This window comes from Paludisphaera rhizosphaerae (assembly GCF_011065895.1).
Classification (GTDB): Bacteria; Planctomycetota; Planctomycetia; order Isosphaerales; family Isosphaeraceae; genus Paludisphaera; species Paludisphaera rhizosphaerae.
This window is the reverse complement of sequence record NZ_JAALCR010000027.1, coordinates 1-57,671: the sequence shown is the minus strand read 5'-3', so window position 1 is coordinate 57,671 and position 57,671 is coordinate 1. Positions and strand designations below refer to the sequence as shown.

General features: G+C 66.2%; 37 protein-coding genes (1 of these 37 running past the window's edge). 15 read left to right on the top strand and 22 right to left on the bottom strand.

Features of this window, described 5'->3' with window-relative positions; translation table 11 throughout:
* The 4 genes from G5C50_RS25980 to G5C50_RS25965 all read left to right on the top strand — a co-directional run.
* Positions 1 to 862, top strand: partial view of a Gfo/Idh/MocA family protein gene (locus G5C50_RS25980; protein WP_240907368.1) — the 3' portion only. Its footprint begins 443 nt before the window's first position; only the last 862 of its 1,305 coding nucleotides appear in the window; its start codon lies off the left edge, out of view; it ends in the stop codon at positions 860 to 862.
* Between the two features lie 133 nt (positions 863 to 995).
* Positions 996 to 1,850, top strand: a complete 855-nt coding sequence (locus tag G5C50_RS25975; protein WP_165073890.1) for a hypothetical protein — start codon at positions 996 to 998, stop codon at positions 1,848 to 1,850.
* A 114-nt stretch (positions 1,851 to 1,964) separates the two neighbouring features.
* Positions 1,965 to 2,846, top strand: coding sequence for a hypothetical protein (locus tag G5C50_RS25970; protein ID WP_165073889.1), 882 nt, complete (start codon positions 1,965 to 1,967; stop codon positions 2,844 to 2,846).
* A 90-nt stretch (positions 2,847 to 2,936) separates the two neighbouring features.
* A complete protein-coding gene (locus tag G5C50_RS25965; protein WP_206107859.1) occupies positions 2,937 to 5,696 on the top strand; it encodes a M16 family metallopeptidase in 2,760 nt (919 codons plus the stop codon).
* Between the two features lie 643 nt (positions 5,697 to 6,339).
* Here G5C50_RS25965 and G5C50_RS25960 read toward each other — a convergent pair.
* Together G5C50_RS25960 and G5C50_RS25955 are read right to left on the bottom strand one after the other, a co-directional pair.
* A complete protein-coding gene (locus G5C50_RS25960; protein WP_165073888.1) occupies positions 6,340 to 10,503 on the bottom strand; it encodes a serine/threonine-protein kinase in 4,164 nt (1,387 codons plus the stop codon).
* Between the two features lie 13 nt (positions 10,504 to 10,516).
* Complete coding sequence (locus G5C50_RS25955; protein WP_165073887.1) at positions 10,517 to 11,149, bottom strand: RNA polymerase sigma factor; 633 nt, start codon at positions 11,147 to 11,149, stop codon at positions 10,517 to 10,519.
* 205 nt (positions 11,150 to 11,354) lie between these two features.
* Here G5C50_RS25955 and G5C50_RS25950 point away from each other — a divergent pair, with 205 nt between their 5' ends.
* Entirely contained in the window at positions 11,355 to 11,699 is a 345-nt protein-coding gene (locus G5C50_RS25950; RefSeq protein ID WP_165073860.1) for a hypothetical protein, read from the top strand.
* 69 nt (positions 11,700 to 11,768) lie between these two features.
* Here G5C50_RS25950 and G5C50_RS25945 read toward each other — a convergent pair whose 3' ends face one another.
* The 3 genes from G5C50_RS25945 to G5C50_RS25935 are packed head-to-tail and all read right to left on the bottom strand — an operon-like array spanning position 11,769 to position 13,795.
* The gene (locus G5C50_RS25945) at positions 11,769 to 12,053 is read right to left on the bottom strand and encodes a putative quinol monooxygenase (RefSeq protein ID WP_165073886.1); all 285 of its coding nucleotides are present in this window, start codon (positions 12,051 to 12,053) and stop codon (positions 11,769 to 11,771) included.
* 58 nt (positions 12,054 to 12,111) lie between these two features.
* Positions 12,112 to 12,669, bottom strand: a complete 558-nt coding sequence (locus tag G5C50_RS25940) for a YqgE/AlgH family protein (protein WP_165073885.1) — start codon at positions 12,667 to 12,669, stop codon at positions 12,112 to 12,114.
* A 43-nt stretch (positions 12,670 to 12,712) separates the two neighbouring features.
* Entirely contained in the window at positions 12,713 to 13,795 is a 1,083-nt protein-coding gene (locus tag G5C50_RS25935; protein ID WP_165073884.1) for an NHL repeat-containing protein, read from the bottom strand.
* Between the two features lie 161 nt (positions 13,796 to 13,956).
* On the opposite strand from G5C50_RS25935, the gene G5C50_RS25930 reads away from it, so the two are divergent.
* Entirely contained in the window at positions 13,957 to 14,958 is a 1,002-nt protein-coding gene (locus tag G5C50_RS25930) for an LLM class flavin-dependent oxidoreductase (RefSeq protein ID WP_165073883.1), read from the top strand.
* Between the two features lie 34 nt (positions 14,959 to 14,992).
* Here G5C50_RS25930 and G5C50_RS25925 read toward each other — a convergent pair whose 3' ends face one another.
* The 5 genes from G5C50_RS25925 to G5C50_RS25905 form a co-directional block, all read right to left on the bottom strand.
* A complete protein-coding gene (locus tag G5C50_RS25925; protein WP_165073882.1) occupies positions 14,993 to 15,538 on the bottom strand; it encodes a hypothetical protein in 546 nt (181 codons plus the stop codon).
* Positions 15,535 to 16,050: a hypothetical protein gene (locus G5C50_RS25920; RefSeq protein WP_165073881.1), complete on the bottom strand. Its 516-nt coding sequence runs from the start codon at positions 16,048 to 16,050 to the stop codon at positions 15,535 to 15,537. Before G5C50_RS25920 ends, G5C50_RS25925 begins: the two co-directional genes overlap by 4 nt.
* 96 nt (positions 16,051 to 16,146) lie before the next feature.
* On the bottom strand, positions 16,147 to 16,998 hold the full coding sequence (locus tag G5C50_RS25915; protein ID WP_407673602.1) for a WD40/YVTN/BNR-like repeat-containing protein: 852 nt from the start codon (positions 16,996 to 16,998) through the stop codon (positions 16,147 to 16,149).
* Positions 16,999 to 17,167: 169 nt separating this feature from the next.
* A complete protein-coding gene (locus G5C50_RS25910; RefSeq protein WP_165073879.1) occupies positions 17,168 to 17,476 on the bottom strand; it encodes a DUF2442 domain-containing protein in 309 nt (102 codons plus the stop codon).
* Positions 17,457 to 17,693 carry a DUF4160 domain-containing protein gene (locus G5C50_RS25905; RefSeq protein ID WP_165073878.1) on the bottom strand — a complete coding sequence of 79 codons (237 nt, stop codon included), beginning with the start codon at positions 17,691 to 17,693 and terminating at the stop codon, positions 17,457 to 17,459. The genes G5C50_RS25910 and G5C50_RS25905 overlap by 20 nt, the downstream gene beginning before the upstream one ends.
* Positions 17,694 to 17,875: 182 nt before the next feature.
* On the opposite strand from G5C50_RS25905, the gene G5C50_RS25900 reads away from it, so the two are divergent.
* The 4 genes from G5C50_RS25900 (at position 17,876) to G5C50_RS25885 (ending at position 21,760) form a co-directional block, all read left to right on the top strand.
* Positions 17,876 to 18,943, top strand: a complete 1,068-nt coding sequence (locus tag G5C50_RS25900; RefSeq protein WP_165073877.1) for a DUF1559 domain-containing protein — start codon at positions 17,876 to 17,878, stop codon at positions 18,941 to 18,943.
* A 33-nt stretch (positions 18,944 to 18,976) separates the two neighbouring features.
* Positions 18,977 to 19,264, top strand: a complete 288-nt coding sequence (locus G5C50_RS25895; RefSeq protein WP_240907367.1) for a hypothetical protein — start codon at positions 18,977 to 18,979, stop codon at positions 19,262 to 19,264.
* An 88-nt stretch (positions 19,265 to 19,352) separates the two neighbouring features.
* On the top strand, positions 19,353 to 20,588 hold the full coding sequence (locus tag G5C50_RS25890) for a hypothetical protein (protein ID WP_240907366.1): 1,236 nt from the start codon (positions 19,353 to 19,355) through the stop codon (positions 20,586 to 20,588).
* Between the two features lie 17 nt (positions 20,589 to 20,605).
* The gene (locus G5C50_RS25885; protein WP_165073875.1) at positions 20,606 to 21,760 is read left to right on the top strand and encodes a hypothetical protein; all 1,155 of its coding nucleotides are present in this window, start codon (positions 20,606 to 20,608) and stop codon (positions 21,758 to 21,760) included.
* A gap of 7 nt (positions 21,761 to 21,767) precedes the next feature.
* Here the strand turns inward: G5C50_RS25885 and G5C50_RS25880 are convergent, their stop codons facing one another.
* Both G5C50_RS25880 and G5C50_RS25875 read right to left on the bottom strand, forming a co-directional pair.
* The gene (locus G5C50_RS25880) at positions 21,768 to 22,025 is read right to left on the bottom strand and encodes a hypothetical protein (protein WP_165073874.1); all 258 of its coding nucleotides are present in this window, start codon (positions 22,023 to 22,025) and stop codon (positions 21,768 to 21,770) included.
* Between the two features lie 153 nt (positions 22,026 to 22,178).
* The gene (locus tag G5C50_RS25875; protein ID WP_165073873.1) at positions 22,179 to 23,525 is read right to left on the bottom strand and encodes a DUF1501 domain-containing protein; all 1,347 of its coding nucleotides are present in this window, start codon (positions 23,523 to 23,525) and stop codon (positions 22,179 to 22,181) included.
* 526 nt (positions 23,526 to 24,051) lie between these two features.
* On the opposite strand from G5C50_RS25875, the gene G5C50_RS25870 reads away from it, so the two are divergent.
* Positions 24,052 to 25,383 carry a tyrosine-type recombinase/integrase gene (locus tag G5C50_RS25870; RefSeq protein WP_165073872.1) on the top strand — a complete coding sequence of 444 codons (1,332 nt, stop codon included), beginning with the start codon at positions 24,052 to 24,054 and terminating at the stop codon, positions 25,381 to 25,383.
* Positions 25,384 to 26,458: 1,075 nt separating this feature from the next.
* On the opposite strand, the gene G5C50_RS25865 is transcribed toward G5C50_RS25870, so the two are convergent.
* From G5C50_RS25865 to G5C50_RS25830, 7 genes are all read right to left on the bottom strand, one after another.
* Entirely contained in the window at positions 26,459 to 26,833 is a 375-nt protein-coding gene (locus G5C50_RS25865) for a hypothetical protein (protein WP_165073871.1), read from the bottom strand.
* Positions 26,830 to 27,609 carry a hypothetical protein gene (locus tag G5C50_RS25860; RefSeq protein ID WP_165073859.1) on the bottom strand — a complete coding sequence of 260 codons (780 nt, stop codon included), beginning with the start codon at positions 27,607 to 27,609 and terminating at the stop codon, positions 26,830 to 26,832. The genes G5C50_RS25865 and G5C50_RS25860 overlap by 4 nt, the downstream gene beginning before the upstream one ends.
* 547 nt (positions 27,610 to 28,156) lie before the next feature.
* Positions 28,157 to 29,125: a YifB family Mg chelatase-like AAA ATPase gene (locus G5C50_RS25855; RefSeq protein WP_315852336.1), complete on the bottom strand. Its 969-nt coding sequence runs from the start codon at positions 29,123 to 29,125 to the stop codon at positions 28,157 to 28,159.
* A gap of 167 nt (positions 29,126 to 29,292) precedes the next feature.
* A complete protein-coding gene (locus G5C50_RS25850) occupies positions 29,293 to 29,778 on the bottom strand; it encodes a magnesium chelatase domain-containing protein (RefSeq protein WP_165073869.1) in 486 nt (161 codons plus the stop codon).
* A 1,108-nt stretch (positions 29,779 to 30,886) separates the two neighbouring features.
* Positions 30,887 to 31,831, bottom strand: coding sequence for a hypothetical protein (locus G5C50_RS25840; RefSeq protein ID WP_165073868.1), 945 nt, complete (start codon positions 31,829 to 31,831; stop codon positions 30,887 to 30,889).
* Positions 31,832 to 31,847: 16 nt separating this feature from the next.
* Positions 31,848 to 38,915 (bottom strand): fibronectin type III domain-containing protein, encoded by a 7,068-nt coding sequence (locus G5C50_RS25835; protein ID WP_165073867.1) that lies wholly within the window; start codon positions 38,913 to 38,915, stop codon positions 31,848 to 31,850.
* Positions 38,912 to 39,118 (bottom strand): NPCBM/NEW2 domain-containing protein, encoded by a 207-nt coding sequence (locus G5C50_RS25830; protein WP_165073866.1) that lies wholly within the window; start codon positions 39,116 to 39,118, stop codon positions 38,912 to 38,914. Before G5C50_RS25830 ends, G5C50_RS25835 begins: the two co-directional genes overlap by 4 nt.
* A gap of 853 nt (positions 39,119 to 39,971) precedes the next feature.
* On the opposite strand from G5C50_RS25830, the gene G5C50_RS25825 reads away from it, so the two are divergent.
* The 3 genes from G5C50_RS25825 to G5C50_RS25815 all read left to right on the top strand — a co-directional run bounded on the left by G5C50_RS25825 (position 39,972) and on the right by G5C50_RS25815 (position 51,609).
* Positions 39,972 to 40,382, top strand: a complete 411-nt coding sequence (locus G5C50_RS25825) for a DUF4158 domain-containing protein (RefSeq protein ID WP_165073865.1) — start codon at positions 39,972 to 39,974, stop codon at positions 40,380 to 40,382.
* A gap of 902 nt (positions 40,383 to 41,284) precedes the next feature.
* A complete protein-coding gene (locus G5C50_RS25820) occupies positions 41,285 to 51,307 on the top strand; it encodes an RHS repeat-associated core domain-containing protein (RefSeq protein WP_165073864.1) in 10,023 nt (3,340 codons plus the stop codon).
* The gene (locus G5C50_RS25815) at positions 51,307 to 51,609 is read left to right on the top strand and encodes a hypothetical protein (protein ID WP_240907365.1); all 303 of its coding nucleotides are present in this window, start codon (positions 51,307 to 51,309) and stop codon (positions 51,607 to 51,609) included. Before G5C50_RS25820 ends, G5C50_RS25815 begins: the two co-directional genes overlap by 1 nt.
* Before the next feature lie 499 nt (positions 51,610 to 52,108).
* Here G5C50_RS25815 and G5C50_RS25810 read toward each other — a convergent pair whose 3' ends face one another.
* Entirely contained in the window at positions 52,109 to 53,314 is a 1,206-nt protein-coding gene (locus G5C50_RS25810; RefSeq protein ID WP_165073863.1) for a glycosyltransferase, read from the bottom strand.
* Positions 53,315 to 53,563: 249 nt separating this feature from the next.
* On the opposite strand from G5C50_RS25810, the gene G5C50_RS25805 reads away from it, so the two are divergent.
* Entirely contained in the window at positions 53,564 to 54,385 is an 822-nt protein-coding gene (locus G5C50_RS25805) for a glycosyltransferase family 2 protein (RefSeq protein ID WP_165073862.1), read from the top strand.
* Between the two features lie 7 nt (positions 54,386 to 54,392).
* On the opposite strand, the gene G5C50_RS25800 is transcribed toward G5C50_RS25805, so the two are convergent.
* Both G5C50_RS25800 and G5C50_RS32420 read right to left on the bottom strand, forming a co-directional pair.
* On the bottom strand, positions 54,393 to 57,275 hold the full coding sequence (locus G5C50_RS25800; RefSeq protein ID WP_165073861.1) for a DUF6165 family protein: 2,883 nt from the start codon (positions 57,273 to 57,275) through the stop codon (positions 54,393 to 54,395).
* Positions 57,276 to 57,477: 202 nt separating this feature from the next.
* Positions 57,478 to 57,671, bottom strand: a 194-nt coding sequence (locus G5C50_RS32420) for a hypothetical protein (RefSeq protein ID WP_206107857.1), incomplete at its 5' end; no start/stop codon positions are given.

The following is a 57,671-nucleotide window of genomic DNA, read 5'->3' as shown; positions in this document are numbered from 1 at the left end:
GCCGATGGCGGTCGACGGCCCCGGCCTCCGCAAGTTCCTCAAGGCCGTGCAGGACGCCAAGGCCAAGAACGTCTCCATCGTCAACGGCTTCTGCTGGCGCTACCACCCGCCGCGCCGGGCCACCATGCAGCAGGTCTTCGACGGCCAGATCGGTGAGATCCGGACGATCGAGACCACGTACAACTCGCAGGGCGTCTGGGAACCCCGCAAGACCCGTGAACAGTGCGGGTCGGACATGGAATACCAGCAGCGCAACTGGTACTACTACACCTGGCTCTCCGGCGACCATATCGTCGAGCAGGCCATCCACGGCCTGGACACCATGGCCTGGGCGATGCGCGACAAGCTCCCTGAGCGCTGCTTCGGCGTCGGCGGCCGGACCGTGCGGACCGATCCGAAGTACGGCAACATCTATGACCACTTCTCGATCGTCTACGAGTACGAGAACAACGTGCGCGGCTATCACCAGTGCCGCCACTGGGTCAATTCGGCCAACCGCGTGAAGGACTACATCCTGGGGAGCGACGGTACGGCCGACGTCTTCGGGAACTCCCTCAGCGGCAAGAACAAGTGGCGCTATCGCGACACCGGCGACACCAAGAAGTACGACATGTACCAGGTCGAGCACGACGAGATGTACGCCGCGCTCCGGGCCGGGAAGATCCTCAACAACGGCGAGCAGGCCGCGTCCTCCACGCTGCTGGGCCTGATGGGCCGCGCCGCCGCGTATACCGGGGAGATCGTCACCCCGCAGCAGATCCTCGACTCGGCCCAGGACCTCAGCCCGCCGTCGTACGCCTTCGGCCCCGACCCGCTGCCGGTCGCGCCGATCGCCGTCCCCGGCTTTACCAAGCTGAGCTGAGTTGAGTTGACCAAGATCAACGTGCGCCGCCCATCGCGGGCGGCGCACGCTTTACCTGGTCGTCGCGGCGCGTTGTAATTCGGGGAGACGCTCCTTCGCGGGCTCTCTCCGCGTCGCAACAGGAACGACGACCATGTCGGACATCCCTCTCGACGAGCCAGCCGTCCCGCTCGATCCCCCTCCGGAGCCGGATTTCACCCGGGCGCCGGAGGCTGTCGCGGCCGCGGCCGCCGAACCGGTGGTTCCGTCGGCCGTGGACCTTCACGTGAAGCTCGGTCCGTTGCAGGACCCGGGCGTCTCGCGCCCACGCGCTGCACAGGTCTGGGCGTGGGCCCTGGCCGGCGGCGGCCTGGCGGGACTGGCGTCGTGGACGATCGGAGAATTCCTGCTCAACTGGTTCGTGCCAGATTCACAACTGGCCGAAGCCGTTACAACGGCGCTCACCCACAACACGGCCGCGGCCTTCGGGCTGTTGGGTGGGCTGATGGGCCTTCTGCTGGGCGTCGCCGGGGCGATGATCCGGCAGTCTTCGCGGGCGGCCGTCGCGGCGGGGCTGATGGGGCTCGTCCTGGGGGCCGCGGCGGGGGCGGCGGCCTCGATGGCGGTCGTGCCCGTCTACGCGAAATACCTGGGCCAGGCTGAAACGCAGGCTCACGCAATCCTCTACGCCTCGCTGGCGCTGGGCGCCGTCTGGGCGGCGATCGGCGCGGCGGGAGGCATGGTGTTCGGGGCAGGCATGGGCGGGTGGAAACGCGCCACGCTCGGCCTGGTCGGCGGTGTGCTGGGGGGACTGCTGGGCGCGGCTGCGTTCGAACTGGTCGCAACGGTCGCATTCCCCCAGTCGGGCGCCACACGACCGATCTCCGACAGCCGGGAGTCGCGGCTGGTGGCCCGCGCGTTGGCCGCCCTGTTCATATCGGCGGGCGTCGCGCTGTTCGTCGCGCCGACGAGGTTTGAAGAGGAACACGAGCCGACCCCGGGCGCGTGACGACCTCGCCCCTTCCCTTTCCGGTCGGGTTCGACGATGATCGGAAGGCCGGCCGGAGGCCCACGGAGTGGCCGCACGCACGGCGACGCGGCCGGAATCAAGCTCCGAGGGATCATGGCGAGCTACGACCCCGACTTCCACGGCGTCGACAGAGATAAGGCGCCGCCTACGTACGACCCCGAGCCTCGGGGCCGCGGCTGTCTCTTCTACGGCTGCGTCACGGCGATCGTCCTTTCGGTTCTGCTGGCGCTGGGACTGGCCTTGAGCGCCCTCGTCGCCTACCGGACGATGATCAAATATCGCGACATGTACACGGCTCTGCAGCCGGTCCCGCTGCCGAAGCTCCAGCTTTCGGAGCCGGAGCGGAAGCAGGTCGTCGAGCGGGCGTCGGCCTTTCGAGACGCCGTCGAGGACGGGAAGGACGTCGAGCCGCTGACCCTCACCGGCGACGACCTCAACGCCCTGATCCAGGAGGAGCCCGAACTCAAGGACCGGGTCTTCCTGGCTCTGGAAGGGGACAGGATCAAGGCCAAGGTCAGCGTCCCCCTGGACGAGCTTTCGGACGTCAGCCTGGTCAAGGGGCGGTTCTTCAACGGCGAGGCCGACGTCAAGCTGAGGCTTCGGAACGGGTCGCTGAAAATCGAGGCGGTCTCCATGCTCGTCGACGGCAAGCCGTTGCCGGGGTTTGTGCGCGACGTGATCACCAAGTCGAACATCTTCCTCGACGACGATGACGACGAGGACGAACAAGAGGACCGCCACGACCCGGAATTCGAGCGTCGGCTCAAGGGGATGCTCCGCCATATCGCCTCGATCGAGGTCAAGGACGGCGTCATGATCGTCACCCCTCGGACGCCCTCGCGACGTGAGGAGGACGCCCCCAAGAATCACAAACCGGACCCGGCGCCTCCGCCGCCGGAGCCCGCTCCCGCCCCGCCTCCTCCGGCCGGGCCGCCGTCGCCTCCGCCCGTTCCCGCAGCCACCTCCTCTCTCTGATCGCGAGACGCGTTCAGCGGCTCTTCATGGATGATCGATGATCAACGACCTGAGTACGGTCTCCCGAATCCAGATCAAGGACAGCGAAAGATGATGACGACGAAGCGCCGCGCGATCCTTTCGATCGCGGCGGTCCTTGGAACGATCGCCGCCCCGGCGGGCGCGTTCGCTCAGGCGAAAGGGCCTCTCCAGGAGGTCGCCTCGGTGGAGGGGATCACGGAATACCGCCTTCCCAATGGGATGCGGGTCCTCCTCTTCCCGGATCAGTCCAAGCCCAAGGTGACGGTCGCCCTGACGGTGTTCGTCGGCTCGCGGCACGAGGGCTACGGCGAGACCGGCATGGCCCACCTGCTGGAGCACATGGTCTTCAAGGGGACCCCCGACCACCCGAACATCCCCGGCGTCTTCAAGGAGCGCGGGGCCCAGTTCAACGGCACCACCAACAGCGACCGGACCAACTACTTCGAGTCTCTGACATCCTCCGACGACAACCTGGAGTTCGCCGTCCGGCTCGAGGCCGACCGCATGGTCAACAGCCCGATCAAGGCCGAGGACCTGGCGACCGAGTTCTCCGTCGTCCGCAACGAGTTCGAGCGCGGCGAGAACAGCCCGATGCGGATCCTCTCGCAGCGGATCGAGTCGGCCGCGTTCGACTGGCACAACTACGGCAAGTCGACCATCGGCAACCGCTCGGACATCGAGCGCGTGCCGGTCGACAACCTGCGGGCCTTCTACAAGAAGTACTACCAGCCCGACAACGCGATGCTCGTCGTGGCCGGCAAGTTCGACGTGGATAAGGCCAAGGAGTACGCCGTCAAGTACTTCGGCGCCCTGCCGAAGCCCGAGCGTGAACTCCCCAAGACCTACACCGAAGAGCCTCCCCAGGACGGCGAGCGCACCGTCACCCTGCGGCGCATCGGCGACGTCGGCATGCTGGGGATCGCCTACCACGTCCCGTCGGGTCCGCAAGACGACTTCCCGGCGCTCCGCGTCCTGGGCGACGTCCTGACGACGCGGCCCTCGGGTCGGCTGTACAAGGCGTTGATTGAGACTCGCAAGGCGGCCAACGTCTTCGCCGGCGCCCGGGCCAACCACGACCCGAGCCTCTTCCAGGTTCTCGCCGAGGCCAACACCAAGGACCGCGCCGAGTTGGACAAGATCCGCGACGTGATCTACGCCGAGCTTGAGAAGGTCGCCAAGGAGGGCGTGACGGCCGAGGAGGTCGACCGCGCCAAGCGACGCTACGCCAAGAACTTTGAGATGCAGTCGGCCGACCCCAACTCGATCGCCCTGAATCTCTCCGAGTGGGCCGCGCAGGGCGACTGGCGGCTCTACTTCCTGGCCCGCGACCGGATGGAGACCGTTACGCCCGAGGACGTGAAGCGCGTCGCCGCCGCGTACTTCGAGCCCAGCAACCGGACGGTCGGCTACTTCCTGCCGTCGGACAAGGCCGAGCGGACGCCGATCCCCGGCAACCCGGACGTCGCCAAGCTGGTTGACAACTACAAGGGCCGTGAGTCGAAGTCGGCCGGCGAGGCGTTCGACGTCACCCCCGCGGCAATCGAGGCCCGCGTCCAGCGGCCGTCCGAGATCGAGGGCGTGAAGCTCGCCCTGCTCCCCAAGAAGACCCGCGGCGAGGCCGTCCGCCTCACCCTGCGGCTCCACTACGGTGACGCCGAAAGCCTCAAGGGGCTCGTCGAGGCCTCCGAATTCCTGGGTTCGCTGATGAGCCGGGGCGGCACCAAGAACTTGACCAAGCTGCAGCTTCAGGACGAGCTGGACAAGAACTTCGCCACGATCGGCGGCGGCGGCGGGCTGGGCTCGATCCAGTTCGGCGTGACGACCCGTCGGGCCAACCTGCCGGCGGCGCTGGAGCTTCTCCGCCAGGTCCTCCGCGAGCCCCTGCTCCCCGAGGCCGAGTTCGAGGTCCAGAAGACCGGCGCCCTCGCCGGGCTGGAAGCCTCGCGCACCGAGCCCGGAACGCTGGCCGGCGAGAAGCTGGCGAAGATCCAGTCGAAGTACCCGCCCGACGACGTCCGCTACGAGCCGACCACCGACGAGAGCATCGCCCGGCTCAAGGCGACGACCATCGAGCAGATCCGCAAGATCTACAACGAGTACCTGGGCGCGAGCCACGGCGAGCTGGCGATCGTCGGCGACTTCGAGCCTTCGGAAATCATGCCGATCCTGGAGAAGACGCTCAAGGGTTGGAAGTCCGACAAGCCCTACGCGCGGATCGAGCGGCCCTATCAGCCCGGCCTGACGCCGGAGACCGTGGCCATCGAGACGCCCGACAAGGCGAACGCCGTCTACCAGGCCCGGATGCTTTTCCCCCTCAAGGACGACGCTCCGGACTACCCGGCCCTGGCCCTGGGGAACTTCATCCTGGGCGGAGGCTCGATCTCGTCGCGGATCGCCGACCGGCTTCGCGGCAAGGGGGGCCTGTCCTACTCGGCCGGCTCAAGCTTCAACGCCTCGCCGCTCGACCCGCGGGCCTCGCTGGGAGTCTCGGCGATCTACAACCCGATGAACGTCTCCAAGGTGGAGGCGGGCGTCCGCGAGGAGATCGAGCGGATCGTCAAGGAAGGCGTCACCGAGGAAGAGCTGAAGCAGGCGAAGGACGGCTGGCTCCGCCGCCAGGAGATCAGCCGTACCGAGGACGGCTCGCTGGCCGGCGACCTCGCCCAGAACCTCTACCTGGGCCGCACGCTCCAGTTCGACGCCGACCTCGAAGCCAAGGTCAAGGCCCTCGACGTGGCGGCCGTCAACGCCGCGATCAAGAAGTACGTCGACTTCTCGAAGTTCTCCGTCGTCACCGCCGGCGACTTCAAGGCCGCCGAGAAGAAGTGACCCCGGCTCTCTAACCGGACCGACCGCTTCCGGGCGGCGCGCGTCGAGCCCCTCCGGCTCGGCCCGCGCCGCCCTTGGCGTTTCGTGAGAATCGCCTCTCTCGGTCACCCGCTGGTCCGCCCCGGCTGGGAACCGCCAGGCTCATCAACGACCACCCGCTGACGCCCGAAACCGGCTTCGAATTGGGTTCGCTCGCCGTATGTTCGAGGCTGTTGGACGGCGGTTAACGTGTTATTGTTATGGGCTTTGCAGCGTCTCCAGCGTTTGGCTTCGATCGGCGAGAAACGAGACCTCCTCGCTCGACGCCGTCGAAGAAAAGCAGAGCCTGGGTGCCATGGCCACGCTTGCGTGGCCATGCGATCGGCGACGGTCACGCGGTCGCCCACGCCGGTTCATGGCCACGCAAACGTGGCCACGGCACCCGAGTTCAACCGTTCATCCCGAAATGGCTTCGGGCGAGTTTTGGTGATGTTCAGCGAGTCGCGTTATCTTCGCGCTCGCCTTCCTCCTGAAGTTTCGGATTGAGAAAGAGCCGGGAACCATCGCCCTCCATTTTCAGCATGGGCTCCACGTGACGATTCCGATCGCCGGCCGGATGGATTTTCGGAGAACTCGGCCGATACGATCGCCACATCGCTCGTGATCATCCCTTCGCAGGGGCGATCATCCGGGCGGCCTTCTCGGGCTCGCGATAAAGGCGGGAACGCATCCATTCCTCGGAGGCGGCTAGTTCCGCCGCGCCGGCGTTACTGCCGAGGGCCTGGGCGAGTCGGCGGCGGGAGGCGGCGACGCAGAGGCCCATGTCGACGGACTCGAACGCGCGCACGGCCTCGCGCCAGAGGGGCACGGCGCGGTCGGGCGTTGGGGCGAGCGTGGCGGCGATCATCTTCGCGTAGGCGTCCGGACAGGGCATCTTCTCGCGGGAGAGGGCCTTGGCGTCGGCCTCGGCGACGGCCAGCAGGCGGCGAGCCTCGGTCGGGTTGGTCGGTCGGATCTCGGCGGCGGCGGCGATCGCGGCCCGGGCGCGGAGGAACCGCATCGAGGTCCGGATGAACTGGACCCGCAGCAGCAGCGAACGCCGCAGCGCCGGCCACGATTCTTCGAGCAGCCGCCAGGCTTCGCGTCCCCGACCGTCGTAAAGCTCGATCTGCACGGCCGCCCAGAGGGCGTCGTTGTGCTGGACGTGGTAGCCCTTCCGCGACCATCGGGCGTTGGTGGCGGCCAACTCCTCGCGGGCGCGAGCGGGCTCGTCGGCCGCCAGGCGGACGATCGACATGAGGTAGGAACTGAGGTTCATGGCCGCGTAGAGGTCGCCGCGGTCGAGGGCCTGGGCCAGCAGGATGGGCCACCGTCGCGAAAGCTCGCCGGCCTCCCCCTGGTGGCTCAGCCCCCAGAGCGAGAAGGCGTCGGCGGTGTTGCGCTCCCAGGCGACGCCCGTGCAACGATCGCGGAAGATCGCCTCGGCCTCGTCGCACTGGATCTGCGCGGGCTTCCAGCGGCCCTCAAGATAGGCGGAAACGCCCCGGGCCATCGTGACCATCCCCAGCGCGTAGGGGTGTTCGACGCGACGCGCCAGCGTCTCGGCGGTCTCCAGGAGACGCTCGGTCCGGCGGCGGTTGGAGCCCCCGGTGGAGGCCGCGTGGGCCGCTTCCATCGCCAACGCGCGGGCGATCCGCGAGGGCTCGCCGGCGGCCAGGGAGAGCAAGAGCCCGCGCGCCTGGAAGTCGGCGCCGAGGATGGTGTCGACGACGCTCAGGCCCACGCCGGCCGACCAGCAGACGTCGATTTTCCTCAGGGCCGCCGGATCGATCTGCGCCGCGTCGGCCTCGCGGTAATTCAGGCCGCGGAGTCGCAGCAACGCGCGACGCCAGAGCAGCGATACGAGCGCCCGCTTGGGCGTCCCCGGCAGGCTCATACCGACGCGGGCCAGCACGTCCTGCAACGTCTCCAGACCCCGGTCGATGTGGCCGCTGACAAGGAACTGCATGGCCGCGCGGCGACGGCGTTCCAGGGCGTCGTCGGCCGGCGCGTCGGTCGAACCGGTCAAGTAAGCCTGGGCTGCCTCGACGCCTCGTCCGGCGTTCGCCAGGGCGTCGCCCAGCCGCTCCAGCAGCAGGCCCCTGCGATCGGCTTCGAAGAGGCCATGCTCGATCGCCTTCCGATAGAGCCCGGCGGCGCGCTCGAAGGCCAACGCCTCCGCGGCCTCGTCGGCGGCCTCGGCGAAGAACCCAGCGGCCCGGGCCGGCTCGCCGGCGCCCAGGAAGTGGACGCCCAGGGCTTCGGGGTCGGCGGCGCCAGACGCCTCCAGCGCCGTCGCCAGGCGGCGGTGGCGGTCGCGCGAAACCTCGGGGGAGAGCCGGGACGCGACCGTTTCGCGGACGCGGTCGTGATACGCTTCGACCTCGTCGGTCTCCGCCCGCCCGGTCCCGCGCACGAGCCGTCCGGCGCGGAGGACGGCCAGCGCCGAACGCTCGTCGATCGGGTCGTCCAGGCAGGCTCCCAGATCGACGAGGCGAAGCGGTCGGCCCGAAGCGGCGATGATTTCCAGGACCTCGCGGGCGTCTTCCGGAAGGCGCTGGATGCGGGACCAGAGCACGTCGTCGAGCACGAGCCGACGGCCTGCATCCTCGTCGCCCGCGTCGAGGTCCAGCGCGCCGGCGTGAACGTGACGGACCAACTCGGCGATGAAGAACGGGTTCCCCTGAGATTCCCGGGCGACGGTCTCCGCCAGGTTTCGACGTATGGCCGAGGCCTCCTCGTCGCCGACCAGCAGCGCCGAGGCCAGTTCACGGGCCTCCGCCGGCGACAGGGGCTCGACGTGCAATGATCGGGCGTCGAGGCCGGCGGCCGGAGCCTGGCCCACGCCCAGCGCTCCGGCTCGCGCAAGGGCCTGGAGCAGCGGGCTCGTCGGCTCGTCCTCGGTGCGATAGGTGGCGGCGAAGAGGAAGACGGGGGCGTCGGGAGGCCGCATCACCTCGACGAGCATCGCCGCGCTATCGGCGTCTCCCCATTGCAGGTCGTCCACGGCCACGATCAGCGTGCCGCGGTCTCCCAGCCGCGCCAGCAACTCGCGGAGAGCGGCGAAGGCGCGACGGCGTAGTTCCTGGAGGTCGGGCGTCTCGCGGCCGCGACCGGGACTCCTGGCGACGGCCTCGACGCGACGAAGGCTCGGAAAGACGCGGGCCAACGATGAGACGTCGCGCGGCAGGACCGCGGCCAGGTCCACGTCGCTCATGCGGCCGAGCCGCCGGGCCAGCGCATCGACGAGGCTGTCAAACGCCTTGTACGGGACGGTTTCACGCTCATAGCAGCGGCCGGACAGGACGATCGCGTCCTCCTCATCGGCCCGTTCGTCGAGGAACCCCTGCAACAGCGCCGTCTTGCCGGCTCCCGAACCCCCGTGCAGATATACGGCGACCGGTCGGCCGTTGCGGACGTCCTCCAACGCCCGGCGAAGCTCCGCCCGCTGATGTTCTCGGCCGACGAGTCCGACGCCCCTCCCGGTTGACGACGGATGGGACACATCGGCCCGGGCTCGGAGCCGTTGCCCCGGCTGAGCGACTTCGCCGGCCGTTCCCAGGCGACGGAGGACGTCCGGGCCGGCCGGGCGGTCCTCGGGGCGACGGTTCAGCAGGTCGTTGCAGAGGTAATTGAGATCCGGCGGAACGTCGGAGGCGAACTCGGACGGGGCGGGCGCCTCGCGACGCTGCTTGTCCATCAGGATCATCAGCGCGCTGCCCGTGAACGGCAACCGGCCGGCGAGGGACTCGAAGAGCATGACGCCGACGCTGTACCAGTCGGCGGCCGCCGAGACCGGCAGGGCCGCGGCCTGCTCCGGGGCCATGTAGGCCGCCGTGCCGACCATCCGGTCGTCGCTGCTCTGGTGCTGCCCATCCTCGTCCTGCTCGGCGGCCAGTCCGAAGTCCAGCAGCACGACGCGGCCGTCGCGCGTGACCATCACGTTGGAGGGCTTGATGTCGCGGTGCAGCTTGCCGGCTTCGTGGAGGGCCTGCACGCCGTCGGCCAGGCGTCGAATCGCGGCGCGAATCCGGCCGACGCGGTCGGCGCCGGGCTCGCGGATGTACGTCAGGAAGTCGACGCCGTCCAGCAGCTCCATCGTCAGGAACCAGTTCTCGCCGTCGCTCAGCAACTCGTACAGGTTGACGAGGTTGGGGTGGACGACGTCCAGCAGCGAGCGGAACTCGTGCTTGAACCGCAGGAGCGCCGCGGCGTTGGCCCGGTTCATGGTCTTCATGGCGACCATGCGGCGGCTCTTGCGGTCGAAGGCCTTGAAGACGGTCCCCATGCCGCCGCTCCCCAGCACGTCCAGCACGTCATAGCCGGCCACGGTGGGGAGCCGAGGGTCGCGTGGCGGCGCGGTAGGAGCGGCGGCCTCGTTGGGGGCTTCGCCGACGTGCGACGTGGGGCCGTAATTGAACGTCTCGGGGACGTTGGTCGGACCGTCCCAGGCGTCTGTCGGGCCCGACACGGAGGAAAGGGCCACGCTGAACGGTTTGCTCAGGCGGAGGGCGTCATGAACCTCGAACTGGGCCCGCAGCTCGTCGGCATGCTCGGGGAAGCGGTCGAGGTACTCCTGCATCTCGGGCGTTTCGCCGTCCTCTTCGCGCAGGAGGACCTCGCCGTAGACCAGGTCGAGCAGGTCGGCCGGCGCGACGCGCTTCCGGCCCAGATTTTTCAGGAACTCCTCGACGCGCAGCCGCTCACCTCGCCGCCAGAGGTCGCGGTGCTCCTGCATGAGTCGGGCGGCCGTCGCGGTCGACGGGCCGGTGGCGTTCGGGGTGTTCATGGACCCTGCCCGCTCATTCCTCCAACCCCAACTCGGTCGCCACGCGGTCGACGGCGCGGGCCAGGCGTTTGCGCAGGGCTTCGGGGGTGGCGCCCATCTCGGCGGCGATCTCGGCCCAGTCGCGGCCGGCTTCGCGGTCGTCCAGGAGGCGAAGCTCCTCGGGCGAGAGGCGGCGGCGGGCCTCGACGAGCATCTCGCGGGCGGCGACCTCGCGGCTGGGCGTCGGCGAGGCGCCGGGGACGTCGGCGAAGGCGCCTGCGCCGACCGCGGACGAGTCGCCCGCGCCGGCTTCGCCCTCGCCGGGCTTCGTGCGGCGGAAGTCGCGGCGCTGGGCGCCCTGGGCCTTCACGACGTTCGCCAGCTTGTTGCGGGTCATGGTCGCCAGCAGCTTCAGGAGCTGGTCGGGCGTGTCCAGCTCGTACTGCCCCAGCGCCGTGCGGACGAAGAAGCTGGCCATGACGGACTGGCAGACGTCCATCGAATCCAGCATGCGGTTGAGCCGCGTGTCGAGGAGGCGGACCCTCGCGGCGCGGCGGACGGCCGGCTCGTAGCGGCGGACCAGTTCGGAGGCCGCGTCTTCGTCGCCGTCGCGGACTCGGCCGATGAGGGCCTTGAAGCCCTCGGCTTCGGGTGTCGGTTCGGACATGTCGGCTCGCTCCTCGTTCGGGCGCCTCGGATTCCGATGCGTCGATCATCCCTTGACCGCAGGTTTTCGGGAACCCGTCCGCGCTGAAATTTCGTTCGGCTCCGCGTCCGGTCGGCCTCGCGATGGTGATAACCCGTCGTGAAGGACGTCACGGGCGTCCCAGACAAGTACGAACGATGATTACGAGAAGCGACGGAGGTTCACGATGAAGACCCAGCGAATCCTGACCCTGGCGGCGGCGTTGACGTTCTTTGGAATCCTGGCGGCCTGCGACGCGAAGGCCCAGGGCCCCGGCCACGGGCCGCAGAAATTCTCGTCCGGCGGCTCGGGCTTCCGGCAGAACTGCTACCCATACCCCTGCCCGCCGTCAAACCCTTACCCCTATCCGTATCCCAGGCCCTGCCCCCAGCCGTATCCGTACCCGAGCCCTTACCCACAGCCCTATCCGCCGTATCCTTTCCCCGGCGGCGGGTTCCCCGGCTACCCGGGCGGCGGCTGGGGCGGTGGATACGGTGGGTTCCCCGGCGGCATCCAACCCTTCAAGCGTTGAACGAAGCGGCCCGGGGTCTTCGACCCCGGGCCGATTGCATGCGCGGTGGATGGCGGCGGGACGCGCGGGTCAGATCGGCACGTACTTCACCAGGTCGGCGCTTTCGACCAGGGTCGGGAATTCACCTCGCACGTAGTGGGCGTAGTGGCTTGAGTTGTTGTGCGCCTGGAGGGCGGCCTCGTCGACGTACTGCTCGTAGACGAAGAACTTGCGGGGGTCGTCCGTCGAGCGGTGGAACTGGTACATGATGCAGCCCGCTTCGGTGCGGCTGTGCTCGGTGAGCTTCCGGAAGCACTCGGCGGCGCGGTCTTCGGCGCCGGGACGGGCGATGAGGGTGACGGCGAGGCAGATCATATCGAGCGGTTCCTTTCGGTCGATCGGTTCGTTGATCCCCGGCGCGGCTCAGGATCAATCAGTTGGCGCGGGGGTCTTCGGGAATGTGGCGAGGTTCGACGAGTTCATGGACCTCGCGACGGCCGGCGGCGGTGGCGGCCGTCTTCCAGAGCGAGGCCGCGTCCCAGAGGTCGAAGACGTGTTCGGCGGAAGCGGTCGCCAGCAACCAACTCCCCTCAGCCAGTTCGTCTTCAAGCTGCCCGGGACCCCATCCGGCGTGGCCGGCGTAGAAGAGGACTCGGCCCTCGGCGGACGCGGCCAATGACTCCATGGCGGCCAGTTCCGTGGCGACGTAGATCCCATCAGCGACGAGGATGTCGGCCTGGGGACGTTGGTCGTGCAGAGCCATCAGGCTGCCGGTCACTGGGCCGCCGTGGCGGAGTTTCTCCGTGCGGGCGCAGGGCTGGGTGCTGATCCGTCGCCAGACCTCGGCGAAATCCGTGTCGGTCTCTCGGTTCAGGATCAGGCCCAGCGTGCCGGTCTCGCTGTGGGCCGCGATCAGGACGACCGTCCGATGGAAATTCGGATCGGTCAGCCCGGGGGCGGCGATCAGGAGGCGTCCTCGCAGCGATTTCATGATGAGTCGATCGCGGCCCTGCGGCCACGCCCAGGGTTCGCCGTCAACTCAACCGCTTCAGCCTCGTCAGCCGGCCGGTCGAAACCCATTCAGCCACCAGAATGTTCCCGTCGTGGTCGAAGCAGGCGTCGTGCGGGTGGACGAACTTGCCGTCCTTCCAGCGGTCGGGCTGGGTTCGCATCTTCCTGCCGTCGGCGAGCACGGCCTTGGTCCACTCCGGATCGTCGCCCAGGTGGGAGATCAGCTTGTCGTTCCCGTCCAGGAGCGTCACCCGCGCGTACAGGTCCGGAACCAGCAGGACGTCGCCGCGGATGTCGAAGCTCGCCGGGAGGGAGACGTTGTGGAAGTCCTCGCCGACGTGCTCGCCGTCGAGCGTGAAATGCTGGAGCCGGGCGTTGGCGCGGTCGGCGACGACCAGCACGGGCTGGCGGCCCGGTCGATCGTCGAGCCAGATTCCGTGCGGCGTCTTGAACTTCCCTTCCTCAGTCCCAGCCCCGCCGAAGGTCTTCACCCACTTCGCGTCCTTATCGTACTTGTGGACGTAATGCGACCCGTAGCCGTCGGCGACGAAGAAGTCGCCGTCGGGGCCGAAGGCGACGTTCGTCGGGGCGAACTTGGCCTTGGGGTCGTCGTAGACGTGAGGCTCGGTCGGGGCTTCCTTGATCCAGACGACTTCGCCCTTGAGGTCGGTCTTGGCGACGAGGTTCACCGGCATCATGCAGGCCAGGTACAGGTATTCGACGCCGTTCTCACGGCGGACGTCGACGCCGTGGCCGCCGCCGTGGAATTGCTTGCCGAACGACCGGACGAACTTCCCCTCGGGGTCGAAGACGGCGATCGTGTCCTGGGCGTCGGTCGGCGACTTCGGCTTGGTTGCGCCGCCGCGGTGGGCGATGTAGATGAACCCCTGGGAGTCCACGGCCACGCCGTGAGTCTCATACCAGTGGATCGAGCCGGGGGCCTGGAAGAAGTCGTGCCGGCACTCGTAGCGGTGGTCGCCCTCGCCGACGGTCGGTGTCTTCGAACCTGCCTTGTCGTCGGCGTGGATGAAGGGGCCGGTCGCCGCCGCTGTCGTGGCGGCCGTCGCGGCGACGGCTCCGCGCCTGAGGAATTCGCGCCGGTCCATGTCGTTGCGTCCCTGGGGTGTGGAGAGGTGCCTGGGCGTCGTCCCGTGCCGATCCTGCGCACTATACAGCGGCGGTCCCCCGGAGTGAATCGATTGGTCGGATTCCACCGTCGCGCCTACAATTCCCCGACGCCGCGTCTCGGCGGCCGGGGAGACCTCGCGTGAACAGCTTGAGTGAAACGGCGTTCTCAGTCCTGGACCTGTGCCCGATCGTCGAGGGAGGGACGGCCGTCGACGCCTTCCGCAACGGGCTGGACCTGGCCCGCCATGCGGAACGGCTGGGGTATCATCGATACTGGGTGGCCGAGCACCACAACATCCCCGGCGTGGCGAGCGCCGCGACGGCCGTGGTGATCGGGCACGTTGCGGCGGGGACGTCGCGGATCCGCGTGGGGGCGGGCGGGATCATGCTGCCGAACCACGCGCCGCTGGTGATCGCCGAGCAGTTCGGGACGCTGGCCTCGCTGTTCCCCGGCCGGATCGATCTGGGAGTCGGTCGCGCGCCGGGGGGCGACCAGCGGACGGCCCGCGCGCTGAGACGCTATTTCGAGGAGGTCGACGCCTTCCCGAAGGACGTGCAGGAGCTTCAGGCCTACTTTCAGCCGGCGACCCCGGGGCGATTCGTGCACGCCATCCCGGGCGAGGGCCTGGACGTGCCAATCTGGATCCTGGGCTCCAGCGACTTCGGCGCCCGTCTGGCGGCTCAGTTGGGGCTTCCCTACGCGTTCGCCTCGCACTTCGCCCCCGACCACCTGTTCGACGCCGTGGCGGCGTACCGCGAGTCGTTCGTCCCCTCCGCGACGCTGGCCGAGCCCAAGGTCATGATCGGCGTCAACGCGTTCCTGGCCGACACCGACGAGGAAGCCGTGCGGCTTTTCTCGTCTCACCGCCAGGCGATCGTGAATCTCGTCCGAGGCCGTCCGGGACTTCTCCCCCCTCCCATCGACGACGTCGATTCCCGCTGCACCCCCGAAGAGCGCGCAGCCGTCGACCGCATGACGCGCGTCTCACTCGTGGGCTCTCCGTCGACGATCCTGGGTCCGCTCCGTTCGCTGTTCAACGCCGTCCGCCCCGATGAGATCATCTTCTCCGGACATGTTTTCGATCACGCTGCGCGGATACACTCGTACGAGCTGTTGATGCAAGCACGGCGGTCAGGCTGAGGAGCGTCGGCCGTGCCTGCCGCGGCATCGGAGTTCAAGGGGCTCCGTCCAGGAGAGCGAGGAACCGACCCAGCCGTTGGATCGCTTGATCGGGCCTGACGTCGTTCTGAGGCCGATCGCGGCGACCGTGGGCTACCCAGTTCCGATATCTCCGCACCTGATCGACCTGGGTTCGCAGATCGGGATCGCCCTCTCCGTACGATTCCGTCAGTTTGAAGAAGCTGCCGCTCTCGATTCGCTCGCGCGCTTCGTCGATCGCCGTCTTGAGTACAGGGTGCTCGGGAAGCTGTGCTGTGAGCGTCTTCAACTCCTCCGAAGCGCGACTTCTGACGTCGGCCTCAAAGACCGAGAAAATCAGAAGGACTGCCAGGTCGTCGAGATCCTCAAGCACCCGGCTCGCCAAGTCTTCGAGTTCCGCTGCTTCGATCGAGCGGAATTCGTTGTCTCGATGAATTGTCTCGGCCAGTGTCCTGGAGCCGTCTTCCTCGGCCCAATATCGCCTGGCCAACCGCTGCATCAGGGCGGCGAGACGCTTGACGGACGCATGCCATTCCCGGGCCTCTTCGAGAGTCCGAATCACGCGAGAAGTTCCTTGAGAACGGACTCGAACTCGGCGCGGTCCAGCTTCACGAATCCATCTGGGCGTCGAATGCTCCATTCGTAGCCGCCGTCGCGTTGAAGGCGGAAGAGATGGCACGTTCGCAATCCATTCGAGACGTCGATGCGCCCAGCCGTACGGGCCGTCGAGGTCGCGGATTGATTTCGCTCCAGCGCGACGTCGAGTGAAGTATTCGCTTCGGCTGAGATCGGCTCGATCGTGACCTCTGCCGGCCCGAAACGGATCTGCAGGGCCGGTGCATCATATGTGCCGTAGCCCCGCTCGCTGCGGCTGACCTGATAAGGGATAACGTCGAGGAGCCCTTCCGGATCGGCTTCCCCCATCCACCCGCGAATTTGATCGAGGAGGCCGCCGACAGCTTCAAGCCATTCCTTGCGCCTCGCATTGCGGTCTCGAACGCCGTACTCGTCGGCCTTCGAGAGTAGGTAGTCCTTGAGACTTGTCGCGACGGGGCTTCCCGTAGGCGTTGACATGAGGGCCTCCTGTTCGGGCGTTGACACGATGGTCGTCAACTACAACTATACGGTTCGCCTCGGGGATGCATAAGCTGTCATCGACGGGAGACTCCGTCACTCTCCGAACCGCGCGAGGCGTCCGTCCTCGCCCACGGCCCAGCCGAAACGCCCGGCGAAGGCGATGGCGTGGAAGCCGGCGTCGCCGAGCTTCGCCCAGGAAGCGCCGCCGTCGTTCGAGCGGTCGGCGCCGGCGGGGCCGACGGCGATCATTGACGCGCCCGGCAGCAGGGCCACGGCGGATCGGTAGCCGGCTGGGCCGGTTCCTGTGGGAGTCGACCAGGTTCGGCCGCCGTCGCTGGTGACGGCGGCGAAAGGACCTGGCGCGGCCGCGTCCTTGTAGTCGCCGCCGACGGCGACGCCATGCTCGGCGTCGCGGAAGGCCAGCGAGAAGATTCCCGATGAGGCGCCCCCCTTGATCGGCGTCGCGTGAACGGTCCACGAGCGTCCCCGATCCTCGCTGTGAAAAATCCGGCCGCCGCCGGTTCCGAACCAGGCGAATCGACCCCCCTGCACCGCCAGGCAGGTTCCGCTGGCCGCGAAGGCCCCCTCGCCCGGGAGCGCCTCGGGCATGTCGAGGCCCACGCGGTTCCAGGTGTCGCCGCCGTCGTCGGTCGCCAGGATCACGAACCGGCCGCCGACGGGATCGCCGAGCGCCAGGCCGTGGTCGCGATCCCAGAAGGCGATTGCATCCAGGAAGCCTGTGGCGTCCTGGTTAATGTGCCGCAGCGACCAGGTTTCGCCGCCGTCGGTCGTCTTGAAGATCCGCGACTTCTCCCCCTCGCCGATCGCCAGCACCAGCGCCTTGCGGTCGTCGAACGCCTGCACGTCGCGGAAGTCGCGGTCCTCGGCGTCTGGAGCGGTGCAGCGTCGCCAGGTCGCGCCGGCGTCCGTCGTGAGCAAGATCATGCTCCCTGCCCCGCTCGCCCATGCCGTGCGATTATCCACGACGCCGATGCCTCGCAAGCGGGCGATTGTCCCGGAGGGTTGAGGAGCCCACTGCGCTGGAGCAAGTTGGTTCCAGAACAAGGCAATAAAAACCAGGAGGGATCGACGCACGGCGGGACCTCGAAGCTGACTACGATCGGCCGCCCGCCCGTCGGTCGAGCCATTTTCGGAGCGAGGCCTGACTCTCACCCGAGGGACGGCCGGCGAGGAGGTCCTCAACGCAAACGTCCTCATCCAGGTCCGGCCAGTGGAGTCCGCGACCGCCGTCGATCATGCGCCATCGACCTCGCTCCTCAGCCGTGCCGTTGAGCAGTCGCGGATACCAGGCCAGGGGCACGACGATCGTACGGCCGTCGACCAAAGCCACGGCGAGCGTGGCGTCGGTGGTTTCGACCGATGACGCGACGGCCACCCTCAGTTCAGTTGCCGAAGAACTCATTCCAGCTGTCCAGCATCGTCTGCCGGCTCCTCTCGATGATCGCCAGGATGTGATTGAGCTCTTTCGCGGAGAACCCTCCGCTTCGCTCCAAGCGGACCGGGTCGAGCCAGTATTTCGCCGCACAGTCGTCTCGCTCGACGTGGACGTGCGGAGGCTCACCCCGATCGCCTGAGTAAAAAAAGAAGCGATACGGCCCTTCACGATGGATGGTCGGCATGCCCACGCATTATCCCCGGACCCGAGGCGGACGACAAGTTTTGGCTCTCGATGCTCGGAGACGAGCGACTGAAATTTCGGGTGACCAAAAATTTAAATTTGCAGTGCTCAGCGATGGCGTTATGATGTCGAAAACTCGAGATGGATAACGGGCAAACAGGCAATCGTCGAGGGAATGATTTCATGAGATATCAAGGGAACGGGAGACACACACGCAGCGGATTTACGCTGATCGAGCTGCTAGTGGTGATTAGCGTGATCGCGGTGTTGATCAGCCTGTTGCTGCCGGCCGTTCAGGCGGCGCGGGGGGCGGCGCGGCGGGTGCAGTGCGTGAACAACCTGAAGCAGATCGGGTTGGCGCTGGCGAACTACGAATCGGCGATCACGGCCTATCCCCCGGCCTACGTGGGCGATCCCAGGGCGACGGGGACGGCCTTCGGCGTGACCTACCCCGACGGCAATCTGAACACGACTCCGGGGTTCGCCTGGGGGATGCTCGCGCTGCCGTACATGGAACAGGCGACGGTTTACGCCAGCTTCAATACGAACCTTCCCTGCTGGGCGCCGGCCAACGTCACGGGGGCGACGACGCGGCTGTCGGTTTTCCTCTGCCCGTCGGCGACGGGCGGCGTCGAGCCGTTCGCCCTTCACCGGTATGACAACGGCGACTCGGGCTCTCCGAACGACGCGGGGGAGTTCGCGCCTCGGATCGTTTTCTCGCGCAGCCACTACGTGACGAACGCCGGCGTGAACCAGCCGTGGGGCCGTAGCACGGCTTACTCGGCCGACTTTGACGTCGCCGAGCCCATCCCGGGTGCCCCTGCTCCGCACGTCATCAACGGACCGTTCTACCGGAACTCGCGAACTCGCGTCGCCTCGGTATCGGACGGCCTGTCGAACACCGTGTTCCTGGGCGAGAAGTCGTCGAACCTTTGCGACGCAACCTGGGTGGGAGTGGTCCCCTTCTCCTGCACGCCCCCGCGTCAGGGTTGGCCGTCGGATCCAAACAGCGGCGGCTGCCTGGTCGGCGCCCACAGCGGGCCCGACGTCCGCGACCACCCCCAGGTCATCATCCACGCCCCGAACCACCCCTTCGGCCACACCGACGAGATGTACTCCCAGGACGGCAATGGCTCCAACGTCCTGATGGGCGACGGCTCCGTCCGCTGGATCAAGGAGACGATCCACCCCTACACCTGGGTCGCCCTCTCAACTCGGAACGGCGGCGAGGTCGTCTCCGGCGACTATTGAACCACTATGACAACACAGAAGACTCGATTTGTGATGGTGACGTGTCTCGTGCTGGCCGGCTGCGGCGGCGCTTCCCAGATCGGGGCCGACCCCGATGCGTTCAAGGCCGTCGACGCCCTCTACACGGCCGTCTCCCTGCGCGAGCCCGACCGCGTCGACCGCTGCGTGGCGACGTTGGCCTCGCTTCGCGACGCCGGCAAGATCGATGGCGGCCCACTCGAAGAGTTGGAAGGTATCGCCGCCGAGGCGAAATCCGGCTCGTGGGAACCCGCGCAATCGCGGCTGGCCCAGTTCATGCGAGGCCAGACTCGGGGGAAGTAGCGCCGATCCGGCGAGTCGTTGACCTTCGAAACGGTTCATGAAATAGTGATCGCCGTATCGTCAGTCGACTCTCACCGGGAGGACGTCCGTGGCCGACCCGAAGAAGCGAACGAGCCCTCGAAAGGCGCCTCAGGAGCAGCCGCCTCAATCGGCGCCGACCCTGATCGGCTCCGCACCGCCTCTGGCCGACGTGGACGCGCCCCGGACGGCCGACGACCGTCGCGAGATGATCGCGCTGCTGGATCGAATCGTCGGGGCTGGGCCGCTGACTCCGGAACTCCAGCGGCAAGCCCTGGAAATGTTCGCGACCCTGATGGCGCAGGAGCCCGCCGCCGTGCCGGGGGCCGTAACGGCCCTGCTTCCCATGGCCGCCGAGTTGGCCCCGATGTTCGCGGCGGCGCCTCCTCCTCTGCCGGCGTCGACGGCATCTGCGGAGCGTCGGCTGGTGTACGTGCACGGCATCTGCCGCCACGATCCAGGATATTCCGACGATTGGTGGGGCTCGCTCCATCCTTACGTCCCGACCGTATTCGGGGCGGGCGACCTGGGCGCGACGCGCCTGGAAGTCGTCTGGAGCGACGTCGTGAACAAGGCCGCGACCTCGCTCCGGGGTGCTGAGGCCGGGCGGTTCGCCGCACCGGCCGCAGCGGCGTCGCGAGCCCTCGAACGGGACCGGGAGCGGGCCTCCGAGGAAATCAAGGAGACGCTCCGCGACCGAACCGACCAGCAGGCGATTCAGGCGGCCCCTCGTGTGCGGGCCTTCGCCTCGCAGGCGCCCGCAGCGGCGACTCTGCTTTCGATCCCGGGTGCCTCCTGCGTCGACGATTTCTCGATCTACCTCGTCGACGAGGCCGTCCGCGGCCGGATCGTCGACCGATTCCTCGAGGTCGTCCGCCCTGAGTTGAAAGCGGGTCGAGCCCTTGACGTGATCGCCCACAGTTGGGGGAGCGTCGTCGCCTATGAGGGCCTCCGCCAGCTTGAGGACGAGGGCCTTCGCACGCCCCTGGTGCGCGACTTCTTCACCGTCGGCGCCGCCCTTTCCATCGGCGCGGTGAAGCTCCGCCTCCGCCCCGCCAACCGCGACGGCCGTAAGCCGGCGAACGTCCGCCGCTGGGCCAACCTCGACGCCCGCGGCGACGTGGTCGGCGGTCCGCTCCAGGGACGGCCTTACGCCGTCGACTTCGACTTCGTCGACCTCGACCCCGTCGGGTGTCGCTCGTTCCTCGGCCTGGTCAACCCCGAGTGCGCGCACGGCTCCTACTTCATGGCCGCCAACGCCTTGGTGAATCGAGATATTTTCGCCCGATTTCTCAACTCGGTCTGACTCGCGAGGAGCGCGCCATGCGGATCGCGACGTTTCTTCTGCTCTCGGCGTGGGCCATCGGCGCGAGGGGCGAGGAGGGCCGCTTCTCGAAGGGCCTTCCAGATAAGCCCGACTACTTCCCGATCGCCGTCTGGCTTCAGGACGTCAAGAACGCGCCGAAGTATCGAGACGTCGGGATCAACGTGTACGTCGGCCTCTGGCGGGGACCGACCGAAGCCCAACTCGACGCGCTCGATGCGGCGGGCGTCCGACTGGTCGCCGGCCAAAGCCGGGCTGCACTGGCGTTCAAGGATCGCCCCACGATCGTCGGCTGGATGCACGACGACGAGCCGGACAACGCCCAGGCCCTCAAGGGCGGCAAGGGTTACGGGCCGCCGATCACGCCCGACGCGATCGTGGCGCGCTATCGCGAGATGCGTGAGGCCGATCCCGATCGGCCGGTCCTGTTGAACCTCGGTCAGGGCGTCGCCTGGGACGGCTGGTTCGGACGTGGGACGCGGACGAACCACCCGGAGGACTACCCCAGGTACATTCAGGGTTGCGACATCGCCTCGTTCGACATTTACCCAGCCTGCCATAGCAGCGAAGCCGTCGCCGGCAACCTCTGGTACGTGCCGCACGGCGTCGAGAGGCTCCGGTCGTGGGCTGGCCCGGAAAGGCCGGTGTGGTGCTGCATCGAGACGACGGGCATCGACAACGAGACCCGTCGGGCGACGCCCGCCCAGATCCATTCCGAGGTCTGGATGGCCTTGATCCGAGGGGCGAAGGGGCTCGTCTACTTCGCCCACCAGTTCAAGCCGCGTTTCGTCGAGGCGGGCCTGCTCGCGGATGAGGCCGTTGCGCGCGAAATCGCCGCCACGAATCGCCGCATCCACGAACTTGCGCCCGTGCTGAACAGCCCCGACGCTCCGGACGCCGCGGAGGTCGTCTCCGAGAACCCGTCGATCCCCGTCGCTTCCCTTGTGAAGCGGTATGACGGGGACGTCTACATCTTCGTCGCATCGCTTCGCAAGGGTGAGGCGAGCGTCCGGATGCGCCTGTCGACGGGGAGCGATGCGAGTGTAGCAGTGCTCGACGAAGGCCGAGAGCTCCCGGCTTCGGCCGGAGCCTGGACGGATCGCTTCGCCGACTATCAGGTTCACCTGTACCGCGTTCGACCTCGCGGTCGATGAACGACCTTCACCGCGTGGCCTTGGCTGTCGGCGGGGCCTCGGCCGAGCCCTTCGCCCGCGCCGGCTTGCCGGCCATGAAGTGGTTGCAGCCGCTCAACCCCGACACACGGAGGTTGTACGGCTGCAACTCCTCGTCGATGCAGAGCCCCAGGGTCAGGTTCTCCACGTGCGCCTCGGGCTCAAGCTGCCACCACTTGCAGGCCTTGCAGAGGCCCCATTCGGACTCGTGATCGTGAGCGCCGTCGTGATTTTTCGAGGCCACCATGATTGCCGTCTCCGCTCGCCTGGATAGGGAACTCGATCGACCTGCACGGAGGTGGATCGTTCGGTTCCTGTACCAATGCAAGCGACGGGCCGAACGGAGGGGAGTTCAGCCCGACTGGGATGGCGAGAGGGCGAGTTGGATTGGGCGTCTGCGTTAGATCAACTCGGAGATCGGTTCGCCGTGGGGCAGTAGGGCGATGGGCCGGCCGGAGACGTCCGGGTAGGTCAGCCTGTGGTCGATGCCCAGGTACTTGTACCAGGTGGCGAGAAGGTCGTTGGGGGTGAAGCGACGGTCCTTGGGTTCCTCGCCCTTGGCGGTTGTCGAGCCGATCACCTGGCCCATCGGCATGCCGCCGCCGGACATCAGGACGGACATCGCCTTGCCCCAGTGCTCGCGGCCCGGCTGCCCTTGATGATTGGAGAGCTTGGGAGTGCGTCCCATCTCGCCCATCACGACGATCAGGGTCTCCTGCTCCATGCCTCGGGCGTGGACGTCTTCGATGAGCGCGGAGACGGCCTGGTCCAGCACGGGCAGGCGGATGTCCATCTGCTCGAAGATGTTCCAGACGCTGGCGTGGTCGTCCCAGGAGAAGGCCTTCTGACCGGGGACGCACGGGAAGTCGATCGTGACCAGCCGGACGCCGGCCTCAACCAGCCTCCTCGCCAGCAGGCAGCGCTGGCCGACGACGTTGCGCCCGTAGTGGTCGCGCAGGGCGTCGGGCTCGCGCGAGAGGTCGAAGGCGTCACGCGCCGTGGAATTCGTCAGGACGTCGAGAGCCCGACGCTGGAAGTCGTCGAACGAGCGGGTGGCCGTGGGCTCGATGGCCCTCCTGGCGGCGTCGAAACCGGCCAGCAGCCGCGAACGCCCAGCGATCCGCTCGCGGCGAGCCTCGTCGAGGATCAACTCCGGGACCTTGAACTCGGGCTTGTTGGGGTCGGCGGCCACCTTGAACGGCCCGTAGGATCGTCCCAGCCCGCCGCCGCCCTCATAGGGGAGGCTGGGCATCGCGACCCATTTCGGCAGCCCCGAGGGCTCGGGGAGAAACTTGTTGGCGGCGTTGAAGACGTAGGGATACTTGGGCGTGAACGGGGCCGTCTCCACAACGTCGCCGACGTAGCCGGTCAGGACGGTGTGCGTGCTGTTGGCGTGGCCGGGGCTGTCGTGGGTGATCGACCGGATGATCGCGCACTTATCGGCGATCGAGGCGATCCTCGGCAGCTTCTCGCTGATCTCGATGCCGGGGACGCTCGTCGGGATCGGGCGGAAGAGGCCGCGATAGGCTTCCGGGGCGTCGGGCTTGAGATCGAAGGTCTCCATGTGGCTGGGGCCGCCCCACAGCCAGACGACGATCATCGCCGGGCCTTTCGCCCCAGCCGTCGACGCCCCCGCCGCTTGCAGCCGCAGCAGGTCGGAAATCCCCAGCGCTGAGAACCCCGTGAGCGAGGCTCTCAGGAACGCTCGTCGAGGCATGGTCCCGATGCAAGGAGGTTCCGGTGCCATCACGCATCCCTCGTCAAGGTCGGCCAAGTCGTCTCGCCGCGTATTCTAATGTGGTCAGCAATTGTTGTACAACGAGAAGCGCGGAGACTTATCGGTCCACCCGCATTGCGGCAGGGAAGCCGGGATGCTGCCTTTGACAATTCGCCGCCCGCTCGGGTGTCCTCATTTCCAAGCCACCGGACCAAGGTTTGACAGACCTTAGACGATAAGAGGCTTTGACAGAAAGGAGGCGTCTCTCGGTTGACGTAAGCCTCTGATCTGGTTAGGTGTTGAGAGCATTGGAGAGGTGGCCGAGAGGCCGAAGGTGCGGCACTGGAAATGCATGGGTTGATCCAATCTGCATATTTTGATCGACCATAAAGCCTTCGGAAGCCGCGATTTACGCCGAATCAAAAAAATCCCGCCCGCGCCGATTCCTTAGCCGAGCCGCCCGATCTTAGCCAGGAATCTTAGCCAAGCCGTTGATGCGAACTCCCTCCGTTCGTATCATCCCCTATACGGCATTCCTGGCTAAACGGAGGGCGACATGCCGAGCCGATATCGCATGACCTGGTACCCGTCCGCGCGCCGCTGGCGCAAGTGCGTGAAGGGTAAGTGGTACTCTGTCTCCTGCAAGCAGCTCGGCGTCCCGGAGACCAAGGAAGCCTCCTGGAAGGCCGCCAACGAGTGGTGGGAACGGGAGCAGGCGCTCGTCGACGCCCCCTCCGAGGACGACCGCGTCGCCCAGGCGGTGCGGGTGAAGAACCTGGTCGACGACTTCGCCAAGCTGGACGACCAGGCCCGCAGGGAGGCCGTCGAGGCGCTGCTGGGCGTCGGCTCCTACGACGGGCTGAAGGCCAAGGCCGGCGGCATGCTCGCCGGAATGGACGACGCGGCCCCGGAACGGACGATCGGCGTCCAGGTCGAGAACTGGAAGAATCTGCTCCGCGATTCGTGCCACGCCGGGCAGCTCTCCGAGGGGCGGTTCGACGCGTACTGTCGCAATATCGGCACCTTCGTCGCGTGGATCGGCCCGCAGACGTCCGTCGACGCCGTCGACGAAGACAAGCTGGAGGCGTTCTTCAGCCACCTCACCGAGAAGATCAGGGCGGCCGCCTACTCCCCCGCCTACGCCCACACCCTCCTGATGACCGCCCGCCAGTTCATCACCCGGCTGGCGGCTCGGAAGCTCATCCCGCTGCCCGGGAACATCCGCGACAGGCGGTTCAAGTTCAATCATTCGGTCGCGGCCGAGATCGAGGTCTTCGCCGTCGAGGAGGTCCGGGCGCTGCTGGCCGCCGCCCCCGAACGCATGCGGCTCTGCCTGCTGCTCATGGTTCAGTGCGGCATGTACCAGAACGACGTGGCCGAACTCAAGCAAAGCGAGGTGGACTGGAAAGCGGGCGTGATCACCCGCGCCCGCAGCAAGACCCGCGAACGCAAGGGGCCGGTGGTCGCTTACAAGCTCTGGCCCGAGACGTTCGATCTGCTGAAGCGGCACCGCGGCGAGGGCGACCTGGCGTTGACCACGGAGCGCGGGAAGCCGATGGTCAAATACTGGATGGAGGGCGGCAAGATGCGTCGCTACGACGCGATCCAGTCGGGTTGGAACCGCCTCGCCGAGGTCATGGGAGGGAAGATCCGGCTGAGCATGAAGCACTTGCGGAAGACCGGATCGACGCTGCTCGGGGAACATCCGCAATACAAGTTCTACACCACCTACTTCCTCGCCGACTCGCCCAAAGGTATGTCCGAGAAGCACTATACGCGGCCTTCAGACGCCGAGTTTTTCGAGGCGCTGGACTGGCTGCGCGAGCGTGTCCTCGGGGCGGAAAAGGGCGAGGCGCCGCCGCAGCTCGTCCTCGACGATGAGGCATAGGACGAGCCGGGCGATGTCGGCGGCGGCGAGTGCGAGATAGGGCGCGAGCTCCTCGGGCGACGTCACCGACCTCTCCGGTGAACCCTGGACGCGACGAAGTTCGTTTTGGATCACGTCGTTCATTTGGGAACGTCTTTCGACCCATTCAGATCGGCGGATGAATGTTGGGAGTCGCTCGTCCGCCTGCCGTCTCCGGCGACTTCGCTTGCTATTCGCAATCGCGCCGAAGACTCGAGGTCGTTACGGCTCCTTGATCTCCTGGAAGCCGGCTCCGTGGTGGCACGGTGTGACCAAACGTTACACGGGGGGCTCGCGGCGCAGAGAGTGCAGTTTCCAAAAGCCAGGGGCCTCCCATCTGTGGACCTTAGCGGGCGCCTCCGACGCAGACAGGCCGCCCTGATAGGTAGCCTCTCGCGCCACGGCCGACCTGGTCACGGCGCTCGTCGTTCGTTCGCCGAATCTCTGGGAGATCGACAAGCTTTCGACGTGGGCAGACGCTCTCGCCTTGCTTTCAAGAGGCGGCGTCGAACCTCACTCGGCCGAGAAGGCGGAAGCTTGCGGCTGGAGGGGTGACGCATACGCGGTCGGCCGAGGGGCGACAACAAACGGCGAGTGCAGGAGATTCGGACGATCCTAGCGGAGTCGCCGACTCGACTGTCTTATTGAATCGAGCATCGGGCCTTTGAGAAACGCTGCCGACCGACCTTAGCAGGACGCAAGCGGGTGGGAGATCATCGATCGCTCGCGGTCAAGACGGAACCCACCGCGTCAGCCTTTTCACCGGTTCCCTCGAACGGCCTCCGCAGCCATCAGGCCCTCATGACGATCCGATGGGTGCCGGGCCGAGGCGACGACGAGACGAACTCTCCTGCCTACCAAGCCCAGAATGAATAACGGTATTCAACCGTCTCGACGGAGTCGCCCAGCGGGCGGCTGCCTTGGCCCCGTGAGATACGTCGGGAGCTATAGGGGCGGTCTCCTGATGATAGAGAAGCCCGCCTGGCCCTCGGGCGGGCTGATGATGATCGGTAGAGAAGCCCGCCTGGCCCTCGGGCGGGCTGATGATGATTGGGGATTAACCGTCGGCGGCCCCGGCCTTGAGGCTGGCTACGGTGCGATTGATGTCTGCGGCCAGGGTCTGTTGAGCGCCCTTGACGAGAATGCCTTTCCGAATAATACGGCCGTCCGGCGAAGTCACGATGAGTCGTCGGAACCGAGGATCGCCCTTGGGGTCGGGGCCGTGGGTGAACGACCAGCCCCCATGGTTGTTCCGTGCGCGCTCGAGAACCTCGGCGAGGTTTTGGCGAGGTGCGATCTGTTTCGGATGGCGACTTTTTTCTTCAGGTTGATCAAGCTCCTTTAAGGCCTGATTGATCTCGCCCACCAAGCGACGGGGATAGCCGTTGGGTTGAAGCAGCCGACGGGTCGACCTACCGCCCGGGGAGGTCACGACGACCCATTCCTGCGCGTCAGAGGCACCAACCTCCGTCGAGGTCGAGAAGGTCCAACCAGGGTTTTCGGTCCGAGAACGCCGTCGAGGTTGCGGGGAGACTGATACTGGGCCTCCTCGGCACCTTCTTGGACCTCTTGAGAGGCGAGATTGGTCGGGGGCTTCGCCGTCGTCGCGGCGATGTTCTGGGCGATTTCCTGGGCAACCAGAGTCGTCGCCTGGACGGCCTTGGTCGCTCGGATCTTGGCCAGCTCTTCACGGGCTCGGAGGACGGCGTTGCTTTGGGGAGACTGCGGGGCCTGCACGCTCTCCGCCTCGGTGGCGGAGACGGCCGGAGCCTCGGCCGCGGAGAGGATCGGACAGCCTTTGGGATCGACGGAGCCTTCTTTGGACCAGAGGATCCAGCGGTTCGGGTGGCAGTTGCCCTTGCGAATGAGTTTTATGACGCTACCCGCCCGCGTCGCTGTCGCTGTCGCTGTCGCTGTCGCTGTCGCTGTCGCTGTCGCTGTCGCTGTCGCTGTCGCTGTCGCTGTCGCTGTCGCTGTCGCTGTTGCTGTCGCTGTCGCCGTCGCCGTCGCCGTCGCCGCCGCCGCCGTCCACCGGAGCCCGTGACGGGCCCACACCTCGCCCCGACGCTCCGCCGCCACGCGGTCCCAGTACCGGAACCCCGCCTCGCCCTCCAAGGGAACCCAGAGCACCGCCCGGCCGTCGCCTCCGCTCGATTCCACGAGCACGCCCCGGTCCAGATCCAGGGCCTCCAGGTCGAGGTTCTCCATCGCGGACGCCTCCGGATCGCGGGCCGATGGTGATGACGCGTCGATCCAAGTTCCGAGCGCGGCGACCTCCCGGCAAGACCCGGCCGTCGAGACCGCATCCTTTCAGGCGGCTCGCCTGCAAAATTCCCCTGCCCTCCGTTTGTTTGAACTGGTTCGTCGATGAACGAGAGCCGGGCGAACGAGGCGATCTCATCTCAGAGAGATCTCGGAAGCCGATCGCCGACGGCCTCGGCGCGAGCGCAACATAAAGGCCGGTTATCCGACGGTCGGCGAGGCCTTCAAGAGGCGTGGCCTTCAGTGCCGGCTAGTTTTCACATTGGCGATCATAACACCCAAGATCGGACGGTCGGACGGGTTGGCTCTCAGGGTTGAAAAGGGGCTGGCTTGAGCCCTTGGGCCTGGGTTAAATAATGGCGCTCAGTTTTGACTAATTGAACATAAAATGATTATAAAGGATGTGCGGTGTGCCCAGGGCTTTATTAGCTGGTGATCCAGAGCTGCCTTTATCGGAAGCACGATTCGCCGACGTCCGATGGGGCTCCTGGACTCACAACGCTTCCCGCAGCATTCCGCCGACGACGAATTCGGCCGCCTTCTCCAGATGGGCGGGTTCGACCTGCTCGCAGTCCTTAAGGTCCGCCACGGTCCGGGCGACCTTGCAGAGCCGGTCCATCGAGCGCGTCGAGAGGACGTTGCGGTCCACGATCGAACGCAGCGACGCCCTCGCATCCTCGCCGAAGTTGCAATACTCGAGGACGCGGCCGCCCGGCATTGCGGCGTTGTGCGGGATCGGCAGGCCGGCGAACCGTTTGCGTTGACGTTCCCTGGCCCGCTCGACGAGCGCACGCAGCCGCGGCGATTCCTCCTTCGTCTCGGCGAATCGCTCGTCGGTCGAGAGGCGGCTGAGCTCGACCTGGAGGTCGATGCGATCCAGGATCGGTCCGCTGAGCTTGCGTTGATACTTCCGAACGTCCACGTTCTTGCAGCGGCACAGGTCCGTGCCGTAATACCCGCAAGGGCAGGGGTTCATGGCCGCCACCAACGTGAACCGGGCCGGGTACGACAGCGTCGCCCCGACCCGGGAGATCTGGATCTCGCCGCTCTCCATGGGCTGGCGAAGCGCCTCGAGCGTCGACGTGGAGAACTCGGCGATCTCGTCCAGGAACAAGACCCCGAGATGGCTGAGCGTGATCTCGCCGGGCCGCGGTATCCGGGAACCGCCCCCGACGACGGATTGGCGGGACGCCGTGTGATGGATCGTCCGCATGGGTCGACGCGTCACGGCGACACCGTCTTTTTCGAGCGCCCCATAGGCGGAATAGATCCTCGTGAGCTGGACCTTCTCTTCGTCGCTGAGGCGTGGCAGGATGCCCGGCAGGGCGCTGGCCATCAGCGATTTGCCTTCGCCCGGGGGGCCGATCAGCAGGAGGTTGTGCCCTCCGGCGGCCGCGATGCAGGCCGCCTCCTTGGATTTCGCCTGACCCCGGATCAAGCCGAAATCCGGGGCTCGCTCGATGAACGAGTCGAACGAGATCCCCGCCTTGAGGGCGTTATCCAGCTTCCGCTCGCCTCGGAAATACGCGACGACGTCCTCCAGGAGCGCGACCGGGTAGATCCCGCAGCCTTCGTGGCCCGGCTTGGCGAGGATGAGGGCGCATTCCTTCTCGTTGCCGGCCGGGACGATCAGCTTCTGTCCGGGCCGGGCGCAGTAGGCGATCGAGAGGGCCCGGGGACGCGGCGAATCTCGCCGTGGATGCCGAGCTCGCCGAGCAGGACGAAGTCCCCCTCGCGATGCTCGGGCAGGTCAGGCAGCATGCCCGCGGCCTGGAGCATGATGACGGCCAGCGGCAGGTCGAGCCACGAGCCGTCCTTCTCCAGGGTGGCCGGCGTCAGGTTGATGAGGATCTCGACGTCGGGATCGGGGATGCGGCATTTGCGGAAGGCGCCCGCGATCCGATCGAGCGCCTCGCGGACGGTGCCGGACGCCATGCCGGTGATCCCCGTGGCCAATCGCCAAGGGGTCGGGGCGTTCAAGACCGACATCGCCCTCGCCTGGATTTCCACGACGTATCCGTCGAGCCCGAAGAGGATGCCGCCGTTGAGGGAGTGGTCGCGCTCGAGCAGGTGCGAAAGGCGGCGGACTCGCGCTTGTTTGGTCTCGGCGGGCATCCCGGTGTGCTCTCCATTTTCCGCCGACTCGAGGATCGCGACGTGGGGTCTCGCCGCAGTCGGCTCGGACGTCGTCCCGATCGGCCGGGTGCTATGTACCACCGACACAAATGTAGCACGAACGCACGCGTGGCGACATGATTTCCGCCGGCGTCGGCGGTCGAACGCCAAGCGCAACGTCGCGGCGACGGGCGTGACCCGTCGTCGACAAGAATTACGCCCGTGATTCAGACGCGTGGACTACCGGCGTTTGAAGAGACGGCCATTGCCGTCGTAGGGCGTCGATGACGGGGGCGAAGACCGCCTTGGCGTCTATGCAATCCTCGGGAGCGTCGACGTGGCCGTTGAGTTGGTCGCTGGCTGGAGCCGACTGAAGGCGTCGCAGGCGGCGGAGGCGGTGGTCCGGTCGGCGTAGTGGTCAGGACCACATGGCCGTTGCCATCGCAGCAGTTGGCAAAAAAATCCTAGATTTCCTAATTGCCCGGCGTATTTAAGAGTGGCCCCTTTTCATCCCCCCTTTTCATCCCCCCCTAATTGCCCGGCGTATTTAAGAGTGGCCCCTTTTCATCCCCCTCGCCGCCGGAGCGTCCGGTCGGCCGCGATGGGGGACGGCCGCCGATCGCGCACCGCAAGGTATTGCGGGTGATCTGGTTCCTCTTGGCGACTAACTGGCGCTGGGAGGACGTGCCGGCCGCGATGGCCTGCTCGGGGGGTTGAAGCGGGCCGGCAAACTTGACGCCGACACGGTCGTGGTCGACAGCGTGAGGATCCGGACCGCCGGGGCGAACGCCTTGGACCATCGCCACATCATCCCCCTGGTCCTCGACTATCCCAAGGTCGGCGGCAAGCCGGGCCGGCCGAAGGAGCTGCCCGACGACCTGTTGGCCAACCGGGGCTACGACTCGAAGGGGCCCGGGACCTGCTGCAGTGGATGGGGATCGAGCCCCTATGGCTTGGAGGACGCCGCACGGCAGCGGCTTGGGCGTGGTCCGCTGGATCGTCGAGCGGCCCATCAGCTCGCTCAAGGGCCTGCAACGCATGCGGGCCCGCTCCGACCGCCTGCTGGTCGTTCAGGAGGTCTGGGCCTCGCACTCCGCATGCGTGATGTCTAACGCTGGTCGATCTGCGCGTCAAGTTGCGTGCTCAGCTTAGGCTGCCCCGGCACACCGGCGATAACGACCTTCCCCTTCGAAAACGGGCGAATCGGCGTCGATCCCAACTCGATCACATACTTTCCCCACGGGATCGCTCTCCGCCGACGACCTTCCTTCAGATCCCAGATCATCAGGGTACTGGCGTCCTCGGCCACCAAGACCATCCAGAGCTGACCTCGGACGTCGATCGCACTTGCCGCGACGCGGGTCTTGGGAGGTACGACGAGTGGAGGAGCCACGCGAGCGACGTTCCGCCCCGTGATCATGACGTCTGAGATCACAGCGAACCACGGCCCGCCTTCGCGAACTGGGACCTTTCCGATCTCGAGATGACACTCGATAGGTGCAGTATAGACATTATTCTTCTCGAATAAGCTGAGCGGCAGCTCGCATAGTTCATTGATCTTGATTGCCTGTAGGATTTCAAGCCCCACGACGTCGAAATCGACTCGGCAGATCGCAGGGCGTCCCGGCTCGGCGACTTCAAGGTGATAGGTTCCGGGCCGTTGAATTCTGAAGAACCGGGCGAGGTCATAGCGAAGTGTTACGCTATCTCCGGGTTTGATGGGGTAAAGCTCGGACAATTTATGGGGAATAGGCGGACCGTCGATGATCCAATTGGGGTCCCGGTCCAAGTTCTGTGCGTCCGATCGGCGACCGTCCGGGGCTGTCAACCGATATTCGAGGGGCGACGGCAACCCGAGGTGATCCAGCTTCAGATAATTCATCTCTCTCAGAACATTGACGAGCTCGAGGTTGACGAAAGTCGGCGAGCCCAGTGGGTAAACCGGCTCGTCGAGGTGGACTCGGACGTCGAAGAATCGCGGCCCCTCGACCGGATCTTGGACACTCCAGGCCTGGGTGGAACAAGCGAGAGCGAATGCGATCGTTGCCAACACGCGAGATGTCCTGGTTTCACCTGACGTCGATAAATCGCACGGTACCGTACCCGTAACGAATCCTTCTCATGTCCATGGCGTAATACGCTGGTGTGACAGCAGTCCCTACGGCGGAAGAATTCGCAATCGGCGTGCCATCAAATCCCCGAGTCAATCCAATTAATGTATTTCCGACAATGCCCGTGTAGGCAATCAGCTCTCCAGCAAATCCGCCGATTCGAATAAGTCCTGCCGTTGTCAGGCCTGCGGTGCTATCCAGCGTGATCGACGTTGACGCGGAATTCATTTCTACAGTAAGCAGTCTGGATGGGTAGTTATAAAAATAATTCCAGTTGACACGAGTTTGATCGTCTGCATCAGCGGACGTCCCATCGCCGTTGGGATCGTTGAAATGGCCGGCCCCATCATTGCCTCCGTTATACGTTATGATGTGCGCCAGCTCATGGCTGATGAACGCCGCGGCCGATATATCAGTGGAAATGCTATAGTAGTTCGCAAAATCGAACCCGAAATCTACCGCGTAATTCGAGCCCTCTACACGGGTGGAAAGCCCCCCCTGGGGCGTGAATCCGAATCGCGAAACCAGTTGAAGGTGTCTGAACGTAGGATATGGCATGTCAGCGTTCGCGTTCGCCTGATCGTAAGCCACAAGACTTGCAGGACTTGGTAGAGTTGAAAATGTGGTCGCGAGGTCATCGAGAACGTAAAACATACGGATACCTGCACCGTCGACCGCCTGACTCATGCCCCAAGAAACGGTGTTCATCCAGGACCTGATATCAGTGGGAAGGTGGGCGATCCCGGCCATCGCATCGACCTCAACTAGGAGCTCTTTAAACGCGGGGTTGAGCCGCGTATGCCCGCTGGCGTTGAGGTTGTTGGTGCCATTCCAATCGTAACCACCCCCGTCGAAAATGTAACCTCGGTACTCTTGGAATACAGTCTTGCCGTCGCCGACCGCCGCCTGGTTTCCCATGGCCGGTCCGTAGCTGAAGCTGAGAATCCCAGTGCCGCCGTCAGGATCTTGGAGCTCAGAGTCATCTCCATTGGAGAAGACGGTGACATCGACCGGATGGCTCGTCCCGTACTGGACGTTCCACTCCTGAACTTTCTGCCGCTCCCAAGCGTCGGAGATGCCGTCCGAGTCCATGTCGAGCGGCACGCGGAGGTTCACCGTCAGTATCACCCTCCCGCCCGACATGAATTCGACTTTCACCACGGCGGCCCCGCCGTAGTCCTTGGCCCAAAAATCGACGGAGGTTAGGCGCTGCGCCATCACGCCCATCGCCGAAATGCCATTCGTGCTCTGCAGGAATGAAAAGTCGTTATTATTCGCGCCGCCGGGACCGAAAGCCGGGTCGGTGAGTCCGGCGTTGCCTGCATAGCCTAGGTGGGACGTAGTCGTCAAACTGAACTGGACGGAATCGATCCCCATCCCGGCACCCACGCCGTCGGCGATGATGCTCATATTCTGTCCGACGAATGTCGTATTCTTGAAGCTGTTCCCGGTGGAGATTTTCTGCGTCTTGCCCTCATACCCAGGCAGATAATTCATGGCACCATCGACGGCATCGAGGAGCGATCCGTTGCCATTGACGTCGAGGTCGACGTTCACCACCCGGACCAGAACCGAGTCCCGGGTCACGTACCCGGCTGGCCCGGCTCCGTCCGGGTCGATTTCAACCAGGATATCCACGCTGCCCGCAGCAATCCCCTCAAGGAAGAGGGGGATTGTCCGCTTCGACCCCGAAAGTCCGAGTTGCGACGGATCGTAGACGCCCGAAGGCACGAAGTCGCCGGACGCGCTGGCGGCGGCCGGATTGCGGGCCGCAGACGCGTCCTTCGTCCAGATCCGGAGCCTGCCTCCGTCGGGTATATATTTTCCGTCGGCATTCACGCTGACGACAGACGGGTCCGAGTAAAGGTACGTGATCCGGATCTTCACGTTGGACAGGTCGAACGACTGCGGGATTTCCAGGAACATCCGGCCGAATTTCTGGTTCGCTCCTGCGCTGTCGTCGGCGTTGCCGGCGTTCCCGTCGCGGTTATAGCCGTCAGCGAAGCCGGGCACCCCGTCGCGGTCGTCGTCTTCGGTTTCGACGGCGATCAGGTAGCCGGTCCGCTTCTCGTCGGCCTCAATGCGATCTTCCTCTGGCGAACGGTCCACCGTGCCGGAATTGTCAGAGTCGACGTCCAAGTCGACCATGGGGCTCGTCACCGAGAAAATCTGGGCGACCCACATGAGGCAGTCGCCGTCCCCGGTGATCGAGACGGAGGCCGAGGTGTCGCCCAGCTTGATCGTTGACGAGACGTCGTAGGTTTGAGTGTCCCAGTACGCGCCATCCGCACCAGTGAAGGAATTCGTCCAGGGAATCTGACCGGTGCTCCCGGTGAACTTGGCACGGTCATCGTAGTCCGTCGATCCATCGTCCTGCCCATCACCGACAATGAACGTCGTCCGAGCCTCGACGGGACCGACGGCGTAAAAATCCTTGAATTGCTTGGTGAACGAGTCGCCGGCGTAATAGATCACGCTGTTGCCGTCCTGGATGATGACCGTCTTCGCGACGGCAAGTTCGTCGTTGTATATGACGACGAGCGAGGCCCCCTGAGCTAAACTTTGGCTGGAGGAGACGATGTTGGTGAGCGTAAACATGTCGTTGCCGGTGACCTGCTTGGTGACGTCGGCCCTGTATGAATAACTGGAGTTCAGACCCCAGTTTGTATCGATGCCGGTCCCAATACGACTTCCGGTGATCGCGACGCCGTCGAATCCAAGTTTCGCGAACGCTGGATTCTCGCTGTTGGCCAGATAGGCCCAATATAGATAGGCACCCTTCACGGTCGCCCCGGAGGGTATCTCGCCGATCGTGATCGTGCCCGCATTCTTGCCTCGGATCCCGACGCCGGCCGCGACGTAATCCCCCTTGAGCGTATATTTGATATATCCGGGATTGGTCACGGCGGTCTTGGTCATCCCTCCCGCCGAAACTTGTACGGCTGCCGGCGCGACCGCCGAAGGATCGGCGGAAGAGTAGAGGCCGTCCGCCGAGATCGTGCCGGAACTGTCGGGTGGTATAGACCAGGCGAAGGACTGCGGAACCGCCATCTCCTGCCCGAATTGGTCCCGCGCGTCGGCCGTGAATTGGAATTTGCCGTCCGGCTCGTCGTTGGCAGGCCGCGAGCTCACGACGATGTTCGTCACCTGCTGCTGGACCACGACCGAGACGCTGCTGGACACCGACTGATTGCCGTTGCTGATGGTCGCCAAGAATGTGTAGTTGCCAGCTGCACCAAACGTTGCAGTGGCATTCTTGGATGAATTTATAGTGTTTGTACTGAACGACGGGGAGGGGGCGCTTGCGGGCTTGGAGACGATCGACCAGATGTACCGGAGTTTCGATTCCCCCCCAGTCACGGCACCCAGAACGGCTAGATTCACGGTTGTGCCGGTGACGGTTGAAGCGCTGGCCGTAGCGGGATTCGCAATCGTCGGCGTGTAGTACAAGGTCGATGTGGAGGCGGATTTCCGCGCGGAATCGCCGAAGCTTCCTCGCGCCCTTACTTGGTAATAGTAGGTCGCCGCTTCGATCAAGCCAGCGTCAGTGTAAGTCGTTTGGCCGTCAGATACTTCAGCAACCTCCGTAAATCCAGGCGACCAGCTCGGCCTCCGCTCGACCACATATTTCGTCGCGCCTGCTGAGGCAGACCAGGAGAGAAGGATCGCTGTTGGTGAGGCGGGCGTCGCCGTCAAGTTGGCAGGCGCGGGCGGAAAAGCGGGCGTCGTCGGCGACGCTGCCGGCGTATAGGTGGAGTAGCCGGCTTCGTATCCAAAGGCACGGACGCGGAAGTAATATGTCGTCGATGCGTCGAAAGGACCGCTGGCAGTGTACTTGTTCGTCATCAGCCCGCTAACGGTGCCCACCTCCGTCCACGTCGCGCCGTTGATCAACCGTTCGACGGAGTAGTAACCAATCGACGTGGAATGGGTGACCCAGCTTAGGTCGATCCGGTCGCCGGAGATCACCGTCGCCGACAGGTCGGTAGGAGCGGATGGCTGAGTCGCGGCGACTTTGGTCAAGCTCGCTTGGGAGTCCCCCGCCGTGTTGGTCGCGACGACTCGGTAGGTGTAAGAGTTCGCTTCCAAGAGCCCGGAGTCGGTGAACGTGGTCGCCCCGGCATCAGCAGTTCCCGCCGTCGTCCAAATCGAATCAAAACGGTAGTTGACGCGTTCGATGCGGTAGCCCGTCTCGCCCGCGACGTCCGTCCACGACAGGGCGATGCTCGAATCCGACAACGCCGTCGCCGTGTTCAGCGTCGGTCGGCTCGGGTAGGCCGGTGTTGTCGGCGACACAATTGCCGAATAGGCGGAGTAGCCGCCGACGTATCGATAGGCACGGACGCGGAAGTAATATGTCGTCGATGCGTCGAAAGGACCGCTGGCGGAGTAGCTGGTCCGAGTCGCTCCAAGAGCGGTGCCGACTTGCGTCCAAGTCGTGCCGTTGATCAACTGTTCGACGTAGTAGAGATCAGCCAACGTGGAATGTGGAGCCCACGTTAGGTCGATCCGGTCGCCGGAGATCACCGTCGCCGACAGGTTGATAGGGGCGGATGGCAAGGTTGCGACGACCTTGGTCCCGCTCGGTTGGGAGTCCCCCGCCTTGTTGGTCGCGACGACTCGGTAGGTGTAGAAGATCGCTTCCAAGAGCCCGGAGTCGGTGAACGTGGTCGCCCCGGCATCAGCGGTTCCCGCCGTCGTCCATGTCGAACCACTGTTGGTGCTGCGTTCGATGCGGTAGCCCGTCTCGCCCGCGACGTCCGTCCACGACAGGGCGATGCTCGAATCCGACAACGCCGTCGCCGTGTTCAGCGTCGGTCGGCTCGGGTAGACCGGTGTTGTTATGGAAACAACGTTGGAAAACGCGGAATCCCCCGATTCGTTGCTGGCATAGACTCGGAATAAATACGTGACTCCCGCGGTCAAGCCTGTGGCGGCGTACGTGTTCTGATCGGCTCCCACACTTGCGACCTGCCAAGTGGCTCCACCGTCCGACGACCGTTCCACCACGAAACTCTGTTCGTCGCTGGAATTGTCTGTCCACGTCAGGTCGACCTGAGTGGCGGAGGCTGGGGTCGCCGAGAGATTGGTCGGGGCCCCCAGGCTCGGCAATACCGTCTCGGTGTTTGACATGCCAGAGGTACGGCCGTCAGTTCCGAAAGCACTGACTCGGAAGTGCGTCGCCACTGAGCCGAATGCGCCCGTCACCGTCGCATTGGTCGCATTCTCCGCTGTCGTTGTCGCTTCGACCCAGTTGACCCCGTCCTGCGACATCTCGACGATATAGCCCGTTTCTAGGGCCGAGACGTCGACCCAAGCCAGAACGACGCTCGAGGCCGAGACGAAGACGGCCGTCAAGCCCGTCGGAGTCTTCAAGAGCGTCCTCGCGGACTCCGAACCGCTGGGCGTGGAACTCACCGATTCGTTGGTCGCCGCGACGCGGTAAGAGTAGCGAGTCCCCTCGGAAAGGCCCAAGTTCAGGTAGCTCGTGGCGTTCGCCCCGACCGTCGTGCCGATTAGGAACCAGTCCGACCCGTCGACGCTCCGTTCGATCGTGTAGCCGTCGGCGCCCGCCGAGGCGGTCCACGTCACCTGCACCGCCGAATCCGACACGGCCGCCGCGACGACGCCCGTGGGCGTGGCAGGGGCCGTCGACATTCCTGGGACCGGGTCGAAGAAGATCCCGCTGACCACGGCGTTGGCTCCTCCCACCCGGGTGATGCGGAACTGCACCGAACCGCGGACGTCCCACGTCTGGTAGAGGCCGTCGTGGAATTGCGACGCCTCTCGGGAGTCCAACACCGCGCCCGTCACCGGATCGACGACCTCGATCTGAGTAATTCGAGCGATGCCGTCCCAATCCAGCAGGTACAGGCTGATCCGATGCGTCGCATCGTCCGACGGCGTCACGTCGACGACCACCTCGAACGGCGACGAGTTGAACCAGGCCGCCGCGACGCGGCCCGAACCGTCGGGCTTCTGCACCGCCCGCGTCTCTCCAGCGACGACGTTCGAATCCCAGACGTAGTCGAGCTTGTTGTTGAAACTGACGGTTGCATAACCCGGCTGGGATTCCCAGCCTCCGGCCAGCGAATAGCCGTCACCGCCGTACGAGCCGATCCAGTCGCCCTGGGTCGTCGCGTCGGGCTTCACGAACGAGGCGGAGGCCGAGTTGGGGACGGGGTCGAAGAAGACGCCGCTGACGACCGCGTTCGACCCGCCGTCGTGGACCACCCGGAACCGCACTGCACCGCGCACGTCCCAGGTCAGGTACGCCCCGCCGGCGAAATCCGACGCGTTCCGGCTGTCCAGCACGTCGCCGGTCGCCAGGCTCACCACGTCGATCCGCTCCGTGCGCCCGCCGGCATCCCAGTCCAGCAGGTAGAGGCTGATCCGGTGGGTCGCGTCATCCGACGGCGTCACGTCGACGACCACCGCGAATTCCGAGGTGTTGAACCAGGTCGCCGCCACCCGCCCGGAGCCGTCGGCCCGCTGCAACGCCCGCGTCGTCGACGAGCCCGGATTGGGGTCCCACGTATGCTCGACGCCGTCGTCGATGGAGACCGTCGCGTAGTCCGGATCGTCCGTGTCGTCGCCCGCCAACTTGTAGCCATCGCCGCCGTAGACCCCGAGCCAATCCCCCTGGGTCGTCGCGTCCGTCCCCACGTACGCTGCCGACGAGGCCTTCGTCAGCTTGGCGTCGGCCCAATCGGCGTGGTCAGATGCGGAGCCGTCGCCGCCGTCGGTCGTCATCAGGTGGAGCGTCGAATTGCCCGCGACAGGGACGTCGATCGACGCCGCCGCGTCCGCGAGGGTCAGCACCCCCGAGTCGAACAGCTTCACCCCGTCCGCCCACACCTGGAACACGGCCGATCCGGCACCCGAGGCGTCGTCGTCGATCCCCACGACCGCCTGGAACCGCGAGTAGCGGCCGTCCAACGCCACTTCTACGTCGCTGGCCCCGTACGCTCCCAGACCCTTGGCGTACGTCGCTCCGTCCAGCGTGATCGCGGAGCCGTCGCTCAAGCCGGCCCCCCCCCCACGCTCGCGTCCCGTTCCACCGGCCCCAAGCCGTTGCTCGACGACGACCACGCCAGGTCGCTCACATAAATCTCGCCGGTCATCAGCTGGCGGGCCTCCAGCGGCTGGATCGACGGGACGAACCCTCTCAGCGTGCGGGCGCGGCGGGACTCGCGAATGCGACGTCGGTCGGCGGGCTTGCGGCTCATGGCGGGCTTCTCGAGTGCGGGCGTTCGGATCGGCGCGCACGCCGAACGGGGTGGGGACGCGAGAGTCCCGCCGGCCGTTCGATCGCGATCGTTTCGATCCCGGGTCGTCCGAAGACGCGGGGAGGTTGGGTCGTCGACCGCCTTGCACGCGGACGGCGCGTCGCAAGGCTCTATCGTCGCTGCGACCGACCCCACTGATAAACCGGACCGACGCCGGCCTTCAAGCCCCTGCCGCCTGCCTCGACGCTTGGATGCGTCGAATCAGGCTTCACGGATGGCATCCAAGGTCGACGTAAACCTATGAATCATTGATGAATACGAAAATTCCCAAGTCCGACGCATTCTGAAACTAAAATCTTTTAAATCATGTCGTCGAGCGATGCTTGGATTCGATGTACGCTGTCCTCCGGGATCGGCCTGATCCGAAGAACGTCCCTCGATGAGCGTCGACGTCTTCTTCACCCCGCCTTCATGCAAAGCACAGGAACGCGGATCGCCGACGCCCGCTTCGGCCCGGCACAGGTACACCAACCCCCTGACCCCCTGGGGGTGGGGGGAGGGGTGGGGGCGTTTATATTCACCATGGCCTCCGATCGTCGTCCCTGCGCGCGAAAACCGCCGGCGGCGGATTATGCACCCCATGGGTATGCGCGCAGGCCGCCCGCGTTTCATACGCCGGAAGCGCCGGAACCGACGTTTTGTGGACCTGCTCACGGGTCCCCAGAGCGCCTCTCGTTCACTTTTTAAGACATCGAGTCGTCGGGCCGACCGGAGGAGGCTTTCGCGGGCGTCGCCCGCGGCGCGACCGCTGCGACCGGCGCATACGCCCCATCCCGGCGTCGCATTTGGTTGGATGGACCTCGATCTGATCGCCAAACGTCCTGGCGAACCGAGCCGTTCGGGCTTTGCGGTCCAGCTCGCGTTCCTCCGTCACCTCGGCCGTCCCTGGGCCCATGATGAATCGGTGCCAGCCCCGTGGAGAACCTTCGATCCGCCGGAACATCGTGAGATGTCGACTTGGCTGACCGCGTTGGCGCACAGCATGGATCGTGGCCTCGCGCTGATCAAAACCCTCTTGGACGAGCTGTGGCGGCGTCACATCCTGGCCCCGGCATTGCCGGTGCTGGGCCTCGGCCGCACGCCATCGCGCCCGCCAGGAGGCTACCAGGTGCTGTCCGCCGATCTGACCTCGGAGCAGCGAGTCCGACTGGATGAACTCCTGACGCCGCGCGCCGACTCCCGCCAGACCCTCCTTGGGTGGTGACGCCAGACCGGCGGGGCACCGAATCCCGGCCACATCCTCAAAAGAATCGAACGGCTCTCCTCCCTGCGCGGGCTCGGCATCCCCGACGAATGGGTGCTCGAATCGACGGGTCCGAGATCGACGGCTCGGGCGGTTCGATCGAATGCGGGGGCGACGCGGACGACCGCCTCCGCGTTCGTTCCCCACGACGGCCGGGACGTGTGGGGGCAACGGCGTCGGGTCGGGCGCCGGGGATTGGGTCGAGTCGGATGAATTCCGGCGTGCACAACTCCTCGATCGGAGGAATCTAATCGTTAAGAAATTTTTTCGCAGGGTGCTTGCACGGTAAGCACCACCATGATTTATCGCCTCTCATGAACGCCTCTTAAGGCGACTTCGGTTCGGCGGGGGAGGACGGCATGGGCGGAAGAGCAAGGGCTTCGCGACGATCGAGAGCTTACCGCCCCTCGCCGATCGAATTGCCGCTGGAGCCGATCAAATCGTCCAGCATGCTGTTCGCCCCGCCCGGCCTGCTGCCCATTTCGATCATGCCCACGGGCCTTCCCTCGGCATCCGGGACTGAAGCTCGGCGGATACCGATCGCGGCGGAGGCGGGTCGCGCTCATCTTCGTCGGGCCGGTTCGCTCGATTCGCCCCCCACCGACCTTGGAAGCGGGCCGATCCGACGTGGACCCGACGCCGCGTTTAAGAATGTCCAGGCGTCCGACCCATTCGTCGGATTCGCAGCAACGATTCGGCCGAACAATTCCGCCGGCCTCAGCCCCGGGCAACGCCCCAGATCGTCAGGCGCAGGCGGCCCCGTCGTCGGCGGAGGGACGGGAGGCTCCTCCGCCCAGGCCCGGGCGAAGTCCAACGCCGGCTTCCGACTGCCGGCGGTCCCAGTCCCCCAGGCCAACTCCTCCATGTCGGCTTCGGTCGGCCTGGGCGCGAACGCCGGTGCGGCCGTCGCCGATCGGGGATCGCCCGCGTCCGCCGCGGCGAGCGGCGCGGTCCAATCGCCCGGAGGCGGTTCGACTCCCTCGGCGACGGACGCCTCGAAGAACGCGGCTTTCCAAAATCAGCCGAATTCTTCCGCCGTCCATTCGGCGACCGGAACCGGCGACTCCAAGCGGCTCGCGGCCAGGTCTCCGATCAACCCCTGGGCCGAGATCGGCTCGAACGCCTCGTCGTCGACCGATGGGCTTTCATCGAGTCATTCGACGCGGCTCCACGGCCCGATGTCGACGCGGCCTCGAAATGCACACGGTTCGCTCGATTCAACGGGCTCCGATCCGACGTCGATCCTCGGTTCGACCTTGGCGAGCGGTCGCGTCGCGGCCGGGTCGACCGACGGCGGCTTCGATCCGACTCTGGACGAGGCGAGCCTCGAGAGCGCCGCGAGCACGTCGGCGTCCCCCATGCTGTCGAGCGCTTACGCGATGGTGCGTCCCGTCGGCGGCGGCAAGGGCGGGGTTTTCGCGCAGGTGTATCGATTGCTTCCTCCTTCGCCGTCGACGGCGCCGTACAGCGACGGCCCGGTCGGAGGCGACGCCTCCTCGGCCGGCTTCCGAACGCTCGACGCCTTGCTGCTCAGCTACATCGACGGCGCACTGGCTTCCCTGAACCCCACCGACACGGGGGGGACGAACATCGTCGCCACGCCGACGGCGACCTCAATCAGCGCCAGCGACGGCCTGGGAGATTACGAGTTCACCGCCGGCGGCGGTTACACGATCAACGGGTCGTACAGCGGGTCGAGCTTCGGCACGTCCGACTCCGCCTACCTCAGCTACAGCTTCCAGGAGACCGGCTACGCTCCGGACGGGTCGCAGTTCACGCTCGACGACGTCGGATCTGCGACCCTGTCCATCAACGGGTCCGGCGGAACCTCGACGCACACGTTGACCGACCAACTCACGGGGTCCGACCACTACACACTGACTCTGTCGAACGATCAATCGGCGTCGGGAGCCGCCAACGCGTCGGAAAGCACGACCGAGATCGATGGAGGATCCGACTCGTTTTCCCTGAACGAGACCCAGACCGAGGCGGTCGACGGCTCCGGCGCCGTGAGTTCGGGGAGCGACCACTACGTCTTCGACGAGAGCGGCTCCGACACTTCGACGATCACGGCCCTGTCCGGACAGTCCTCCAGCTCCTCGAGCGTCGACGAAGACGAATCGGCGTCTTCGAACGGTGAAGGCTCCGGCGGCCGGACGCTCCATGTCACGGGCGTCGATACGATCGCCTCGGGCGGCTTTCTGCCCACCGGGTCGAATCAGTTCACCTGGGGCGAAAGCGATTCCTCGAGCGCGTCGTCGACGGAGGTGGGGGAATCGACGATCGCCGAGAGCGGCGAGGCCGAAACGCAGGGGGATTCCGAGAGCGACTCCGAGGGAGAGTCGACAAGCTACGGCGAGACGGGGAGCGAGACGTTTACATCCTCCGAAGGGACGTCCTACGGCTGGTCGGAGACGGTGGGATACGACTTCCACTCGTCCGACGACGCGACCGACACGGGGTTGGAAACCGACGAAAGCTCACTCTCGGCGGCGGACGCCGGCGACACGGCGGACGAGGAAGATCAGTTCAACGATTCGTTCAGCGATCACGATCAGGGACACGTGGCCTCGACGCTCGCGGCGACGGGGACTCAGGCGTTCAGCGGGAGCGTCGTCTCCTCGGGGAATTCGACGTTCAGCTGGAACCGGACCGTCGACGGCACGGACACGCAAGTCGAAACCGACCAGGACTCGATCGACGATCACGACGTGGAACGTCGAACCGAGTCTGGAAACTCGCTTTCCTCGTCCCTCGGCGAATCCTTGACGATCGGCGCGACCGAGACCGACGTCGAAACCGGCCATGCCACGGACTCCCAGAACGGACACGAGACGTTCGGCTCGTACGGGCTCGTCAGCGGAGGAGACGCGACGATCAGCGAGGCCGGCGGGACCACGACGACCGCGACATCGGTCGAGAACGACCAGGACACGGAATCGAAATCCGAGGACGACGTCGACGTCGACGTCGCGAGCGGATCCACGGCGTCGATCGACGACCAGGACGGCGAATCGATCCAGGACGGCGAGACCGCGACGAGCACACTCGTCGACGCGATCGTCTCCTCCGGCGGGACCTTGGCGCTCGGGGCCGGCGGCTTGATCGTCGGATTCTCGCTCGGCGAGACCGACTCCGACACCGCGAATTCCACGGTGAACGAATCCGAGTCGATCACGGCTTCGGGCGGCGAGGCCGACTCCTCGACGAGTTCGCGGTCGACCGTCTCGTTCGGCGAGTCCGAGAACGACCACTCGACGATCCAGGAATCCGAAGTCGATCAGCCGACCTCCGTCGAATCGGGGACGGTGTCATTCGGATCGGGCGGCGTGACCGGCGGATCATTCTTCAGCAGCCTGATCGATCCCAGCATCTTCGACCAGATCGTAGACGCCGCGACGGGTTCCGAGCAGGATTCCGACTTCGAGACCGAGACCGACTCCGCGGCGGGCGAATCCGTTTCGGTCAGCTCGACCGAGAGCGGCGGATCCTCCAACACGGAGACCGAGACCGACTCCGAGACCGACGGGCTGACCGACACGACCAGCCTCGCGCTCGGCGCGGCGGGCGTCGTCGTTTCCGGCGTTGGATACTTCTTCAAGAGCGCGGTCGACCAGTTTCAGGAGACGGACTCCAACACGGGCTCGGAAACGCTCCAGGACGTCGAGATCGACACGCGCAAGGTCGGCGGGGATACCGCCTCGAGCAATGAGTCGGGGGGCGAATCCGACTCCGATTCCGACTCCGATTCCGACCAGGGGATCGAATCCGAGAACGAGACCGTCCAACTCGACTACGGGGCCGGCGGCGAGGTCCTGGACGGGGCGACGACGATCGGATCTTCCCTCGACGACACGGACGAGAACACGCTGGGGGATCAAGTCTCCCTCTCGGCGCACGTCTCGTCCCACGAAGAGGACGCCCAGGCGGGCGAGGAAGAAGACGACTCGGCCGACGACTCGACGAACGAGGTGGACCAGATCCAGGACGTCCTCCAGAACACGGTCCACGAGAGCGGCCTGTCGACGTTCGCGCTCGGGGCCGCGATGGCGGTCCTGGGCGGCGGCTCCTCGACGACCGAATCGGATCACGGCTCGGACGAGGCCACGGATTCGGACACGTTCGACGCGACGGACTACCTCAGCGACCTGATCAACGCCTTCCTGGGCGGGAGCACCCTCTCGATTCAGGAGAACGAGTCGGTCTTCGAACACGACGTCGACACGGACGACGCCGACGACGAGGAGGACGATTCCGAGCAGACCAACGAAACCATCGGCGCGGGCGGCGTGATCTTGGGCGGGTCGACCACCGGGTCGGCGACCTATTCGGACGATTCGGTCGAGGACGTCGACGACGAGGAGTCCGACGACGATACGAAAAACTCCTCCAGGATCGACTCCGCCGACTCGAACTCCAACGCCCGCGAGGTCGAGTCGGTCCACTCGTCGCCCACCCTGGTCGAGACCGGGAGCGGGATCTCGCTCGACGAATCCGGGACCGTCCTGAGCAGCCTGGTCCTCGGCGCCTACGGCGTCGTGACCGGAGGCTCCGTCGTCAGCACCGGTTCCGGGCACGGCGACGGCGGCTGGACCCTCGACGACGAGGACGCTTATTCGTCCAACATCACGATCGACGACCTCGAAAATTCCGGGGCCGACTCCTCCTCCGGCGACGACCAGGAACACGTCAGCGGGACCTTGGAGACGACCGAGCCGTTGGACGGTTCGTCGACGCTCTACACCTCGACGACGGAGACGTTGGGGGACGACGGACGGGTCGTCGGCGGCGCCACGACCATCAGCTTCTCCGAGAGCGATCATGAGGTGATCGGCGACGCCTCCGGCGGCGGGGATTCCTCCGGCGACGAGATGGGCGGCTGGGAGGACTCGGCCGGGGGCGAGAACGACTGGGCGGCCGGGACCGCCGCCGACTCCGACTCGGAGTCCGGGTCGTCGACGCGGGTCCAGATCGGCACCCTGACCGAAGATCTGGGGCTCGACGGCACTGTTGCCGACGGCTTCGAGAGCCAGACCCTCCAAGACTCGTCGGACTCGACTGTCACGGAATCCGACTCGGCCGTCATGACCGTCACCGACGCGATCTCCGGGTCCATGTCCTCCAACGTCACGATGACGCTGACGGAGTCAACCGGCGAGACGACCACCGAGCGCGAGACGATCTCGGGCTGGGCGGAGGCGACCCTCGGCGACCAGGGGACAGTCGTCTCCGGCTCCGACTCCTACACGATCGACGAGTTCGACGCGTCCAGCGGGACGCTGCACGGAACGGGCCCCGAGACCTCGTCGGACACCGGACGCCCCCTCAGCGGGACGGCGACGGTCGACGGGACCGACTCCTCCACCAGCACGATCCACCAGGAATTCGCCGACGAACTGGGGACGGGCGGGACCATCGCGTCGGGTTACCTCAGCTACACCGTGAGTTCCTCCGCCGACGACGATTCGACCCGCGTCGAAGCGGGGACCGAAACGATCGGCGACGACGGCGGCGGCTCCAGCCAGACCGAATCGATGGGGATGACGACGACGTTCTCGCACGAGAACGCGGCGCAAGAGGACGGCACGGAGACGCTGGGGACGAACGGCACGATCCTCGAAGGCTCGGCCAGCTTCTCCTGGAGCGAGGGAAGGTCGCTGGACCGCGTCCTCGACCTCTCGGGCGTCGGGGCCTCGTTCGCCGTCGCCGAGTCGAGCGGCGACTCCTACGGCTTCGGCGAGTCGGGGACCGAGTCCATCACGACCGGCGGCGTCGACGTCCCGGGCACGATCTCGTTCTCCTGGAGCCAGGAGGGGAACGACGAATACGAAATCGACCGCTCCAACCACAATTCCTCGGGCGGGACGTACTCCTACAACCTGACCGACTCCGTCGACTCCTCTTGGGGCGACCACGGCGTCGACGTCTACACCGACGGCGACACGCTCTCCGGCCGGACCGAGACCTACACCTGGGATGACGTCCATACCCTCGATTCGGACGTTTCGGATCTGCAGACTTACTCCGACGCCTCCTCTGGGAACCACGGCCTGACCGACTTCCATGGGTCGGCGACTCAATCCTTCAATCTGCATGCGTCCGGATACGATACCCTGAGCGCGGACGAATCCGGCGACGACGGATACGGTTACGGCGGCGCGACGACCCCGACGCTCGCCGAGGCGACGGAGAGCTATACCCTCGACGACATGGTCTCTGACGCGGGTGAGGCAGATTCCAGCGCCTCGTTCAGCGAAGGCCTCATGATCGACGACAATCCCTCGACCGACTCCATCAGCCTGCACGAGGCTGGGGGCTCCACGACGTCCGGCACGCTCAATTCGTCGTCGGACTCCTACCACGCCGAGGAGGCTCGCACCAGCCAGACTTCGTTCGATTATCAGGCGACCGGCTCGGACGGTTATCAGGTGCTTGAGGGCGCAAGCACCTCCGAGGCGTTCGACTTCTACGCCAACGGTCAGGACTCGACGGACACAGACGGCCTCGTCACGTCATCCCTCGGCCTTAGCTCGGATTATTACGACTCCAACAGCTTCACAAACACCGAATCGGGACAGTCGCTGAACTCAACGTCCGACCCGTACATCGATGCCCAATTCCGCATCGGCCAAAGCTCGCAATCCGACGACGGCGTCTATACTTCCAGCGATGGGGAGGAATCGTTCTCGCTCGGGCAAACGTTCATGTCCTCGCAGTCCGGCGGCGACGTCGGGAGCGACCAGAATGGCTCGTGGTCGTCAAGCGGCGACGACAGCGATGATTTCACCGCGACGGAATGGGGGTCGTCAGGCACCGGCTCTCAGCTGGCGACCAGCAGTGACCCGCCGGTGATCCACGGGACGTCCGTCGGCAGCCCGCCGTACGGCCTGCCGGACTATCCGATCGTCGCCGAATACTATTGGGTCCCCATGCCCACACTGGGCGGGACCGGCAGCCTGCTCGGCCTGGCCGAGGAGAGGTATCCCACCCAGGCGGAGTTGGGCTTCGACGCCGACCTCAGCGGTTGTCGGATCTCCTTGACGCAACCCCCGCCACGAAACGTCGCCGTCTATCGACCGGACGCGACGATCGGGGAAGGGGAGATCGACGCCGACACGGCCTACAATCTCACGGGCGACCTAACGTACGGCACGGCCGCGCCCAACGTGGACGCCATGACGGCGGACGGTCGGCCGGTCGAGGAGGCGACGAAGCTGGGGAGCTTCGTCCAGAACGTCGGGGTGCCCGACGGCGTCTCGCGCGACGACCCGCCCGACCAGGCCGACGTGCTGACTGGCCTTGCCGCCGCGGGGCGACGGCCCAAGGCCGCCACCGTCCTGCTCTGGGGCGGGCTGGGCTCCGCCGGTTCGGGCGATACCGGGGGCGGCGGCGAGTCGGGGGGCGGATCGGGCGGATATTCGGGGGGCGGATCGGGCGGATACTCGGGGGGCGGCTCCGGCGGATATTCAGGCGGCGCTTCGGGTGGTTACTCGGGGGGCTGGGATTTCGGCTTCAGGTCAGGCGGTTTGAGTGGGTTCACGCTGGGGGATTCGTCGGGCGACCCCCTGGTCTCGCTGGCGCCGCTGTCGGCCGACGCGGGCTTCGCGAACCGGCCCCGGGGCGGCCTGGTCTCGCCCTCGGCGACGTTCAATCCGTCGATCGAGCCGGCGGGGATCGGCCCCGGGTTCATCCACGGGCCCGACCTCGCCAACCTGGCCCTCGGCCGGGCCGCGACGACCATCGACCAAAGCGACTCGTCGTCCGAAAGCTCCACCGTCGCCCAGGTGGTCGTCTATACCGACGGCGCGGGCGACGCCACGACGGTGGATTACAACGCGGCCGGCGAGGCTGTCGCGGTCACGGATCCCGACGGCGGCACGACCTCCTACGCCTACGACGACCAGGGCCGACTGGACCGGAAGACCGACCCCACCGGCGGCGTGACGACGTACTCCTACGACTCGACCGGCCGTGTGGCGGCGACCGTCGACCCCGACGGCCGCAGGCGGACCTTCGTCTACGACGCCGCCGGTCGCATCGTCGCCGAGGACTGGTACGACGCCGCGGGCATGCTGGTGGACCGCTTGCGCTTCGCCTACGACGCCGCCGGCCGCCTGGCCGCCGCATCGAACGACGCCGGCGCGTACACGTTCCTGTACGACTCGCAAGGCCGCCTCGTCTACGAGACCGAGCCCGGCAACCACTGGCTCAGCTTCCGCTACAACGGCGAGGTCGTCACCCGGCTGGACTCCGCCGGCGGCCGGCAGGTCTCGATCTATGACTCTCAAGACCGGCTCGTCTCGCGCCGCACCGTCGCGCCCGGCCAGCCCACCCTGGAAGCCTTCTTCACGTACGACGCCGCCGGCCGACTGGCCTCGATCACGCGGACGACCAACGGCGCCGCCTCGGGCTCGACGACCTACGCGTACGACGCCTCGGGCGACGTGGAAACGATCCTCGACCACGACGCCGCCGGCAACCTCGTCGACTCGCAAGCCTACACGTACGACGACAACGGCCGCGTGGCGTCCGAGCTCGACGGCGTCGACGACGGCGGCTCTGACGACGGCGGCTCTGACGTCGAAAGCGGCGGCGATGAAGGCGGGGGCGAGGTCGACGACCCGACCCCCTCCGAGCCCGAGGTCCCCGGCGCGACGTCCTACACGTACGACGACGCCGGCCGCCTGACCTCCGACGGCACGACGACGTATACATATGACGCCGCCGGCAACCGCACCGGCGGCGGCTACGTCGTCGGCGCCGGCAATCGACTCCTCTCTGACGGCACGTGGAACTACACGTACGACGCCGCCGGCGACCGCGTCGGCAAGACCGACCCTTCGACGGGCGTCTCCTGGACCTACGCCTACGACGACGCCGACCGCCTCGTCTCGGCCGTCGAGAAGGACGCCTCCGGCGCGGTCGTCGCCAGCGAGATCAACGTCTACGACGTCTTCGGCGACCGCATCCAGGAGACCGCCTGGACCGCCGGGGCCGCCTCGCCAACCGTCGTCCGCCAGTCCTACGACGGCCCCAACGCCTGGGCCGACTTCAACGCCAACAACCAACTCACGACGCGCTACGTCTTCGGCGACGGCACCGACCAGATCCTCGCCCTCGAATCCTCCTCGACGGGCCCCGCGTGGTACCTGACCGACCGCCTGGGCTCCGTGCGCGACATCGTGGGTACATCGGGAACCGTCCTCGACCACCTTGATTACGATACCGCCGGCAACGTCACGGTCGAAACCAACCCCTCGTACGGCGACCGCTACAAATTCACCGCCCGCGAATACGACCCTCTCTCCGGCCTGTACTACAACCGCGCCCGCTGGTACGACCCTCGCACCGGAACCTGGATCGAGCCCGACCCCTCCAACCTCGCCGCCGGCGACCCGAACGTCTACCGCTACGCCGCCGGCGACCCCGTCGACTACACCGACCCCAGCGGGCTGTCGTTGTGGTCGTCCGTGTACGACGCGGCGGCCTACGTCGGCGACAAGGTCATGCGCGGGGTCTACACGGGGGACATCAACGCCTCGGACGACGCCTACCAGGCGGTGAAGGAAGCCGTCGGGAACAGTGTCCTCGATACGGGCGCCGTCGCCGCCGACACCTTCTCTTTCGGGTACGCGGGGCACGAACGGGCCCAGCAGGCCCAGCAAGCCGCGATGGAGCGCGGCGACGTCGCCGCTCAGGTCGGGTTCGGGGTCGCCAAGCTCCTGGGCCGCGCGGGCCAGGTGGCGGTCGTCGTCGGCGGCGTAGCGGTTGCGTCGAAAGTGGCGCCAGCCATACCGGGTGCCGCACGGATCCTCGCGACCATGGCCCCCTACGCACCCTACGCTGCCACCGCCCTAACGGTCGTCGGCGGCGTGGTCGCCGTCACTGAAAGCGGTAAAGCCTACGAGTCCTTCTCGAAGGGCGACATCGCCAACGGCATCGACCACCTGGGCATGGCCGCGCTGAGCGCTTGGGGAACCGTCAAGGGCCTGATGAACTGCTTCCCGGCCGGCACGCTGGTGGCGACGTCGGAGGGCCTCCTGGTCATCGAGAAAGTCCAGGAAGGGGACTTCGTCTGGGCCTTCGACCTGACTGCGGGCGTGTGGAAGCTCCGCCGGGTCCTTCAGACATTCCGGACCCTCTACGAGGGCCACTCCGTCTCCGTCACCGTAGCGGCCGAAGCGGAGGAAACCGTCGATGCGACCCTGCTCCACCCGTTCTGGGTGATCCGGGGCGAAGCGCTGGACGACCGCCCCCGGCGGGACCACCTCCCCGCCGCTCCCGACGGCTCCACGACGCCCGGCCGCTGGGTCGACGCCGGCGACCTTCGTGTCGGCGACGAACTACTCCTCCGCGACGGGCGGGTCGTCCCCGTGCGGGGAGTCCGAATCGAGCCGTACCACGACGACGTCTACAACTTCCACGTCGACGAGCTGGAGTGCTACGCGGTAGGCTGGAACGGCGTCCTCGTCCACAACACCAACGGGGCCGAGGAAGCCGCCGAGGCCGGCGAGGCCGCCGCAGCCGACGAAGCCGCGGCGGGCGAAACGGCTGCTCCAAACGCACAACGTCCAAATTGGACCAACTACAACGGAAAGCATGTAGCCTCCGGCAAACTCGATTGGAAAACGATTGTCAAAGGAACGAAGAACGGTCCTGCTAAATACAAGCCGGGGACTGACATCGAACAACTTGAACGAATGGTTCATAGTCAAGGAATTCCCGCAACGAACGGGAAACCTTGGAGGGTGATGGAGTTTCCGGACGAAATTGGTGCCTCCGCTGGAAAACCATCAAGGTGGGTGCGAGTTGAGGAGAGCGGCGGAACAATTCATGGACATCCAATCACGGCCGAAGAATTTCAAAAACTTACCAAGGTGAGATGATGGACCAAGAGATGTTTGATTGGAAGTCTGGCAGGATTGTCTTCTGGGATTTAGATGGGATCAACGAGGTTGCCCCGTTGAGTGAACAAGTTGATGATCTCAAAGAGGATTTGGCGCAGATCGCCTTTCCGGGCGGAACCATACTTGATCTTGGTTGGTACCCTTCGTTTGATCCTCAAGGAGAGTTCAAGGTTACGGTCGTTCAGAACGGCGACTGGGAACGGCCGGTACTTCAAGTCGGAGCCAAGGATTTGCGATCGTTGAAGCGTCAGATACTTCTTGCGATATCATCCTCCGTTTGAGCAAATCCGATGACATTACAGCGGTTTGCCCTCGGGCGGCATACGCGAATAATAGCTGGTAGAGCCCTAGTCGCGTGACGCGACGGCTCGGGCGGCCTGGGGGCTGGTTCTTGGTTTTCCATCGGCCCGGATCGTCGCGGAGGGGAGGCGACGCCCGTGCCGAATCGCCCGGATTTTTCGTTTCATTCGCGCGATTCCGCATCATACTTCCTACAGAGGGCGATCCTTGGCAATCCGGCGTTCGGCATCCTCGCTCACGCGGGACGTGCTTCGTTTGGCTATCAAAACCGACCGAACGAAGCCACCGCGCGACGCGGGAAATACGGATTCCACCTGATCCCAATGCATGACTTGCGTCGAACAGTTTCGGTCGCCGCGCTGCGCGGACGAACCCGATCGAAGCCGGCGCTGCGACGGTGGACTGCGGCTCGGACGACGGCGCCTCTTCTCACGCCGACGACCTCACGGGCCCCCGGAGCGTTTCAGCGGATCGCCCACATCAGGCGAGGGAGCGGAAGAAGTCGTGATACTGCTCCAGGATTCGGCCCTCGTCCCAGCGCCGGGACCAGGCCAGGGCGCGGGCGGATTGTTCGGCCTCCCAGGCGGGGTCGTCCCAGAGCCGCTCGATGATCTGGAGCCAGGGGGCGACTTCCTCGGCCGTGGGGGGCTCGGTCGAGGAGGGCGTCAGCCGCGGCGGGACGGGCAGGACGAAGCCGCCGTCGCCGACGACCTCGGGGAGGGCCCCGCGGTCGCTGGCCAGCACCGGCAGGCCGTTGGACATCGCCTCGGCGGCGACCCGGCCGAACGTCTCCCGCACCAGCGACGGAATCAGCACCGCCCGGCTCACCCCGTAAAAGTCGCGAGGATCGGGCGTGTTGGCCATCCGATGTAGATTGGCGACGCCCGACAGGTCGAGCGGCACCCGCTCAAGCCCCTTCGCCCGCGCCCTGGACTCGAGGACCAGCATGGGGATGTCGGGCCTCCGCCGGCCCAGCTCGGCGGCGATTCGGGCGAAGACCGCCGCCCCCTTGGCGAGCTGCGGATTGACGAAGGTCAGGTAGCGCGGCGCGCGGTCGGCGGCGACCACGCGATCGGGTCGGATCGCGTTGGGGATCACCACGCAGTCGCGGCCCAGGACCTCGGCGTAGTGGCGGCGGGCGTACTCGGTCGTCACGACCAGGGCCGAGACGTCGCGGAACAGGTCGGGCTTCGAGTACTCGAAGTTCCGGAGGTGGAAGACAACGGCGATCCCCCGCCGCCGAGCCCGCGCCATCAGCTCGCGGCCGACGACGTGGCCGCCGTAGGTGAACATGACCTGGGGCCGGAATCGGGCGAAGACCTGGTCGGCCAGGTCGAGGAACGCGACGGCCTCGGCCGAGTCCGCCCACCTGGCGATCCGGCTGCCGGCCGTCGGCATGAGCGCGACCCGGACGCCGCCGAGCGTCAGGTCGAAGACCTCGACGTCCGCCCCGGCGTCGGGCGTCGAGAGGGCGGCCCTGGCCCGTCGATAGGGCGTCCCGAGCCCGTCGAGCAGTCCCCCCAGCGGCGTCTCGTCGGGAAAGTCGACCAGGCCGGTCGAGAGGACGCGGGCGTCGATCCCCCCGGCGGCGAGCAGCTCCATCAGCTCGCGCGTCGAGACCGCCGCCCCGCTCGAAGGGTCGACGTAGCCGTGGACCGACGCGAAGAGGACCCGATCGATTCCCATCGCCTACCCCCGAATCATGCCCCGTCGCATCGCCCCAGGCCCCGAGATTCTAGGGCATGCGAGCCCTCGGGTGAAAGACGCCGAACCCGGGCTTCCATTGCCGATCCGCGTCGAGATTGCGGCGGGTGCGGGGTCGGCGCGAGGGATCGTCCCGGTCATACTGGACGCCGTTTTCAACATTCGCGGTCGAGCGAGCCGAAGGTCGTCGCGGCCCTCGCTTCGACCGAGCGCCTGGGCGACGTCGTCCCCATGAAATCCGAGAAGATCTCCGTCGTCGTGCCGGCCCACAACGACGAGGCCACCCTCCTCGACGCCCTCCGGAGCGTCGAACGGTCGTGGGAGCACTTCCAAACCCAGGACGGCGGCGGCCGGTCTTGCGAGATCGTGATCGTGGACGACTGCTCGCGCGACGCGACGTCCGAACTGGCGGCGGGCTACTGCGTCGGCCGGCCCGATCGCGTGCTGATCCGACGCGACGAGCCCGGCGGCCCCGCCTCCGCCAGGAACGCGGGCGTCGCCGCTTCGTCGGGCGACGTCCTCCTCTTCCTGGACGCCGACGACCTCTTCCTGGAGCCTCACGTCTCCCTGGTTCTGCGGGCGCTGGATGACCCGACGGTCGACGTCGTCAAGACCGGCGTCGCCCTCGACGACCCCGTCCACCCGACCTGGCGGGCCCGCATCGTCAACAGCCTGGTGATCAACCTGGCGCTGCGGCGGCGGCTCCACGACGAGATCGGCGGTTTCTTCGACGTCCACCTCTTCCGCAAACGCGACGGCCGTCTCGTCCACGAGCTGGACGTGTTCCGGTCGATCGAGGACGTCTTCTACAACCAAGCCCTCTTCCGCCTCTTCCGCTGCGTCTTCCTGGCCGAGGAAACCGTCCGCTACACGAGAAGGCCCGGCAACTCCTTCGACCGCCAGTACGAGAAGTTTCGCGTCGCCCCCGGGCTCCACCAGGAAAAGGAGTCGGACGAGCGCCGGCTCCAGGTGGCGCTCGGCAGCGTGTTCTTCCGCCACGAGATGGAGGCCTTGAAGAAACGGATGACCTCGAACGGACCGGATGGCGCGTGAGCCCGACCTACCGCCCGCCGCCGTACGACTTCTCCTCGACCAGGTCCGACCCCAGCCGTTCGTTGATCCGCCGCTTGATCTGCGCCCGCCGGTCGTTCGTCCGGTAGATCGCCCGCGCCAGCTCGACGAAGCGGGGGTCGACGTGGTCGTCTCGGTCGAAGTCGCGGATCTCGTCCTCGATCGTCCAGAGAGTCGCGTTGACCTCCTTCAGCTCGGCCGTCAGCTCGCGGACGGCTTCGGGGTCGAAGACGAAGCTCTCGTGGCACTGCCGGAGCATGGCCAGCTCGTCCCGGACGTGGCGCAGCTTGTCGGGGTCGGCGAGCCGCTCGGCCTTGATCTCCAGAATCGTGATCTTGTCGATCAGCTCCCCGGGCGCGATCTTGACGGGGATCGCCCGCGTCCGGGCCCGCCGCTTGACCTCCGACCGCAGCTCGTCGGCGATCCGGTCGAAGACCGGCCCCCAGGCCATGTGCTCCGTCTGCCTGAAGATTCGCATCGTCGGATACCAGGGCGTGTCCTCGCGGGCCGTCATCCAGCGCCAGTCGGGCGTCGTGGACAGGGCCATCCACGTCGGCACGCCGAGCGCCCCGGCCAGGTGCGCCACGGCGGTGTCCGAGGTGATGAACAGGTCGAGGTTCTTCATGACCGCGGCGGTGTCCATGAACGGCCCGGTCGACTCGTCCAGGCGACGCCCAAGGTCCGTCGCCGGGAAGGCCCCCTTGCAGGCGTCGAGCTGCTCGAGCCCCGCGTTCTTCTGAATGCTGAAGAGCTGAACCCCGGGAATTCGGGCCAGCGGTTCGTAGAATTTGAGCGGGATCGACCGATGCCGGTCGCCGGCGTACTTGGGGTTGCCCTGCCAGTTGATCCCCACCTTCAAGCCCGGCGTCGCCCCCAGCTCGCGCCCCCAGGACTCGACGAGCCGGGGGCCGGCGTGGATGTAGGGGACCTCCGCCGGGATCGCCTCGACGGACGTCGCGGTCAGGCCGGGGACGTTGAGCAGGGGGCAGTAGACGTCGTAGTCCGGCAGCGGGCGGCCGTGGCCGACGAGGTGGTCGATCCACGGCGACCCCGAGAGCAGCGGGATCAGCCTCTCGGGGCATTCGAGGATGACCTCGCCCGCCCCGTTCCGCTTCAGGAGCATGGCGAACCGAACGAACTGGAGCGTGTCGCCGAGCCCCTGCTCGGAGATCAGCAGGATCCTGCGGCCCTGGAGCGGGAACCCGTTCCACTGCGGCATGATCAGCGGGCGTCGGGTCAGGACGCGCTTCTTCCAACGCCATTCGTACTCGGCCCAGCCCTGGGCGTAATCCCCCATCCGCAGCCACGTCAACGCCCGGTTCATGTGGGCGTCGACGTGGTTGGGGTTGATCCGCAGGCACTGGGTGTAATTTTCCACGGCGTCGCGGCAACGGCCCATCTCGGCGTAAGCGATTCCCAGGTTGTTGTAGGCGTCGGCGTACTGCGGCTTGTGGGCCAGCGCCGTCTGGTAGCACTCCAGGCTCTCCTCGAACCGGCCGAGGTGCCTCAGGGCGTTGCCCAGGTTGTTGTAGGCTTCCGCATACTTGGGCGACGCCTCGATCGCACGGCGGTAGCTGTCGACGGCCTCCGCGAACCGTCCCATCCTCGCGAGCGCGATGCCGAGGTCGTTATGGGCGTCGGCGTAGTTCGGGGCGAGGCGGATCGCCTCGCGGTGGCTCGCCTCGGCCTCGGTATATTTCTCCATCCGGGCCAGGGCGTTCCCCAAGCTCTTGCGCAGCCTGGGCTCGTTCGGCCGCACCGCGATCGCCTGCTTGTAAACGGCCGCCGCCTCGGGATGGCGGCCTAGGCCCGAGAGCGCGTCGGCCAGGTTGGCGGCCGCCTCGACGTAGTCCGGCTTGAACCGCAGCGCCTGCTGGTAGTTGACGACCGCCGCCTCGAGCTTGCCCCGGCTCGCCAGGGCCAACCCCAGGTTGTTGTGGGCCTCCGGGTAGTCCGACCGGAGGCTGAGAGCCTTTTCGTAGTGGACCAGAGCCTCCGACAGTTTGCCTTGATGCTTGAGCGTGATTCCCAGGTTGTTGAAAGCTTCGGGATACTTGGGCCTCAGGCGCAGGGCCTCGCGAAAGCAGGCCGCCGCCTCGTCCAACTTGCCCTGGTTGCGGAGCGCGTTGCCCAGGTTGTTATGGGCGTCGGGGTAGTCGGGCTTGTGCTTAAGGGCCTCGCGATAGCACGACTCCGCCTCGGCGAAGCGGCGCATCCGGGCCAGCAGGATTCCCAGTTCGTTGTTGGCTTCGAAGTCCTCCGGACGGATCCGAACGGCCGCCCGATAAGCCTCGATTGCGTCCGCATCCCGCCCCTGTTTCATGCGGACGCCGCCGAGGCCGCGAGCGGCGTCGTGCCTGCCGGGGGCTGTCCGCAGGGTCGACTGGAACGCCGAGGCCGCATCTTCAAGGCGACCCGCCCGGAGGGCCAGGAAGCCCATCCGATAGTGAGCGTCGGCGTGCGTCGGATCCAGTTCGACGGCCCGCCGGAAGCTCGCGACGGCGTCGCCGATCCGACCGGCTTCCTCATGCAACGCGCCGACGTCGTAATGGAGATGGGGGTTGCCGCCCTGGAGGCGTGCGGCCTTCGCGAAGCATGCGAGGGCCTCTTCCGGACGTTTCAACCCACGGTAGGCGGAGCCGAGCAGGTGATGCGCGTCCGCCCTCCCGCCGTCCAACACGACGACCCTCCCCAGGAACTCCGACGCGGCGTCGTACCGCCTTTCCTTCAAGGCGAGCACGCCGAGCACGAAGAGCAGGTCCGGATCGTCCCGACCGTTCCCGAGGTCGATCGGATATCGCTTCGCCTCGTTCCGAACCTCGGCGAGGTCGACGCCCGAACGATCGACTGCGGGAGTCGCTTGATTCTCCATGTGATGTGCCCGCTCGACCTTACAATGAATTGAGGCTGTAATTAAGACGGTCTCATAATTCTACCGTACATTCCTCGGTCACGTGATCGTCAAGTGGCGGGTTTCGAACGAAGGGGTTGGGTGGCCTAAACGACTGCTGGCGAGAATTCATCAGACCTCAGAACCCGGAGGCCCTGGCGCACACGCCCCCCCCTATCCGGGGTCACTCCTCGGAACGGACGAAATCGTACGCTAAGCCGGGTTCGAGGTCGGAAGTGAGACCTGAGGATGGCGTTGCGGCGTGGAGCCGGTTGTACAGCATGGCGGAAAACTTTAGATTTCTGCCATGCCCCGAAGCCAGGCCGATTTCCTTGAAGGTATAGCGCCCTGTTGACGGATCGGGTAGCCTCGCGGTAT

Excerpts from the sequence above, each read along its gene's own strand:
- G5C50_RS25975 (WP_165073890.1), top strand. The coding sequence starts at position 996 with ATGTCGGACATCCCTCTCGACGAGCCAGCCGTCCCGCTCGATCCCCCT.
- G5C50_RS25970 (WP_165073889.1), top strand. The coding sequence starts at position 1,965 with ATGGCGAGCTACGACCCCGACTTCCACGGCGTCGACAGAGATAAGGCG.
- G5C50_RS25965 (WP_206107859.1), top strand. The coding sequence starts at position 2,937 with ATGATGACGACGAAGCGCCGCGCGATCCTTTCGATCGCGGCGGTCCTT.
- G5C50_RS25960 (WP_165073888.1), bottom strand. The coding sequence starts at position 10,503 with ATGAACACCCCGAACGCCACCGGCCCGTCGACCGCGACGGCCGCCCGA.
- G5C50_RS25955 (WP_165073887.1), bottom strand. The coding sequence starts at position 11,149 with ATGTCCGAACCGACACCCGAAGCCGAGGGCTTCAAGGCCCTCATCGGC.
- G5C50_RS25950 (WP_165073860.1), top strand. The coding sequence starts at position 11,355 with ATGAAGACCCAGCGAATCCTGACCCTGGCGGCGGCGTTGACGTTCTTT.
- G5C50_RS25945 (WP_165073886.1), bottom strand. The coding sequence starts at position 12,053 with ATGATCTGCCTCGCCGTCACCCTCATCGCCCGTCCCGGCGCCGAAGAC.
- G5C50_RS25940 (WP_165073885.1), bottom strand. The coding sequence starts at position 12,669 with ATGAAATCGCTGCGAGGACGCCTCCTGATCGCCGCCCCCGGGCTGACC.
- G5C50_RS25935 (WP_165073884.1), bottom strand. The coding sequence starts at position 13,795 with ATGGACCGGCGCGAATTCCTCAGGCGCGGAGCCGTCGCCGCGACGGCC.
- G5C50_RS25920 (WP_165073881.1), bottom strand. The coding sequence starts at position 16,050 with ATGTCAACGCCTACGGGAAGCCCCGTCGCGACAAGTCTCAAGGACTAC.
- G5C50_RS25915 (WP_407673602.1), bottom strand. The coding sequence starts at position 16,998 with ATGATCTTGCTCACGACGGACGCCGGCGCGACCTGGCGACGCTGCACC.
- G5C50_RS25910 (WP_165073879.1), bottom strand. The coding sequence starts at position 17,476 with ATGAGTTCTTCGGCAACTGAACTGAGGGTGGCCGTCGCGTCATCGGTC.
- G5C50_RS25905 (WP_165073878.1), bottom strand. The coding sequence starts at position 17,693 with ATGCCGACCATCCATCGTGAAGGGCCGTATCGCTTCTTTTTTTACTCA.
- G5C50_RS25900 (WP_165073877.1), top strand. The coding sequence starts at position 17,876 with ATGAGATATCAAGGGAACGGGAGACACACACGCAGCGGATTTACGCTG.
- G5C50_RS25895 (WP_240907367.1), top strand. The coding sequence starts at position 18,977 with ATGGTGACGTGTCTCGTGCTGGCCGGCTGCGGCGGCGCTTCCCAGATC.
- G5C50_RS25885 (WP_165073875.1), top strand. The coding sequence starts at position 20,606 with ATGCGGATCGCGACGTTTCTTCTGCTCTCGGCGTGGGCCATCGGCGCG.
- G5C50_RS25880 (WP_165073874.1), bottom strand. The coding sequence starts at position 22,025 with ATGGTGGCCTCGAAAAATCACGACGGCGCTCACGATCACGAGTCCGAA.
- G5C50_RS25875 (WP_165073873.1), bottom strand. The coding sequence starts at position 23,525 with ATGGCACCGGAACCTCCTTGCATCGGGACCATGCCTCGACGAGCGTTC.
- G5C50_RS25870 (WP_165073872.1), top strand. The coding sequence starts at position 24,052 with ATGCCGAGCCGATATCGCATGACCTGGTACCCGTCCGCGCGCCGCTGG.
- G5C50_RS25860 (WP_165073859.1), bottom strand. The coding sequence starts at position 27,609 with ATGGAGAACCTCGACCTGGAGGCCCTGGATCTGGACCGGGGCGTGCTC.
- G5C50_RS25850 (WP_165073869.1), bottom strand. The coding sequence starts at position 29,778 with ATGCCCGCCGAGACCAAACAAGCGCGAGTCCGCCGCCTTTCGCACCTG.
- G5C50_RS25830 (WP_165073866.1), bottom strand. The coding sequence starts at position 39,118 with ATGAGCCGCAAGCCCGCCGACCGACGTCGCATTCGCGAGTCCCGCCGC.
- G5C50_RS25825 (WP_165073865.1), top strand. The coding sequence starts at position 39,972 with ATGGACCTCGATCTGATCGCCAAACGTCCTGGCGAACCGAGCCGTTCG.
- G5C50_RS25820 (WP_165073864.1), top strand. The coding sequence starts at position 41,285 with ATGTCGGCTTCGGTCGGCCTGGGCGCGAACGCCGGTGCGGCCGTCGCC.
- G5C50_RS25815 (WP_240907365.1), top strand. The coding sequence starts at position 51,307 with ATGGACCAAGAGATGTTTGATTGGAAGTCTGGCAGGATTGTCTTCTGG.
- G5C50_RS25810 (WP_165073863.1), bottom strand. The coding sequence starts at position 53,314 with ATGGGAATCGATCGGGTCCTCTTCGCGTCGGTCCACGGCTACGTCGAC.
- G5C50_RS25805 (WP_165073862.1), top strand. The coding sequence starts at position 53,564 with ATGAAATCCGAGAAGATCTCCGTCGTCGTGCCGGCCCACAACGACGAG.
- G5C50_RS25800 (WP_165073861.1), bottom strand. The coding sequence starts at position 57,275 with ATGGAGAATCAAGCGACTCCCGCAGTCGATCGTTCGGGCGTCGACCTC.